This is a genomic window from Streptomyces sp. NPDC002580 (assembly GCF_042889485.1).
In the GTDB taxonomy this organism is placed as follows: domain Bacteria; phylum Actinomycetota; class Actinomycetes; order Streptomycetales; family Streptomycetaceae; genus Streptomyces.
The window spans coordinates 189,395-245,371 of sequence record NZ_JBIAQZ010000010.1; the positions used below are offsets into that span (position 1 = coordinate 189,395).

53 protein-coding genes (1 of these 53 running past the window's edge) are annotated in these 55,977 nt (G+C 72.4%); 39 read left to right on the plus strand and 14 right to left on the minus strand.

The features are described from left to right. The first annotated feature begins 460 nt into the window (after positions 1-460). The 15 genes from ACFYW7_RS28905 (at position 461) to ACFYW7_RS28975 (ending at position 19,609) form a co-directional block, all read left to right on the plus strand. The gene (locus ACFYW7_RS28905) at positions 461-2,287 is read left to right on the plus strand and encodes a hypothetical protein (RefSeq protein WP_389507579.1); all 1,827 of its coding nucleotides are present in this window, start codon (positions 461-463) and stop codon (positions 2,285-2,287) included. Further along, positions 2,284-3,345 (plus strand): AAA family ATPase, encoded by a 1,062-nt coding sequence (locus tag ACFYW7_RS28910; RefSeq protein ID WP_389507581.1) that lies wholly within the window; start codon positions 2,284-2,286, stop codon positions 3,343-3,345. The genes ACFYW7_RS28905 and ACFYW7_RS28910 overlap by 4 nt, the downstream gene beginning before the upstream one ends. Then, positions 3,345-7,634, plus strand: coding sequence for an FxSxx-COOH system tetratricopeptide repeat protein (gene fxsT / locus ACFYW7_RS28915; RefSeq protein WP_389507583.1), 4,290 nt, complete (start codon positions 3,345-3,347; stop codon positions 7,632-7,634). The genes ACFYW7_RS28910 and fxsT overlap by 1 nt, the downstream gene beginning before the upstream one ends. A 37-nt stretch (positions 7,635-7,671) precedes the next feature. After that, on the plus strand, positions 7,672-8,853 hold the full coding sequence (locus ACFYW7_RS28920) for a hypothetical protein (RefSeq protein WP_389507585.1): 1,182 nt from the start codon (positions 7,672-7,674) through the stop codon (positions 8,851-8,853). Between the two features lie 33 nt (positions 8,854-8,886). Beyond that, positions 8,887-9,942 (plus strand): caspase family protein, encoded by a 1,056-nt coding sequence (locus tag ACFYW7_RS28925; RefSeq protein WP_389507587.1) that lies wholly within the window; start codon positions 8,887-8,889, stop codon positions 9,940-9,942. Between the two features lie 190 nt (positions 9,943-10,132). After that, the gene (locus ACFYW7_RS28930) at positions 10,133-10,261 is read left to right on the plus strand and encodes a hypothetical protein (protein ID WP_389507589.1); all 129 of its coding nucleotides are present in this window, start codon (positions 10,133-10,135) and stop codon (positions 10,259-10,261) included. Positions 10,262-10,282: 21 nt separating this feature from the next. After that, positions 10,283-11,938 (plus strand): aKG-HExxH-type peptide beta-hydroxylase, encoded by a 1,656-nt coding sequence (locus ACFYW7_RS28935; protein ID WP_389507592.1) that lies wholly within the window; start codon positions 10,283-10,285, stop codon positions 11,936-11,938. Between the two features lie 301 nt (positions 11,939-12,239). Further along, on the plus strand, positions 12,240-13,322 hold the full coding sequence (locus ACFYW7_RS28940; protein WP_389507595.1) for a hydrogenase expression protein HypE: 1,083 nt from the start codon (positions 12,240-12,242) through the stop codon (positions 13,320-13,322). Positions 13,323-13,372: 50 nt separating this feature from the next. Next, positions 13,373-15,154 (plus strand): nickel-dependent hydrogenase large subunit, encoded by a 1,782-nt coding sequence (locus tag ACFYW7_RS28945; protein WP_389507598.1) that lies wholly within the window; start codon positions 13,373-13,375, stop codon positions 15,152-15,154. Between the two features lie 61 nt (positions 15,155-15,215). Continuing rightward, the gene (locus ACFYW7_RS28950) at positions 15,216-16,163 is read left to right on the plus strand and encodes a NifU family protein (RefSeq protein WP_389507602.1); all 948 of its coding nucleotides are present in this window, start codon (positions 15,216-15,218) and stop codon (positions 16,161-16,163) included. Next, positions 16,160-16,849: a DUF5947 family protein gene (locus ACFYW7_RS28955; protein WP_389507604.1), complete on the plus strand. Its 690-nt coding sequence runs from the start codon at positions 16,160-16,162 to the stop codon at positions 16,847-16,849. The genes ACFYW7_RS28950 and ACFYW7_RS28955 overlap by 4 nt, the downstream gene beginning before the upstream one ends. Beyond that, positions 16,846-17,487: a DUF6084 family protein gene (locus tag ACFYW7_RS28960; RefSeq protein ID WP_389507606.1), complete on the plus strand. Its 642-nt coding sequence runs from the start codon at positions 16,846-16,848 to the stop codon at positions 17,485-17,487. Before ACFYW7_RS28955 ends, ACFYW7_RS28960 begins: the two co-directional genes overlap by 4 nt. Before the next feature lies 1 nt (position 17,488). Beyond that, positions 17,489-18,931: a hypothetical protein gene (locus ACFYW7_RS28965; protein ID WP_389507608.1), complete on the plus strand. Its 1,443-nt coding sequence runs from the start codon at positions 17,489-17,491 to the stop codon at positions 18,929-18,931. Next, positions 18,928-19,488: a hydrogenase maturation protease gene (locus tag ACFYW7_RS28970; RefSeq protein WP_389507610.1), complete on the plus strand. Its 561-nt coding sequence runs from the start codon at positions 18,928-18,930 to the stop codon at positions 19,486-19,488. Before ACFYW7_RS28965 ends, ACFYW7_RS28970 begins: the two co-directional genes overlap by 4 nt. Positions 19,489-19,504: 16 nt before the next feature. Beyond that, positions 19,505-19,609 carry a DUF6893 family small protein gene (locus ACFYW7_RS28975; protein ID WP_389507612.1) on the plus strand — a complete coding sequence of 35 codons (105 nt, stop codon included), beginning with the start codon at positions 19,505-19,507 and terminating at the stop codon, positions 19,607-19,609. Here the strand turns inward: ACFYW7_RS28975 and ACFYW7_RS28980 are convergent. Then, positions 19,585-20,022 (minus strand): helix-turn-helix transcriptional regulator, encoded by a 438-nt coding sequence (locus ACFYW7_RS28980; RefSeq protein ID WP_389507614.1) that lies wholly within the window; start codon positions 20,020-20,022, stop codon positions 19,585-19,587. The genes ACFYW7_RS28975 and ACFYW7_RS28980 overlap by 25 nt on opposite strands. An 88-nt stretch (positions 20,023-20,110) precedes the next feature. On the opposite strand from ACFYW7_RS28980, the gene ACFYW7_RS28985 reads away from it, so the two are divergent. From ACFYW7_RS28985 to ACFYW7_RS29020, 8 genes are all read left to right on the plus strand, one after another. After that, positions 20,111-20,548: a hydrogenase maturation nickel metallochaperone HypA gene (locus tag ACFYW7_RS28985; protein WP_389507616.1), complete on the plus strand. Its 438-nt coding sequence runs from the start codon at positions 20,111-20,113 to the stop codon at positions 20,546-20,548. Then, positions 20,532-21,362: a hydrogenase nickel incorporation protein HypB gene (gene hypB, locus ACFYW7_RS28990; protein ID WP_389507618.1), complete on the plus strand. Its 831-nt coding sequence runs from the start codon at positions 20,532-20,534 to the stop codon at positions 21,360-21,362. Before ACFYW7_RS28985 ends, hypB begins: the two co-directional genes overlap by 17 nt. Further along, complete coding sequence (hypF, locus tag ACFYW7_RS28995) at positions 21,359-23,719, plus strand: carbamoyltransferase HypF (RefSeq protein ID WP_389507620.1); 2,361 nt, start codon at positions 21,359-21,361, stop codon at positions 23,717-23,719. Before hypB ends, hypF begins: the two co-directional genes overlap by 4 nt. 47 nt (positions 23,720-23,766) lie before the next feature. Beyond that, entirely contained in the window at positions 23,767-24,105 is a 339-nt protein-coding gene (locus ACFYW7_RS29000) for a HypC/HybG/HupF family hydrogenase formation chaperone (protein WP_389507622.1), read from the plus strand. Further along, complete coding sequence (gene hypD, locus ACFYW7_RS29005) at positions 24,102-25,220, plus strand: hydrogenase formation protein HypD (RefSeq protein ID WP_389507624.1); 1,119 nt, start codon at positions 24,102-24,104, stop codon at positions 25,218-25,220. Before ACFYW7_RS29000 ends, hypD begins: the two co-directional genes overlap by 4 nt. A 73-nt stretch (positions 25,221-25,293) precedes the next feature. Next, positions 25,294-26,283: a hydrogenase expression/formation protein HypE gene (hypE, locus tag ACFYW7_RS29010; protein ID WP_389507984.1), complete on the plus strand. Its 990-nt coding sequence runs from the start codon at positions 25,294-25,296 to the stop codon at positions 26,281-26,283. A gap of 321 nt (positions 26,284-26,604) precedes the next feature. Then, the gene (locus ACFYW7_RS29015) at positions 26,605-26,961 is read left to right on the plus strand and encodes a DUF779 domain-containing protein (RefSeq protein WP_389507626.1); all 357 of its coding nucleotides are present in this window, start codon (positions 26,605-26,607) and stop codon (positions 26,959-26,961) included. A 75-nt stretch (positions 26,962-27,036) separates the two neighbouring features. After that, the gene (locus tag ACFYW7_RS29020; RefSeq protein ID WP_389507628.1) at positions 27,037-28,266 is read left to right on the plus strand and encodes a phosphodiester glycosidase family protein; all 1,230 of its coding nucleotides are present in this window, start codon (positions 27,037-27,039) and stop codon (positions 28,264-28,266) included. Positions 28,267-28,278: 12 nt separating this feature from the next. On the opposite strand, the gene ACFYW7_RS29025 is transcribed toward ACFYW7_RS29020, so the two are convergent. The 6 genes from ACFYW7_RS29025 to ACFYW7_RS29050 form a co-directional block, all read right to left on the minus strand. Further along, positions 28,279-28,473: a hypothetical protein gene (locus tag ACFYW7_RS29025; protein ID WP_261704269.1), complete on the minus strand. Its 195-nt coding sequence runs from the start codon at positions 28,471-28,473 to the stop codon at positions 28,279-28,281. A gap of 104 nt (positions 28,474-28,577) precedes the next feature. Then, positions 28,578-29,441 (minus strand): phosphatidylinositol-specific phospholipase C/glycerophosphodiester phosphodiesterase family protein, encoded by an 864-nt coding sequence (locus ACFYW7_RS29030; RefSeq protein ID WP_389507630.1) that lies wholly within the window; start codon positions 29,439-29,441, stop codon positions 28,578-28,580. A 359-nt stretch (positions 29,442-29,800) separates the two neighbouring features. Continuing rightward, positions 29,801-30,913, minus strand: coding sequence for an acyl-CoA dehydrogenase family protein (locus tag ACFYW7_RS29035; RefSeq protein WP_389507632.1), 1,113 nt, complete (start codon positions 30,911-30,913; stop codon positions 29,801-29,803). Further along, complete coding sequence (locus tag ACFYW7_RS29040) at positions 30,892-32,094, minus strand: acyl-CoA dehydrogenase family protein (protein WP_389507634.1); 1,203 nt, start codon at positions 32,092-32,094, stop codon at positions 30,892-30,894. The genes ACFYW7_RS29035 and ACFYW7_RS29040 overlap by 22 nt, the downstream gene beginning before the upstream one ends. Continuing rightward, a complete protein-coding gene (locus tag ACFYW7_RS29045) occupies positions 32,091-33,068 on the minus strand; it encodes an NADPH:quinone oxidoreductase family protein (protein WP_389507636.1) in 978 nt (325 codons plus the stop codon). The genes ACFYW7_RS29040 and ACFYW7_RS29045 overlap by 4 nt, the downstream gene beginning before the upstream one ends. Before the next feature lie 177 nt (positions 33,069-33,245). Continuing rightward, complete coding sequence (locus ACFYW7_RS29050) at positions 33,246-33,866, minus strand: helix-turn-helix domain-containing protein (RefSeq protein ID WP_389507986.1); 621 nt, start codon at positions 33,864-33,866, stop codon at positions 33,246-33,248. Between the two features lie 101 nt (positions 33,867-33,967). Here ACFYW7_RS29050 and ACFYW7_RS29055 point away from each other — a divergent pair, with 101 nt between their 5' ends. From ACFYW7_RS29055 to ACFYW7_RS29075, 5 genes are all read left to right on the plus strand, one after another. Then, positions 33,968-34,912 carry an NAD(P)/FAD-dependent oxidoreductase gene (locus ACFYW7_RS29055; RefSeq protein ID WP_389507638.1) on the plus strand — a complete coding sequence of 315 codons (945 nt, stop codon included), beginning with the start codon at positions 33,968-33,970 and terminating at the stop codon, positions 34,910-34,912. Between the two features lie 187 nt (positions 34,913-35,099). Next, positions 35,100-36,638 (plus strand): ATP-dependent DNA ligase, encoded by a 1,539-nt coding sequence (locus ACFYW7_RS29060; protein WP_389507640.1) that lies wholly within the window; start codon positions 35,100-35,102, stop codon positions 36,636-36,638. Then, positions 36,635-37,111, plus strand: a complete 477-nt coding sequence (locus tag ACFYW7_RS29065; RefSeq protein WP_389507642.1) for an NUDIX domain-containing protein — start codon at positions 36,635-36,637, stop codon at positions 37,109-37,111. Before ACFYW7_RS29060 ends, ACFYW7_RS29065 begins: the two co-directional genes overlap by 4 nt. A gap of 106 nt (positions 37,112-37,217) precedes the next feature. Next, positions 37,218-38,609, plus strand: a complete 1,392-nt coding sequence (locus ACFYW7_RS29070; RefSeq protein ID WP_389507644.1) for an NADP-dependent succinic semialdehyde dehydrogenase — start codon at positions 37,218-37,220, stop codon at positions 38,607-38,609. 25 nt (positions 38,610-38,634) lie between these two features. Next, positions 38,635-38,874 carry a DUF6213 family protein gene (locus tag ACFYW7_RS29075; RefSeq protein WP_389507646.1) on the plus strand — a complete coding sequence of 80 codons (240 nt, stop codon included), beginning with the start codon at positions 38,635-38,637 and terminating at the stop codon, positions 38,872-38,874. A gap of 110 nt (positions 38,875-38,984) precedes the next feature. Here the strand turns inward: ACFYW7_RS29075 and ACFYW7_RS29080 are convergent, their stop codons facing one another. Beyond that, positions 38,985-39,665 carry a transcriptional regulator gene (locus ACFYW7_RS29080; protein ID WP_389507648.1) on the minus strand — a complete coding sequence of 227 codons (681 nt, stop codon included), beginning with the start codon at positions 39,663-39,665 and terminating at the stop codon, positions 38,985-38,987. Between the two features lie 347 nt (positions 39,666-40,012). Here ACFYW7_RS29080 and ACFYW7_RS29085 point away from each other — a divergent pair, with 347 nt between their 5' ends. Further along, positions 40,013-40,618, plus strand: coding sequence for a hypothetical protein (locus ACFYW7_RS29085; RefSeq protein ID WP_389507650.1), 606 nt, complete (start codon positions 40,013-40,015; stop codon positions 40,616-40,618). Positions 40,619-40,899: 281 nt separating this feature from the next. Here the strand turns inward: ACFYW7_RS29085 and ACFYW7_RS29090 are convergent, their stop codons facing one another. After that, positions 40,900-42,129, minus strand: coding sequence for an acyl-CoA dehydrogenase family protein (locus ACFYW7_RS29090; RefSeq protein ID WP_389507652.1), 1,230 nt, complete (start codon positions 42,127-42,129; stop codon positions 40,900-40,902). Between the two features lie 169 nt (positions 42,130-42,298). On the opposite strand from ACFYW7_RS29090, the gene ACFYW7_RS29095 reads away from it, so the two are divergent. Next, positions 42,299-42,943: a TetR family transcriptional regulator gene (locus ACFYW7_RS29095; protein ID WP_389507654.1), complete on the plus strand. Its 645-nt coding sequence runs from the start codon at positions 42,299-42,301 to the stop codon at positions 42,941-42,943. Between the two features lie 256 nt (positions 42,944-43,199). Here ACFYW7_RS29095 and def read toward each other — a convergent pair whose 3' ends face one another. Further along, positions 43,200-43,739, minus strand: a complete 540-nt coding sequence (def, locus tag ACFYW7_RS29100; RefSeq protein ID WP_389507656.1) for a peptide deformylase — start codon at positions 43,737-43,739, stop codon at positions 43,200-43,202. Between the two features lie 155 nt (positions 43,740-43,894). Between def and ACFYW7_RS29105 the strand changes: the two genes are divergently transcribed. From ACFYW7_RS29105 to ACFYW7_RS29125, 5 genes are all read left to right on the plus strand, one after another. Further along, entirely contained in the window at positions 43,895-45,133 is a 1,239-nt protein-coding gene (locus tag ACFYW7_RS29105) for a MurT ligase domain-containing protein (RefSeq protein ID WP_389507658.1), read from the plus strand. Positions 45,134-45,152: 19 nt separating this feature from the next. Beyond that, on the plus strand, positions 45,153-45,881 hold the full coding sequence (locus ACFYW7_RS29110) for a type 1 glutamine amidotransferase (RefSeq protein ID WP_389507660.1): 729 nt from the start codon (positions 45,153-45,155) through the stop codon (positions 45,879-45,881). A gap of 301 nt (positions 45,882-46,182) precedes the next feature. After that, positions 46,183-47,208, plus strand: coding sequence for a 6-phosphofructokinase (locus ACFYW7_RS29115; RefSeq protein WP_389507662.1), 1,026 nt, complete (start codon positions 46,183-46,185; stop codon positions 47,206-47,208). Between the two features lie 134 nt (positions 47,209-47,342). Beyond that, a complete protein-coding gene (locus ACFYW7_RS29120) occupies positions 47,343-48,296 on the plus strand; it encodes a cytochrome c oxidase assembly protein (RefSeq protein ID WP_389507664.1) in 954 nt (317 codons plus the stop codon). A 133-nt stretch (positions 48,297-48,429) separates the two neighbouring features. Further along, positions 48,430-48,591, plus strand: a complete 162-nt coding sequence (locus tag ACFYW7_RS29125; RefSeq protein ID WP_389507666.1) for a hypothetical protein — start codon at positions 48,430-48,432, stop codon at positions 48,589-48,591. Between the two features lie 101 nt (positions 48,592-48,692). Here ACFYW7_RS29125 and ACFYW7_RS29130 read toward each other — a convergent pair whose 3' ends face one another. The 4 genes from ACFYW7_RS29130 to ACFYW7_RS29145 form a co-directional block, all read right to left on the minus strand. Continuing rightward, positions 48,693-49,898 (minus strand): sensor histidine kinase, encoded by a 1,206-nt coding sequence (locus tag ACFYW7_RS29130; protein WP_389507668.1) that lies wholly within the window; start codon positions 49,896-49,898, stop codon positions 48,693-48,695. A 112-nt stretch (positions 49,899-50,010) separates the two neighbouring features. Then, a complete protein-coding gene (locus tag ACFYW7_RS29135; protein ID WP_389507670.1) occupies positions 50,011-51,792 on the minus strand; it encodes a cation acetate symporter in 1,782 nt (593 codons plus the stop codon). 3 nt (positions 51,793-51,795) lie between these two features. Next, on the minus strand, positions 51,796-52,191 hold the full coding sequence (locus ACFYW7_RS29140; RefSeq protein WP_389507672.1) for a hypothetical protein: 396 nt from the start codon (positions 52,189-52,191) through the stop codon (positions 51,796-51,798). A 10-nt stretch (positions 52,192-52,201) separates the two neighbouring features. Next, a complete protein-coding gene (locus tag ACFYW7_RS29145; RefSeq protein ID WP_389507675.1) occupies positions 52,202-52,957 on the minus strand; it encodes a LytR/AlgR family response regulator transcription factor in 756 nt (251 codons plus the stop codon). A gap of 98 nt (positions 52,958-53,055) precedes the next feature. Between ACFYW7_RS29145 and ACFYW7_RS29150 the strand changes: the two genes are divergently transcribed. The 4 genes from ACFYW7_RS29150 to ACFYW7_RS29165 form a co-directional block, all read left to right on the plus strand. Continuing rightward, positions 53,056-53,559, plus strand: coding sequence for an Lrp/AsnC family transcriptional regulator (locus ACFYW7_RS29150; protein WP_389507678.1), 504 nt, complete (start codon positions 53,056-53,058; stop codon positions 53,557-53,559). Positions 53,560-53,684: 125 nt separating this feature from the next. Beyond that, positions 53,685-54,497, plus strand: a complete 813-nt coding sequence (gene ddaH, locus ACFYW7_RS29155; RefSeq protein WP_389507681.1) for a dimethylargininase — start codon at positions 53,685-53,687, stop codon at positions 54,495-54,497. Continuing rightward, a complete protein-coding gene (rocD, locus tag ACFYW7_RS29160) occupies positions 54,494-55,744 on the plus strand; it encodes an ornithine--oxo-acid transaminase (protein WP_389507683.1) in 1,251 nt (416 codons plus the stop codon). The genes ddaH and rocD overlap by 4 nt, the downstream gene beginning before the upstream one ends. A gap of 99 nt (positions 55,745-55,843) precedes the next feature. Next, positions 55,844-55,977 carry the start of a lysophospholipid acyltransferase family protein gene (locus ACFYW7_RS29165; protein WP_389507685.1) on the plus strand. The gene runs 604 nt beyond the window's last position, so 134 of the gene's 738 nt are visible here — the first part of the coding sequence; the start codon lies at positions 55,844-55,846; its stop codon lies beyond the right edge, outside the window.

A 55,977-nucleotide genomic window follows, 5' to 3' on the forward strand; every position in this document is an offset into this window, starting at 1 on the left:
GGGGGGGGTCGTGGCCCGCTCCCCGCCGGCGGGGGGGGTGCAACCCACCCCGCGGCCCCTCCCCCGGGGGGTGGGGGGGGTTTTTGGTCCCGGGGGCCCGCGTCAACCAAGACCGGCCCGAACGGCACCCGACTGCAAACTCGATCAAGGGCGTTGAACGCCGAACCGGGCGCGTCCGGCGGCGGAGCCGGCGCCGGCCCGAACGGGAACCGCCGGAGCGACGCCCCAGGGATTCGTCCCGCGACCACGTTGCCGCGGGGCTGGTCTCGCGGGTGCGCCGGGCCGGCGGAGGCATACGATCGCCGACCCACCAGGTCGGCACGTGCGACGGAGCCGAGGTCGCGTCGGAAGCGGCGGACAACAGTCCCCTGCCCGTGGGCCGGATCTTACTCAGCGTCAGAACACATGCTAATTTTGTCATGCTGCTCTGATCGGATTGCTGTGTCCGGGGGGAGATCCGATGGCTGAGGCGCGGGGCGGGCTCGAGGGCACAGAGCGCGAGGAGTTCGTCAGCGCCATCGTCGACGAACTCGTCCACTGCCGCTTCCTCGACGAGGGCAACAGCCGACGGACGGTCGGCGAACACCTCGGACTCTCCCCCGAGTTGTGGGAGGGAACCCTGCCCGCGTTCCGGGTCGAGGTGGCGCGTCACATCAGTCTCCATCCCACGGACCGCGTGTCCACCCTGTGCACCGTCGTCGGCTGGTACGACGAACGGCGACGGGAATCGCTCTGGCTGCGGCTGCGCCCCTTTCTGGCGGGACGATCGGAGGACAGGACCAATCACCGCCGCCCGTTACCCGTCCCGTCGTCGGCGAGTGAAGGCCTCGACGACGGAACGAGACCTGGCCCGGCCCTCCGCGGCCCAGCGGGACACGCCGACAGGCCGGGACCACAGGGCCCCACGGAACAGACCGCTCCGCCGCACTCCGGACGGGTGACGGAACCGGCGATCCCTCAACTCCCCAGCCCCTTCACCGCCGACGAACACCGTCGCGTTCAGCGTCTGCTGATGATCGAGCGAACCGGGCCGAAGGACATGCACCAGCTCCGGGACAGTATCGGCTTCGAGCTCGGCTTCCCCGTTCCGGGTGAACCCTCGACACCGCTCGACCTGTTCGACGCCCTCGTCGACTTCAACGCTCCTCCCGACCGCATCCCGCCGTCGGTGGTCGCGCTCGAATGGGTGGCGGCCCAGACCGCGGACAAATCGGCGGCGCACCGGTGCCAGGAATGGGCGGAGCGGTGGGCCCGCGATCACGACTGCCTGCCGGAACTCCTGCGACGTCGTCAGGCACGTGAACGGTGGCAGGCCGACCCCCGTGTTCCACGCGCACTGCTGATCATGGTCGAGCCGGCGGGCGACGGCAGTGACGACGTGACGGTCCGGTACTGGATCAACGACTTGGCGGGCCATTGGGCTCCCCGCGCCGGCGAGGCGACCGAAACCCGCATGGACGGACTCGGCGCAGCGGTGGAGCGGGCGCTGGCGGAGGGCGAACGCCTTTGGGCGGCCTCCAGATCCGACCCGGCGGACCAGTTGCCGCCGTTCGTCGAATTCATCCTGCCCTATCTGCTGCTCAACCATGACGTCGCACGGCTGGAGATCGGGGCGGACGGCCCGGCGGCCGCGGCGATCGGTCCCCGGTACTGCGTGCACCTGCGCAGCCTCGACCGGTTGCGGCGGATACCCCACGATCCGTTCATCGCGAACCGGTGGCGCCAGCGGTGGCAGGAACTGCACCAGCACGGGACGCGGCTGCACCACTGGACGCACGGGGACGGGGTTCCGATGGACCTCTGGTCACGGTCGCTGACCCACCGGCAGCACGGTTCCGCACCGTACACGGCACTGGCCCTGGACGCGCCGAAACGGGCAAGCACGGCGTTGACCGCGCTGAAGCGGGCGATCGCCGAGGGCTTCGGCCTGGCCCTGTGGGATCGTCGCGGCAAATTGGAACCCCGCAGCCGCGAGACGATCGCTGAGTTGCTCGACGGCACCCGGACCGCGCACGGGGTGCCACGGCGGGTGCAGGAGATGCGGGCTCGCGCGGAGGCCGACGCCGACGGCAGGGTGTTCCTCGGCCGTCATGTCGCCTTCCTGTGGGACGACCCCGAACGGATCGTCGACTGCCAGCCGGGGCGGTCCGTGCCGGTGGGCCCGCCCGAGCAGGCCGGACGATCCGGACCGGACTCCTCAGACCGCACGGACGCCGTCGCCGGCCCGTATCCGGCACCGGGTCCGCACACATCCAGCTCGTCGACCGCCGAGGAGGCGCCCCGATGACCGGACCGGCCCACCCCGGTGACGCCTGGCGGGTGTTCCACGCCACCGGGCAGTCCCCCGAGGACGATCCCGCACCGTTGCCGAAGGCGCCCCCGTGGCGGCAGTTCCGGGGCGGTCCGCCCCTTCCGCAACCCGATCAGTGGGATGCCGGATCAGCTCGAAGGCTCGGAGCGAACAACAGGCTCGCCCAGCTCGGCGAGGCAGAGATCGATGTCGTGAACGCCGCGATCCTGCTGCGCCGCCCCCTGCTCGTGACGGGGCCGCCGGGCATCGGCAAGTCGACCTTGGCCTACCTGATCTCCCGGGAACTCGGGCTGGGGCGGGTACTGCAGTGGTCGATCGTGAGCCGTTCGACGTTGCGGAGCGGACTGTACGACTACGACGCGATCGGCCGCGCCCAAACAGTGGCCGAGCTCGCGGCGCGTACGGGCAACGACGGCACGGCGACGGCGGCCGGAGCGGCCGGCCATGACACACCGCCGCGGCCATCGGTCGGAGAATTCCTGACCTTGGGCCCGCTCGGCACAGCGCTGCTGCCCTACCGACTGCCGCGGATCCTGCTCGTCGACGAGCTCGACAAGGGTGACATCGACCTGCCGAACGACCTGTTGCACGTCCTGGAGAACGGCGCCTACGACATTCCCGAGCTGGTGCGGACCGGTGAGAGCCACGTCGAGGTGCACACGGACGACCCGCAGGGCCGGACGGTGGTGCAGCGCGGGCGGATCGAATGCGCGGAATTCCCGATCGTGGTGATGACGAGCAACGGGGAGCGAGAGTTTCCGGCCGCGTTCCGCCGCCGCTGCCTCCCCCTGGAGATGCGGCCCCCGAGCCGGGAACTGCTGCTGGCGATCGTCGAGGGACACCTGCGCCACCGGCCGGACGGGCTGGAGGAACTCGTGGAGGATTTCGCGGTGCGGCTCGGCAACGGCGGTACGCACTCCGTCGACCAGCTCCTCAACGCCGCGCAGTTGATCACCCAGAAGGGATTTCCGCCGGGCTCGCGCGGCAAGGCGCTGATCGAGACCCTGCTGCGTGATCTGTCCAAGGGGCACTAGTGGAAGCCCCCGACGGGACCGGCGCCGCCCCGCCGCAGGCAGCGCCGGGCACCCCCTCCGAACCACTCCGGGCACCGTCCGAGGACGCGAGGACCACCGTCGTCGCCGCGCAGGACGAACCGCCCGACGTGCTCTGGAGCGAACTCGCCGACGCCGCCTGGCTGGGGGCGTTCTGGATCGCGGCAGGCCGCCCGCTGCCGGAGACCGCGGCACCCGCCGAGCCCGCCGCGAGCACCCCCGCCTCCCCTCCGTGGGGAACCCCGGTGCCCCCGCAGACCCGCCCCGGTGGCACGGACGCGGGTACCGGGAGGACCGACCGGACGGCGGGCATCGGACCGTCCGGCGTTCCGCCCCAGGTCCGCCCCGATCCGGGCGGCGACATCGAGCTGCCCCTGCCGCCGCCTCGCCTCTCCCGGCCGCACCACGGGGTGCGGGTGGCCTCGGGAACCCTGCCGCTCGCCCGCGCGATGCGCCGGCTCGCCCGGCCCCGGCCGTCGGCCCATCGATGGGAACTGGACGAGGAGCGGACGGCGGATCGCGTCCTCGACGGCGCCTCCTGGCTGCCCGTGCTGCGTCCGGTTCCGGAGCGGGCCCTGGACCTGGTGATCCTGGTGGATTCGGGCAAGACCATGCGGGTGTGGGAGCGGGAGGCGCGTGCGCTGTACGAGCAGGCCGCTCTGTCCGGCGCGTTCCGTGACGTGCGCACCGTCTCGCTGTCGCTGCCCCCGGACGGTCCGGCCGCGCTGTTGCGGCCCGGCAGCCGCCGGGCATCACCCGCCGAACTGCTGGACCCCCGAGGCGAACGGGCCTTCCTGCTGGTCACGGACGGTTTGGGAGACGGGTGGGCGTCCGCGGGCGCGGACCGGCTGCTGCGCCGTCTGGCCGGAGCCGGCCCCTGCGCGATCGTCCATCTGCTGCCGACGCACCTGCGCCACCGCTCCGCGCTGCGACCGTTTCCCGCCACGCTCACCGCCAGTGGCTTCGGGCGGGCGAACACGACGTTGACGCAGGTCGCCGACGAGGAACTGGACGACCCGCTGCGGTCTCGCCCGCCGGACGGCAGTGGCGATCAAGTGGTCGTCCCGGTGCTGTCGTTGAAGGCCGCTTCTCTCGCGGGTTGGACCGCCCTGGTGGTCGGCGGCGCGGGCTCGGAGCAGCGCTGCCAGGTGGTGCAGGCGGGATCGCTGGCGAAGGAGCCCGCGGCGCCGGGCCTGCGGTACAGCGCGGGCAGCGCCGAGGCGGCCGTACGCGGCTTCACCTCGCTGGCCACCCCCACGGCTCGCCGGCTCGCTTCGCAACTGGCGGCCATACCCCTGGAGTTGGACGCGATCCAGGCCGTCCAGCGCCTGATGCTGCCCTCGTCGGGTCCGGAACACCTGGCGGAGATCCTGATGGGCGGGCTGTTGGAATGGCCCGGGCGCGAGGGTGCCACCGTCGATTTCGCCGTCGGGGTTCGGGAGGCGCTGCTCGCCGGCGGGACCCGTTCCGAACTCGCCGCGATCGTGTCCTGTCTCGCCGAACTACCGCCCGGCCGGCCCGACCCTCGAGCGGTACGGCTCCGTGCCGCTCTGACGGACCCCGATCTGGCACCGCTGCCCGATCCGGCCAGCGCCGACCGAGCCTGGGTGCGGCTGGAACTGGCTGTGCTGGAAGCACTGTCGGGGCCGCACGCCCGGCGTGCCCGCAGGCTCCGAGAGGCTCTGGAACGTCCCGTCCCGCGCCCCTCCCCATCCTGGCGACCGGACTCGAAAGGTGGCAGCGCCATGGCTCCCGAACCGCCCCGCCCCGCCGGCGGGCGCCATGGTGCGCCGGGCATCAAGGGGCCCATGCCGCCGCGCAACGCTCACTTCATCGGGCGTGACGACATGCTCGCGACCGTGGCCGAACAATTGGAGCTCGGCGAGCTCGCCGCGGTCCTGCCCCACGCGCTGCACGGAACCGGCGGTGTCGGCAAGTCGCAGATCGCCATCGAGTACGTCTACCGGCATCAGCACGAGTTCGACGTGGTGTGGTGGGTACCGGCCGAGCAGCAGTCGATGGTGCTGTCCTCGTTCGCAGGTCTCGCCCGCGCGTTGGGGCTCACGGTCGGACCGCAGCCGGGCACCGCCGTGCCACGGGTCCTGGACGCGTTGCGGGACGGCGACCGGTACGGACGGTGGCTGCTGATCTTCGACAACGCCGAAGACGTCGACGGAGTGCGCCCGTTCATTCCCACGAGCGGGAACGGGAAGGTCATCGTCACCTCGCGCAACCGGGCCTGGGAGGGGGTCGCGACGTCCCTCACGGTCGATGTGTTCCGCCGCGAGGAGAGCCGCGACCTGTTGATGCGCCGCTCCCCCGCGCTCGGGGCCGACGAGGCGGACCGGCTCGCCGCGGCGCTGGGCGACCTTCCGCTCGCGATCGAGCTCGCCGCGGCCTGGCACGGCGCCTCGCACATGCCCGTCGACCGCTACCTCGCCCTCCTGGAGCAGCACCGGGCCGAGCTCGACGCGAGCGGAATCGTCCACGACTACCCGTCCTCGGTCGCCGCCGCCTGGCGCATCACGCTGGCCCATCTCCAGACCGAGTCCTCGGGCGTGTACCAACTCCTCGGCGTGTGCGGCTGTCTGGCCGCCGAACCCGTCCCGTTGAGCATCTTCCGCAGCGGGGGGCGCATCAGCGTCAGCCGGGAACTCGACCCGATCCTGCGCGACCCGATCCGGCTGTCCCGCGCCATCCGCGAGCTGTCCAAGTTCTCCCTCATCCGCGTCGACCACCGTCGCGACGCCATCCAGATGCACCGCCTCATGCAGAGCGTCCTGCGCACGACCACGGAGCCCGGCGAGCGAGAGAGGCTGCTCCACGCCGCGCACTCCCTGCTCGCGGCCGCGAAACCGGCCGGCAGCCCGTCGTCGCCCGGCCACTGGGACGGCTACCAGGCGCTTCTTCCGCACGCCGTGTCGTCGCAGGCGGCCGCGAGCCGCGACGGCTGGGTCCGCGACCTCGTCGCGAGCCTCGTCTACTACCTCTACTACTGGGGTGACCACGAGCAGGCCGTCGACCTCGCCGGGCAGGCGTGGGGGCACTGGAACGAGGAGACCGGTGAACCGGACACCCTGGTCATCCAGATGGCCAAGCTGTACGCGTTCTGCCAGCGAATCATCGGTGTCGACCGTGACGCCTTCTCCCTCAACGAGCGGGCGCTCGCCGTGTCGCGCCGTCCCGGCGTACCGGAGGAGGAGCTCATCGACTCGATGTGGCAGATGGCCGGTGCGCACCGCTACCGCGGCGACTTCACCGCCGCCCTCGTACTGGACCGGGAAGCCTTCGAGCGAGCGCGCAACCTGTTCGGGCCCGACGACCCGGACACCTTGAAGGCGGCGCACAGCTACGGCGTCTCGCTGCGGATGTGCGGCGAGTTCCGGAGCGCCCGCGCCCTCGACGAGGAGACCGCGCGCCAATGGGAACTCGTGTACGGACACGCGGACGGCTTCACCCTCAACACCCGCAACGGACTGTCGATCGACATCCTCGAGTGCGGCGACTACCCCCGCGCCCGTCAGCTCCAGGAAGACGTCCACGCCGCGTACCGGTCCGCGTTCGGGTCCGAGAACCCCGCGACGATGCGGGCGGCACGCAACCTCGCGGTCTGCCGTCGCAGGGACGGGGCGCTGGACGCCGCCTGGGAACTCAGCGAACACGTGTTCCAACTCTTCGTCGAGAAGTGCGGACACGACCACAGCGACACCCTCGCCAGCGCTGTCAACGTCATGGTGGACCGGCGTATCGGCGGCGAACTGCACCGGTCGCGCGAGATCGGCCAGGACACGGTCGACCGCTACCGGGAAGCGCTCGGTCCCGACCACATGTACACGCTCATCACCGTGGCCAACCTCGCCGCCACCCATCGCGCACTCGGTGAGGCCGACCTGGCTCGTGCCCTGGACGAGGTCGCTCTGGGCCAGCTCAACTCCACGGTCGGCCCCGACCACCTCAACACCATGATCGTGGCCATGGGGCACGCGGCCGACCTGCACCTGGCCGGTGAGCACGGACGGGCGGCCTCCGTCCAGGAGGCGCTGCTGCCACGGCTCACCACCGTCTGCGGTGTCGACCACCCGGTGACCCTCGCGCTGCACGCCAACCTGGCCACCGATCTGTCCGCCCTCGGCCGCGCCGGACCGGCCGGCGAACACACCCGGACCGCCGTCGACGGGCTCGCCCGCGTGGTGGGCTCCGGCCACGACTGGCTGCTCGCGGCCCGTGACGAGCGGCGCGTCGAATGCGACACCTCCCCGATGCCGCTGTGACACGCGGCAGGCCTTCGCCGACACAGGAGGAGCCCTCGTGACCACCGTCGTCTTCGTCCACGGGACCGGCGTACGCGAACCCGCCCTGTCGGCGCTGGTGTCCCGGGTCGGTACCGGGCTGCGCCACGCCGCGCCGCACCTCCGCCTGGTCACCTGCGACTGGGGCACCCCGCACGGCGCCACGCTGGCCGCGGACGGTGCCAGCATCCCGGCCACCGGGGGTCGCCACCGCGGGGCCGGCTTCGCAGCGGCCCGCGACGACGACGCCGACGCGGCCGAGTGGGAGCTGCTGTACACCGACCCGCTCGCCGAACTCCGCCTGGCGGCGTCCGGGGCCCCGCCGCCCGGCCCCGTCCCGCCGCATCAGGTCCCGGCCGGCGCGGCGATCCGCGAGCGGCTGGCGGAGCTGCTGGCCGCGCCGGCCGAACTGGACGCGTCGCTGCGGCTCGCCACCGCCTCACACGGCGAACACGCCCTGCGCGCGCTCATCGACGCCCCCGAACTGGCCGGAGCGGCGCAGGCGGCCGACGCCGACACCCTGGCCGATCTCACCGCGCGCGCACTGGTCGCCCACCTTCTCGCCGACGCGTCGGACGCGGGCGACCCGCTGAGTCCGACCGCCTCCGACCGGGACGCCGCCGTCACCCTCCTGGCCGCCCGCCTCCGCGACCGTCCGCCGGGCTCCGACCGGGGACCGGGCCGCCTCCTCCTGCGGGCGCTCACCCCCCTCGCCTCCCGAGCCGCCGTCCGACGCCGCTCGGCGATAACCCGGGCCACCCACCCGGCGGCCGGCGACATCCTTCGCTATCTCGTCGTGGGGGACGCCCATCGGGCCCATCTCGCCGACCTGGTCCGGGCGCAGCCCGCACCGGTCGTCCTGCTCTGCCACAGCCTCGGCGGCATCATCGCCGTCGACACCCTCGTCATGACACCCCTCCCCGGCGTCGCTCTCCTCGTGACCGCCGGCTCCCAGGCCCCGTTCCTCTACGAGACCGGCGCGCTCCCCTCGCTCCGGTACCCGCAACCCCTGCCGCCCACGTTTCCCGGCTGGCTCAACATCTACGACCCGCGGGACCTGCTGGCCTTCGCCGCCCAGCCGCTCTTCCCCGGGCACGCCACCGATGTCCCGCTCTCCAGCGGACAACCGTTCCCGCATTCCCACAGCGCCTATTGGAACAACCCCGCGCTGTACGAGGCGGTGGCGAGACACCTGCCATGAGATCCCCCGGATGATCCGCGCACGAGGAGCACGATGACCGACCCGGCAGCGTTCCCCGACGACGTGCACGCCCTGGTCGTGGGGATCGAGACGTACGCCTTCGGGCCACGGTGGACCCTCCCGGGCCCTTCGGACGACGCCCTGCGCTTTCGCGCCTGGCTGTTGGAGCGCGGGGTTCCCGACGACAACATCCGGCTCCACCTGGCCCCGGAACCGGGTCACGCACCGGACGTGCCCTACCGCCCGTGCGACCGCTGGGCCCTGCGGCGTTCGCTCGTCCAAGACCTCCCCGCCGCCTCTTCGCGGCTGCTCTGGGTGTTCTGGGGAGGCCACGGCTACCTCGACCCGCAGGACCATCTGCGTCTGCTCACGGCCGACGCTTCGGAACGCGACGCCCTCAACATCGACGTGACCGACGCCCTCGCCTACTACAACAGCACCGGCGTTCCCCACCACCCGGAACAGGTCTGGATCGTCGACGCCTGCGCGACCTTCCAGCACGAGATGAACCTCGGCGTCGCCCCGCCGACCGAGACCTTGCCCCACGGCCGGCCGGCCGACCGGTCACGTCAGCTCCAGTTCCACGCGGCTCGCCGAGGACAACGGACTCCCAACCTGCCCGAAACCCGAACGGGCCGGTTCTCCAGCCTCGTCATGAGGCAGCTCAGCCGCCGCCACGACGCGACGACGCCCCTGGACTCCGGCTTCATCGACGCTGTCGAACGCGACGCCCGTGCCGCGGACGACGGGCACGCGCCCGGCTGGACCCACCTGCGGGAACCCGGACGCGACATCGCCTTCGGTTCCCCGGCGAGCCCGGGCCCCCCGGACCCGTCCCCCGGACCGGGCGACACCGTCGGCGCTCTCGTCAACGCGCTGTGCGGGCGCCCCTGGGCATCCGACGCGGACACCCGGCAGAACCTCGTCGACGCCCTGCCGCGTCCGCTCCGCGAGCACGTCCCGCGCTCGCGTTCACCTCGCTCGGATCTCGTCGGCATCGTCGTGCATCTCAGCAAGGTCGACGGCGGTCTCGACGCGCTCCGAGAGGCCATGAGGATCATCGACGGCGGCTCGGACGGAGTTCCCTGACGTGTCGTGACATGGCACTGATTTCTGTTAGCCTCACGCGTGACGTGATCCCCATGGCGGACCGTTGGCGTCTTCTGTGTGTGCGTTCCTTGTACCTCGACGCGACCCGGTACCAGAGTCGAGGTGAGTGACCGAAGTGCCCCATCTGCCATCGGAATCTGCGGACAGCTGGGCATCGGATCTGCCCGACATGGCGTCCGTGTCGCTGCGCAATCTGCGGACCGCCGCACTCCCCGCCCCCGACGAGCGGCTTCTCGACGAAGTCCGACGCCCTCGCGCGAACGCGCTGGGCGGATCGAATCCGGGCCGCGCCGAGTAGCAGCGGACGATCGGAGCAGACATGAGTGCCGACCTGACCTACCCCAGTCTGACTCTGTCCGGCGAGGACCTCGCCGCTCTCGCCTCCGGCGGCTCCACCCCCACAGCGCTGACCTTCCTCGAGAAGGGCGAGCGAACCCGTCGGCTCCTGCTGCTCAGACAGCTCCTCGACGCTCTCGCCACGCGCCCCGAGCTCACCGCTCCCCTCGGCCCGTGGACCCAGGCCTGGGACCTGCTCGAACGGGCCGCTCACGCCGCGCCCCTGATCGCCGACGAACTGCTCACCAGTCCACAGACCGGCACCTGGCTGGCCCACACCCTTCGCCGCCTGCACGGACAGCACATGCGGGCGGGCATCTGGACGGACGCCGGCCGGCTCTTCACCCTCGCCGGCACCGCCGCGCTGCGCTGCGGCATGGACGCGGACCTGCCGGTACCCCTGCGCGGAGGCGGACTGTCGCTCCCGGGCCTCGGGCTGGTGACGGCACCCGGACGGCATCCTGAGCACAGCGTGGGCCGACTGGTCGTCGGACCGGGCGTGTTCACCCTCGTCACGGACCGAGGAGACAGTCCCCGTACGTCCTTGACCTCGCCCGCCGCCGCCCACTGGCACCCCCTGCGGACCCTGGGTCCCGGCGCCGTCACGCTCGACGATCTCGATCCCTACCGGGACCTCGACGAACCCGTGGCACCCAGACCCCTCTCCGCCGACGAGGCCGCGAACTGGCAGAGCCTGTACGTCGGGGCGCACGCCATCCTCAGCACGGACGCGGCGGCCGGCCCCGGAACCGCCGGCCTCCTGGTCGCCGGAACCGTCGACCCGGCCCGCATCCGTACGATCGTCCCCTGGCAGCCCCCGGTCGCGGACGACGACGGGACACCCCGTCCCCAGCTCTCCGCCTCCACCGGCGACGCCTACGCCTCCATGGTCATCTCACGACCGCCCGACGCCGTCCGGCTGGCCGAGACCCTGGTCCACGAGTTCCAGCACAGCAAGCTCGCCGCGCTCCTCCATCACTTCCCCCTCCTCGACGACGACCGCGCCGAGCGCTACTACGCACCGTGGCGCAGCGACCCCCGCCATCTCACCGGGCTCCTCCACGGCGCCTACGCCTTCACCGGCGTGGCCGGTTTCTGGCGGCTCCGCATGCGTGATCCGTCGGGTGACGGCGACGACAGGGGTTTCGCCGCGTACCACTTCGCGCTGCGCCGTCTCCAGGCTCGCCTGGTCGTCAGGACGTTGGCCCAGTCGGGCCGGCTGGCTCCGCAGGGAAGGGTCATCGTCCGCGGACTGACCCGGACCCTGACGGACTGGCTCCACGAAGACGTTCCCGACCGCGCTCTCTACCGTGCGCGTACCGCCGCCCGCCTGCACCGCACGGAGTGGCGCCTGCGCAACGTCCGCCCGTCGGCCCAGGACCCCGTCCCCTCGGACAGCTCCTGGCCCGACCCTCGCACCCCCGGCTTCGCCCACGAGGTGACGAATCCCAGGACCGCCGACGAGTTCCTCGCCGCGGGGGATCCCGCCACCGCCCTCCCGATGTACCGGCAGGCGGCTCCGTACGACCCCGCCGCCCATGCCGGCTTCCTCGTGTCGACCGCCCTCGCCTTCCCGGGCCGCTCGGCCGCCGCGGCCCTCGCGAGCCCGGAACTGGCCCTCGCCCCCGGGGCCCGGTGAGCGGCGTCCCCAGGGCTCCGGAGCCCTGGTCCCCCGACCGGCGGTGACGCACGCGGGTGCTTCTCGTGGCACCCTACGGCCGGGTCTTCTCGTCCTCGCCCGGGAACGGCCGTCGCCCCGCCCGCGGACCTCGCGTTCCCCCGGCGCGGGCGGGATCGTACGAACGCCGTTCGCGCCGCGGCGGTAGTGCGCACCGCCGATAGGGCCCGTTCGCACTTACCGGCGGCGTTGCCGGTCGGTAACCATGGGAGAGACTGTTTGGCCAGTCCTGACCGGAATGCGCCGATTCCTAGGAGGGCTCATGGACGCCCCGACCGCGACGAAGGCCGATCCCGGCGCGAAGGGCGGCGCCGAGGACGATCCGACCGTCCACATTCTCTGGATCAACGCGGGGCTGAGCTGTGACGGGGACTCGGTCTCGCTGACCGCCGCGACCCAGCCCAGCATCGAGGAACTGGCACTCGGTGCCCTGCCGGGGCTTCCCAAGGTCGCGGTCCACTGGCCTCTGATCGACTTCGAGTGCGGGCCCGTGCAGGGCGCCGACAATTTCGTGGAGTGGTTCTTCAAGGCCGACCGGGGCGAGCTGGAGCCCTTCGTGCTGGTCGTCGAGGGGTCCATTCCGAACGAGCGGGTCAAACCGGAGGGCTACTGGTGCGGTTTCGGGGACGATCCGGAGACGGGTCAGCCGATCACCACCAGTGAGTGGCTGGACCGGCTCACCCCCAAGGCTCTCGCCGTGGTCGCCATCGGCACCTGTGCGACGTACGGCGGTATCCACGCGATGGCCGGGAACCCGACCGGCGCGATGGGTGTGCCGGACTACCTGGGCTGGGAGTGGAAGTCCAAGGCCGGGATTCCGATCGTCTGCATCCCGGGCTGTCCCGTGCACCCGGACAACGCCTCCGAGACCCTGCTCTACCTGCTGTACCAGGCGGCGGGCGCGGCGCCCATGATCCCGCTGGACGAGGAGCTGCGGCCGACCTGGCTGTTCGGGGCCACGGTCCACGAGGGCTGCGACCGTGCCGGCTACTACGAGCAGGGGCAGTTCGCGAAGGAGTACGGATCCCCCGAGTGCCTGGTCAAGCTCGGCTGCTGGGGGCCGGTGGTCAAGTGCAACGTGCCCAAGCGCGGCTGGATCAACGGGGTGGGCGGCTGCCCGAACGTCGGCGGCATCTGCATCGCCTGCACCATGCCGGGCTTCCCGGACAAGTTCATGCCGTTCATGGACGAGCCGCCGGGCGGCCATGTGTCCGCGACGGCGAGCGGCATCTACGGCTCGGTCGTGCGACGGCTGCGGAACATCACCGCGAGGACCGTCGACAAGGAACCGAAGTGGCGCGGCAGGAGCGAGGAGCTCACGACCGGCTACAAGGCCCCGTGGTGACCACGGTCGCCCGCTGAGCAGGACACTCGACAGGAAGGTGGCGCGGCACCATGGCGACGGCGACGAACAAGCCGGCCGGTGACGGCCTCACGGAGATGTCGTGGGACCCGATCACCCGCATCGTGGGCAGTCTCGGCATCCACACAAAGATCGACTTCAAGGCCAAGCGGGTCGCTGAGTGCTACAGCACCTCGTCCGTCTTCCGTGGGTACAGCGTGTTCATGCGCGGCAAGGACCCACGTGACGCGCACTTCATCACCAGCCGGATCTGCGGCATCTGCGGCGACAACCACGCCACCTGCTCGGTCTACGCCCAGAACATGGCGTACGGCGTGGCACCCCCGCATCTCGGCGAGTGGATCATCAACCTCGGTGAGGCCGCCGAGTACATGTTCGACCACAACATCTTCCAGGAGAACCTGGTCGGCGTGGACTACTGCGAGCGGATGGTCCGCGAGACCAACCCCGGTGTCCTCGAACTCGCCGAGCGGACCGAGGCCCCGCACGCGGCCGACCACGGTTACCGCACCATCGCCGACATCATGCGCTCGCTCAACCCGCTGGAGGGCGAGTTCTACCGTGAGGCGCTTCAAGTCAGCCGCTACACAAGGGAGATGTTCTGTCTGATGGAGGGCCGCCACGTGCATCCCTCCACGCTCTACCCGGGCGGTGTCGGCACGGTCGCGACCATCCAGCTGTTCACCGACTACCTGACCCGGCTCACCCGCTACGTGGAGTTCATGAAGCGGGTCGTCCCGCTCCACGACGACCTCTTCGACTTCTTCTACGAGGCACTGCCCGGCTACGAGGAAGTGGGCAGGCGCCGGGTGCTGCTGGGCTGCTGGGGCGCGCTGAACGACCCAGAGTACTGCGACTTCCAGTACGCCAACATGGAGAGCTGGGGCCGGCGGATGTTCGTCACCCCGGGTGTCGTCGTGGACGGCGAGCTGGTCACCAACAGCCTCGTCGACATCAACCTCGGCATCCGCATCCTGCTCGGCAGTTCGTACTACGAGGACTGGTCGGGCATGGAGAAGTTCGTGGAGCACGACCCGCTCGGCAACCCGGTCGACGAACGGCACCCGTGGAACCAGCACACCATCCCGGCCCCGCAGAAGCGGGACTTCGACGACAAGTACAGCTGGGTCATGTCGCCGCGCTGGTTCGACGGCAAGGATCACCTGGCGCTGGACACCGGCGGCGGCCCGATCGCCCGGCTGTGGTCCACGGCCCTGTCCGGACTCGTCGACATCGGCTACGTCAAGGCCACCGGGAACAGCGTGCAGATCAACCTGCCGCGCACCATGACGAAGCCGGAGATGGCGCTGGAGTGGAAGATCCCGCAGTGGAGCAACGCCCTCGAACGCAACCGGGCCCGCACCTACTTCCAGGCCTACGCCGCGGCGGCCGCCCTCCACTTCGCCGAGAAGGCGATGGAGGAGATCCGCGCCGGCCGCACCCAGACCTGGGAGAAGTTCGACGTGCCGGACGAGTCGATCGGCTGCGGGTTCACCGAGGCGGTCCGGGGCGTGCTCTCCCACCACATGGTGATCAGGGACGGCAAGATCGCCAACTACCACCCGTATCCGCCGACCCCGTGGAACGGCAGCGTGCGCGACAGCTACGGCACACCGGGCCCGTACGAGGACGCGGTGCAGAACACCCCCATCTTCGAGGAGAACCCGCCCGAGAACTTCAAGGGCATCGACATCATGCGGGCCGTCCGCAGCTTCGACCCGTGTCTGCCGTGCGGTGTGCACATGTACGTCGGCGACGGCCGGACCGTCGAGCAGACGCACATGCCGACGGGGCTGAGCGGACTGGCGGTCTGACCTCCCGGGACCTGGGACCTTCCTCAGGAGTCCGATCCTTCCTCAGAAGAGGGGCTTGCCGATGGCCGGACAGGAAACGGGTGAGCGGATAGGCGCGCTGCTCGACGAGCTGGCGCGGCAGGCGGGACCGGAGGCACGCGAGACGGCGGACGAACTCGTGCGCTGCGTCGTGGAGTTCTACGGCGAGGGGCTGGCCCGCGCCGTACGGCTGCTGCGCTCCGCCCCGCGCGGCGCGGACCCGCTGGCCGTCCTCACCGCCGACGAACTCGTCAGCGATCTGCTGATCCTGCACGATCTGCATCCCGAGGACACCGCGACCCGGGTGGGCCGGGCCCTCGACAAGGTCCGCCCCTACCTCGGCTCGCACGCGGGCGACGTGGAGGTGGCCGGGCTCGACATGGAGGCGGCCGACGGCCCCACGCTGCGCCTCAGGCTGCGCGGGAGCTGCGACGGCTGCCCGTCGTCGACCCAGACCGTGCGCTGGACCATCGAGGAGGCGGTCGCCCGGATCGCCCCCGAGGTGGAGCACATCGAGGTCGAGGGCATGGCCGAGGAGAACCCGGCGCAGCCCCTGCTCCAGATCCTGCCGCACCCGCCGGACGCCGCTCCGGGCGACCTGGCCGAGCCTCCCGGAGCGGCGGCGGCCGCCGCTCCCGCCGGGTCCCCCGGGCCGGGCGACGCGGCGCGCTGGTACCCGCTCGGCGACCGCGCGCTGCCCGTGGGCGAGCGGGCCACGGGCGTCACCGACGTCGCCGGCCGCACCCTGCTGCTGGTCCGGCTGCCGGGACAGCTGTACGCCTACCGCGACCGTTGCCCGGTGTGCGCCGCGAGTCTCGCCCCGGCCGTGCTGGACGGCGAGCTGCTGCGCTGCGCGGGGTGCGCGGCCGCGTTCGACGTGCACCGGGCGGGCCGGGGCGAGCGGGCCCATCTGGAACCCGTACCGCTGCTGGAGGAGGAGGGGTCCGTGCGGGTCGCCCTGCCCGGCGAGCTGCTGGGGGCGGGGCCATGACCTCCGACGTCCTCAAGCAGTTCACCAGGAGGCCGCCGCCCCCGGGCGAGCGCTGCGACCTGTGCGGGGAGCCGCTGCCCGCCGGGCACCGGCACCTGGTCGACACCTCCCGGCGGTCCCTCAAGTGCGCGTGTCCGCACTGCCATCTGCTCTTCGTCCGGCCGGGTGCGGGCCAGGGCCGTTTCCGCGCGGTCCCGGACCGGTACCTCACCGATCCCGGGTTCGAGCTGGACGAGGCGGACTGGAACCGGCTGCAGATCCCGGTCGCGCTCGCCTTCTTCTTCCGCAACTCCGACCTCGACCGCCTCGCGGCCTTCTACCCGAGCCCGGCGGGCGCCACCGAGAGCGAACTCGACCCGCTGACCTGGGACACGGTCCTCGGTCGCAGCCGGCTCACGGAGCTGCTCGAACCCGATGTGGAGGCGTTGCTGCTGCACCGCGAGCGCGGTGGCTCGGTGACGTGCACGCTCGTCCCGGTCGACGTCTGCTACGAACTGGTCGGCCGGATGCGGCTGCACTGGAAGGGTTTCGACGGCGGCGCCGAGGCCCGCGCGGACATCGCGGAGTTCTTCGAGCGGATCACGGCGGCCGCCCGGCCGCTGGAGGCCGGACCGGCGCCGCTGGAGAACGGGTCCGCGCCGGTGGATTCCGGGCGTCCGGCCACGCACCCCGGGGGCGCCCCGTGACCGATCTCCGGTTCACCTGTACCGGTGTGCGCCCCGAGCCGTACGGAGCCGGGCCCACGCTGCTGTTCGGGCTGCGCATCGAGGAGGCCGACCATCAGCCGGTGCACGCCGTGGCGCTGCGCTGCCAGATCCGTATCGAGCCCGCCGGCCGGTCGTACGAGCCGGAGGAGGTCGACATGCTGGGTGACCTGTTCGGTGAGCCGAGCCGCTGGAGCAGCACGCTCAAGCCGTTGCAGTTCGCCCATGCCTCCATCACCGTCCCGGGGTTCACCGGTTCGACGGAGGTCGACCTGCCGGTGCCCTGCACCTACGACACGGAGGTCGCGTCCGCCTCCTACTTCCGGGCGCTGACCCGCGGTGAGGTCCCGCTGCTGCTGCTCTTCTCCGGCACGGTGTTCACGGGCCGGGACGGCTTCCGGGCCGAGCCGGTGCCCTGGCACAAGGAGACGTCGTACCGGATGCCGGTGGACGTGTGGCGGAACCTGATCGAGCAGTACTTCCCCAACTCCGGCTGGCTGCGGGTGCGGCTGGACGTGCTGGACGCGCTGCGCCGCCACCGGTCCGCGCGTGCCCTGCCCTCCTGGGAGCGGGTCTTCGAGGAACTCCTCGCCGGCGCCGACGCGAAGGGGGGCGACTGAGATGGGCCATCCCCTGGAGGGCGGCTTCGAGCGGGCCCGCGCGGTGGCGGACGCCGTCCTGTTCGAGGGCTACGTCCTCTACCCCTATCGGGCCTCGGCCGCGAAGAACCGACTGCGCTGGCAGTTCGGCGTCCTGGTGCCGCCCGCCTGGACGGCGACCACCGGAGAGCACGCCGTCCAGCGCACCGAGTGCCTGCTGGAGCCCCGCTCCGGGGACCGGCTCCACGCCGAGCTGCGCTTCCTCCACGTCCGGCGGCGCACGGTCGAACGGCTCGACGCCGACGGCGGTTACACGGAGGTGCCCGAACTCGACCTGCCCGACAGGGTGTTGGTGCCCTGGGACGAGGGTCACGAGGAACGCGTCCTGATCCACGAGACGTTCGCCGGGCTGACGGGTGATCAGGCCGTGACCCACGCCGTCGGGTTCGACCTTCCGGCGGCCGTCGAGTACGAACCGGTGACCGACGCGGAGGGCCGGACGCTGGGCCGACTGGTCCGGCGCAGACAACGGATAGCGGGTGAACTGCGGCCACGTGTCGAGGAGTTGCCCGGACCCTACCGGGTGCTGCGGCTCACGGTGAGCGTGCACAACACCACCGTCGCCCCCGCGGACTCCGGTACCGACCGCGAGACCGCCCTCGCCCACAGCATGATCGGCACCCATCTGCTGCTCGGCGTGCCCGGCGGACGGTTCCTGTCGTTGACCGATCCTCCCGAGTGGGCCCGGCCGGCCGCCGCGAGCTGTCACAACGACCACACCTGGCCCGTCCTCGCGGGACCGCCCGGTACGGAGGACGTCATGCTGTCCTCGCCGATCATCCTGGAGGACCACCCCGCCGTCGCCGAGGAGAGCCCGGGGCCGCTCTACGACGCCACCGAGATCGACGAGATCCTCTCGCTGCGCACGGCCGCGCTCACCGAGCGGGAGAAGCGCGAGGCCCGTGGCACGGACGCCCGCGCCGCCGAGGTCATCGACCTGGTCGACGACATGCCGGACGCGGTCCGCGAACGACTGCACGGGGCGATCCGGGGGCTGCGCGAGGTCACCGGCGACGAGCCCGGCGACGGCCCCTCGGGCGGGGGCCGCGACTCCGCCCCCAGGACCGGGCTGAGCCTGCCGCAGGGCCCCGGGCACCCCTGGTGGGACCCGGAGCAGGACCCCGAGGGCGCCGGGACGGCGACCGCGGTCGTCATCGACGGCGAGACCGTACGGGCCGGCAGCAGGGTCAGGCTCACCCCCGGCGCCCGGCGCTCCGACGCCCAGGACGCCTTCCTCGTCGGTCGGCACGCCACGGTCGAGGCCGTGGTCGGCGACCTCGACGGCGAGACCCACCTGGCCGTGGTGGTGGACGACGACCCCGGCACCGACGTACGCCGTGCCCAGGGGCGCTTCCTGTACTTCAAGCCCGACGAGGTGGCCCCGCTGAAGGAGGAGGCGCCATGACCGGATCCGAGGCGACCGGCGCGTCCGGTACGGCCGGGCCCGAGGTGACCCCCCGCGTCCTGGTCGCCGGGGTCGGCAACGTGTTCCTCCAGGACGACGGCTTCGGGGTGGAGACCGTACGGCGACTCGCCGCGCGCACCACCGAACTGCCGCCCGGCGTCGAGCTGATGGACGCCGGGATCCGCGGGGTGCACCTCGCCTACCGGCTGCTGGAGGGCTATCGGACCCTCGTGCTCGTGGACCTCGTGAGCCGCGGCGGCGCACCGGGCACGCTCTACACGATCGACGTCGGCCCCGAGCCCCCCGCGGCCCGGGCGGAACCCGGGCCGATGGACACGCACGCCATGGATCCCGCCACCGTGCTGGCCCTGCTGCACGATCTGCACGCGGGCGCGGGCGGCACCCTCCCCGAGGAGGTGTACGTCATCGGCTGCGAACCCGGCGACACGAACGAGGGCATGGGCCTGACCCCCGCGGTGGCCGACTCCGTGGAGGCCGCCGCCGGCCTGGTGCTCGACCTGGTACGCCGTGCTTCCTCTGTACCCCAGGGGAGCTGACCCGATGGAGGCAAGGATGGAATGGCAATGGGTGGGCGTGGCCGCGGGCCTCGTGGTGGCCTACGGGATCGCCAGGAACCTGTCGGACATCCGCCGCTACTTGCGCATGCGGCGCATGTGATCCGGCGCAGGAGCACGATCCGGTGCGCGCGCGCCGGTGCCCGGCCCCTGGCCGCCGCGCCCCGCCCGGCCGCCGACGTCCTCCAGCTGCACGTACCGCTCGAGGAAGAGATGCAGGGTGCCGTGGAGTTCGCCGAGCCGCACGAACCACAGGGCGAGGTTCATGGCGCCCTGCTGGGTGATCGCGTAGACGCGGCGCGCGGGGCCGCTCTCCGAGGCGTGCCAGTGCGAGATGACCTCGCCGCTGCTCTCCATGCCCCGCAGCAGCCGGTACACATGCGCCTGGTCGGCGTCGGCGCACCCGAAAGCCCCCAGGCGCTGCACCAGCTCGTAGCCATGACCTTGGCGTTCGGCCAGCAACAGGAGCAGCACCGGGGTGAGCAGAGCGCGTCGCTCGACCTCGTGCCCGGTCATCTTCCTCTCAGACTAACCAGGCCCGCGCGAACCCCACACCCGGACGCCGCCCGGCCGCGCGCGGACTCGACGCGGGGTGGTGAGGTCCGTGCATGAGTTGTCCATCGCCGTCGCGGTCGTCGAACAGGTCGAGCGGGCGGGGCGGGAGCGGGGCCGCCCGGTCGTGTCGCTGACCCTGCGGATCGGTGAGCTCGCGGGGGTGGTGCCCGAGGCGCTGGACTTCTCGTTCGGGCTGGCTGCGGAGGGCACCGCGCTGGCGGGGGCCCGTCTGCTGATCGAGACTGTCGAGGCACGGGCCCATTGCGACGGCTGCGGCCGCGAGGCGCCGACCGGGATGCCCCCGGTGCTGTGGTGCGCCGGGTGCGGGGCGACCGTGACCCTGCTCAGCGGCCGGGAGCTGGAGATCGCCCGGGTGACGTGGGGCGAGGAACCCCGGGACGCAAGGGGCCCGTCCGACGGGTCGCGGGCCGCGTCGGACGGGTCAGGGACACGCGACGAGGAGGCGAGCCATGTGCCGCACCGTTGACCTGCATCAGGCGGTCCTCGCCAGGAACGACGAGAACGCGCTGGCCCTGCGGGGCTATCTGAGTGACCGCGGCACCGTGGCGGTGAACCTGCTGTCCAGTCCGGGCAGCGGCAAGACGGCCCTGCTCGAACAACTGCTCGCCCGCGCCACCGCGGGCGGCACCCCGGCCGCCGCCGTCACCGCCGACCTGGCCACCGAGAACGACGCGACCCGGCTGGCCCGGTCGGGTGCCCCGGTCCAGCAGATCCTCACCGACGGGCTGTGCCATCTGGAGGCGGGCATGCTGCGGCGGCGGCTGGAGGGCTGGCTGCCCGAGGGCACCCGGCTGCTGTTCGTCGAGAACGTCGGCAATCTCGTGTGCCCCGCCTCCTACGACCTCGGGGAGACCCTGCGCGTCGCGCTCGCGTCGGTGACGGAGGGCGAGGACAAGCCGGTCAAGTACCCGACGGCGTTCGGGCTGGCCCAGCTGGTCGTGATCACCAAGACGGACATCGCGGACGCCGTCGACTTCGACCGGGCGGCGTTCCTGCGCGGTGTCCACCAGGTCAACCCGGGCGTACCCGTCCTGGAGACCTCGGCCCGCACCGGCCAGGGCGTCGACGAACTGCTGGCGCACGTGCTGCGCTGCGCGGCGGGCACCGAGACGCACGTCCCCGTCCTGGCGCGGCAGCACGAGCGGTACCTGCACAGCCACAGCCACGAGGACGGGCCGGGACACCCGCGGCCGGACGGCCACCCGCACCCCGACGGGCGGGAGAGGGAGGCCGGGGCGGCCGTCCAAGGCCTCGCGCCGACGCGGGAGCCCGAGCGATGAGACGGGCTCCGGGGCGCGAGCGCAGGCACGTCACCGTCACGGGCGTGGTCCAGGGAGTGGGTTTCCGGCCCTTCGTGTACACCCTCGCGGAGGAACTGGGGCTGACCGGCTGGGTCACCAACAACGCGCGCGGCGTCGAGGCCGAGGTGGAGGGCCCGGCCGCCGACGTGGCCGCGTTCTGCGAGCGGCTCGGGACGCGTCCGCCGCCCCTGGCGGTCGTCGAAACCGTCGAGCACCGTGCCGTGCCCCTGGCGGACGACGGCCCGGTGTTCACGATCCGCCCCTCGTCCGGCGGCCTCGGCCGCACCCTCGTCTCCCCGGACACCGCCACCTGCGACGCCTGTCTGAGCGAGCTCGCGGACCCCGGCGACCGGCGGTACCGGCACCCGTTCATCACCTGCACGCACTGCGGTCCGCGGTTCACCATCGTGACCTCGCTGCCGTACGACCGGGACCGCACCACGATGGCGGACTTCCCCCTGTGCGCCGACTGCGCCGCCGAGTACGCCGACCCCGCCGACCGGCGTTTCCACGCCCAGCCGATCGCGTGCCCCGCCTGCGGCCCCCGGCTCACCCTGCGCACCGGGCCCGGTGACCCCGGGGAGCTGTCCGACGGGCGGGCCCTGGCCGAGGCGCGCCGGCTGCTGGCCGAGGGCGCCGTCGTGGCGGTCAAGGGGATCGGCGGCTACCACCTGGCGTGCGACGCGGGCGACCCCACGGCCGTCCGCACGCTGCGCAAGCGCAAGAACCGGGGCGGCAAGCCCTTCGCGGTGCTGGCCGACTCCCTGGAGACGGTACGGCGACTCGCCCATGTCGGCCCGGTGGAGCGGGAGTTGCTGCTCGGGCCGCGCAAACCGGTGGTCCTGCTGCGGCGGCGCGCGGGGGCGGGCGACGAGATCGCGGCGGGGGTCGCGCCCGGTAGCCCCGACCTCGGCATCATGCTCCCGTACACGCCGGTGCACCGACTGCTGCTCGGTCTGCCCGGCGATCCGCCGGGTCCGGCCGTCCTCGTCATGACCAGCGGGAACCGCGCGGGCGAACCCATCGTCACCGACGACACCGAGGCACTCACCCGGCTGGCCGGGCTGGCCGACGCCTGGCTGGCCCACGACCGTCCCATCCACGTGCCCTGCGACGACTCGGTGGTGCGGGTCTGCGCGGGCGCCGAGCTTCCGGTGCGCCGCTCGCGCGGCTACGCGCCCTTCCCGATCGCGCTGCCGGTGCCGGTGGTGCCCGCGCTGGCCGTGGGCGGCGATCTGAAGAACACCTTCTGCGCCGGGGACGGCCGCTACGCCTGGCTGTCGGCGCACGTCGGGGACATGGACGACCTCGCCACCCTGACCGCCTTCGAGCGGGCCACGGGCCATCTCACGGACCTCACCGGTGTCGCGCCGACCCTGCTGATCGCCGACCGGCATCCCGGCTATCGCGCCACCCGGTGGGCGCGGCGCGCCGCCGGGGCCCGCGGGCTGCCCCTGCGTCAGGTGCAGCACCACCACGCCCATGTCGCCTCCGCCATGGCCGAGCACGGGCTCGACGGGTCGGCCCCGGTGATCGGGGTCGCCTTCGACGGCACCGGGTACGGCGACGACGGTGCCGTGTGGGGCGGCGAGGTGCTGCTCGCCGACTACGACGGCTACCGGCGGTTCGCCCATCTGGGCTATGTGCCGCTGCCGGGCGGAGACGCCGCCGTACGCAACCCCTACCGGATGGCGCTGTCGCACCTGCGGGCGGCGGGACTGCCCTGGGCCGACGACCTGCCGTGCGCCGCGGCCGCCACCCCCGAGGAACGGCGGCTGCTCGAACGGCAGCTGGAGCGGGGGCTGAACTGCGTGGCCACGTCCAGCATGGGCCGTCTGTTCGACGCGGTGTCCTCGCTCGCGGGGGTCTGTCACCGGGTCGAGTACGAGGCGCAGGCGGCGATGGAACTGGAGAACGCGGCGCTGGACGACCTGGCGGGCCCCCTCACCGACGACGAGCGGAACGACGCGTACCGGTTCATGCTGAGAACGGTCCGTCAGGACCCCGAGGCACCGCTGATCGCCGATCCGGCGCCGGTTCTGGCCGCCGCCGTCGCGGACGTCCGTGCCGGCGTCCCGGCGGGCCCCGTGGCCCGTCGGTTCCATCGGGCCGTGGTCGCCCTGGTCCAGGAGGTGTGCGCGGTGGCGCGAGAGCGGAGCGGCATCCGCACGGTGGCACTCAGCGGTGGGGTGTTCTGCAACGCCCTGCTGACCGAGGGCTGCGGCACCGTCCTGGAACGGGACGGCTTCACCGTACTGAGGCACCACAGGGTTCCCCCCAACGACGGCGGCCTGGCCCTCGGGCAGTTGATCGTCGCCGCCCGGGATCGGGACTAGCACGGCAGGAGCGAGGCAGGAACGCAGGAACGAGGCAGGAGCGAGTCATGTGTCTGGCCGTACCCGGCCGAGTGCTGGAGATCGAGGAACGCGACGCGACACGGATGGCCAAGGTGGACTTCGGCGGCGTCGTCAAGGACGTGTGTCTGGAGTACGTGCCGGACATGAAGGTCGGTGACTACGCCATCGTCCACGTGGGATTCGCGTTGCAGCGCCTCGACGAGGAGTCGGCGAAGCAGACCCTGGAACTCTTCGAGAACCTCGGGGTGCTGGAGGAGGAGTTCGGCGACGCCTGGGGCAAGGCCGCCCGGGACGCGGGCGCCGAACGCCCCGCCGGAACGGGACTCCCTCCCCTGGAGGACGTCGAGAAGGAGGCACGGTCATGAAGTACCTGGACGAGTTCAGCGACCCGGTCCTCGCCAAGCGGCTCTTCGACGACATCAGGGCGACCACCACCCGGCCCTGGTCGATCATGGAGGTGTGCGGCGGTCAGACACACTCGATCATCCGCCACGGCATCGACCAGCTCCTGCCCGAGGAGATCCAGCTGATCCACGGCCCGGGCTGCCCGGTCTGCGTGACCCCGCTGGAGATCATCGACAAGGCCCTGGAGATCGCCTCCCGCCCGGACGTGATCTTCTGCTCCTTCGGCGACATGCTGCGCGTGCCCGGCAGCGGACGCGACCTGTTCAAGGTCAAGAGCGAAGGCGCGGACGTACGGGTCGTGTACTCGCCGCTGGACGCGTTGAAGATCGCGCAGGAGAACCCCGAGCGGCAGGTCGTGTTCTTCGGCATCGGCTTCGAGACCACGGCACCGCCCAACGCGATGACCGTCTACCAGGCCAGGAAGCTGGACATCCCCAACTTCAGCCTGCTGGTGTCGCACGTCAAGGTGCCCCCGGCCATCGACGCGATCATGAACTCGCCGGACTGCCGGGTCCAGGCGTTCCTTGCCGCCGGGCACGTCTGCACGGTGATGGGCATGGCCGAGTACCCCGAACTCGCCGAGAAGCACCGGGTGCCGATCGTGGTGACCGGCTTCGAGCCGCTCGACATCCTGGAGGGCATCCGCCGCGCCGTGCGGCAGCTGGAGGCGGGGCAGCACACCGTGGAGAACGCCTATCCGCGGGCGGTGCAGCCCGAGGGGAGCCCGGCCGCCCGGGCCATGCTGTCCGACGTCTTCGAGGTGACCGACCGGGCCTGGCGCGGCATCGGCGTGATTCCGCGAAGTGGTTGGCGGCTGTCGCCCAAGTACCGCGACTACGACGCCGAGCACCGCTTCTCGGTGACCGGCATCGACACCCAGGAGTCGACCGTCTGCCGCAGCGGCGAGGTGCTCCAGGGACTCATCAAGCCGCACGAGTGCGCCGCGTTCGGCAAGGAGTGCACCCCGCGCAATCCGCTGGGCGCGACCATGGTCTCCAGCGAGGGCGCGTGCGCCGCGTACTACCTCTACCGGCGTCTGGAGACCCCGGACAAGGAGGCGAGCTCCGTTGGCTGACTCCGCTCCGGCTCCCGTCGACTTCTCCTCCTGGACCTGTCCCGCGCCGCTGCGCGACCACGACCGGATCGTGATGGGGCACGGAGGCGGCGGCACGCTCTCCGCCGAACTGGTGGAGCACCTGTTCGCGCCCGCCTTCGGCAACGACGTGCTCGCCGAACTCGGCGACTCCGCGCGTCTGCTGCTGGGCGGCGCCCGGCTCGCCTTCTCCACCGACTCCTTCGTCGTCCGGCCGCTGTTCTTCCCCGGCGGCAGCATCGGGGACCTCGCCGTCAACGGCACGGTCAACGACCTGGCCATGGCGGGGGCCGTACCGGCCTACCTCTCCTGCGGGTTCATCCTCGAGGAGGGCGTCGAACTCTCCGTCGTGGGACGGGTGGCCGAGGCGCTGGGCGAGGCCGCCCGGACGGCCGGTGTGGTCGTCGCGACCGGCGACACCAAGGTCGTCGACGCGGGCCACGGTGACGGCGTCTTCATCAACACCGCCGGGATCGGACTGATCCCGGACGGCGTCGACATCCGTCCGCAGCGCGCGGCACCCGGTGACGTGGTGCTGGTCAGCGGGCCGATCGGCGTGCACGGGGTGGCGATCATGAGCGTGCGGGAGGGGCTGGAGTTCGGCGTCGAGATCCAGAGCGACACCGCGTCGCTGGCCGGTCTGGTCGCGGACATGCTGGCCGTCCACCCCGGCATCCACGTGCTGCGCGACCCGACCCGGGGCGGTCTGGCGACCACCCTGAACGAGATCGCGGCGGCGGCGCGGGTCGGCATCACGCTCGACGAGCGTTCGCTGCCCGTCCCCGAGACGGTCGCCAACGCCTGCGCCTTCCTCGGCCTCGATCCGCTGTACGTGGCCAACGAGGGCAAGCTGGTGGCGTTCGTGGCACCGGAGCACGCCGACGCCGTGCTCGCCGCGATGCGCGCCCACCCGCTCGGCAAGGAGTCCGTGGCGATCGGCCACTGCGTCCCCGACCACCCGGGCATGGTGGTCGCGGCCACCGGACTGGGCGGCACCCGGGTGGTGGACATGCCGCTCGGCGAGCAACTGCCGCGCATCTGCTGATACATCACCCCGCTCGCTCCGCGCCGGCCGACGCCTCGCACCGGCCGGCACACGGAGTCGGTACGTCCGGCACGCCGAGCCGGCCGACTCACGGCAGAACGCGCCCACGGACATCCAGCGCTTCCGAAACCGGCCCCCGGTGGCTCCCGCGACGTGCGGGGCCACCGGGGGCCGGTCCATCCGGTTCCGGCGGGCGCAACCCTGTCGCAACGTCCGGCGTGGTCCGCTGAGTCGTGCCTTGCGCGGACGGCCCCTACGTGCCTGACGCCACCCGCCGTCGGCGGGATCCGTGCGCGCCGTGAGACCCGAGGGGGAGAGCCGATGGACGTCGTCCCACGCGTGGACCTGACCCCCGCCGCCGCCGAGCTGCTGAGGCGACTGCACACCCTGCACGGACCCCTGATGTTCCACCAGTCGGGCGGCTGCTGCGACGGCAGCGCGCCCATGTGCTTCCCGGAGGGCGAGTTCCGCACCGGCGGCTCCGACATCATGCTCGCCGAGCTGGTGGTCGAGGGCGTCGACGAGCCGGTGACCTTCTGGATGTCCAAGAGCCAGTACGAGCTGTGGAGCCACACGCGGTTGACCGTGGACGTCGTGCCGGGCCGGGGCAGCGGCTTCTCACTGGAAGCACCCGAAGGAGTGCGTTTCCTGATCCGTTCCAGCGTCGTCGACGCCTAGCCACCGCCCCCGGCACCTCCCTCTGGTGCGATTCCCCTGAGTCCTGGGAAAGTTGACGAGACATCAGGGGGCATCGTGACGCGTCGCGACGGACGTTTCAGAACGGCACTGACGGTCTTCACGGCCTGCGGGGCGCTGACCTCGGCCGCCCTGACGGGGGCGGCGCCGGCCGGCGCGGCGGAGGGCACGGACGCCATCGCGCCCGGCGTCGAGTACATCGAGTTGGACATCCCGGCGGCCAAGGGGGTGGCGCACGCCCACGTGTTGAGCGTCGATCTGCGCAACCCCCGCGTGCGCGTCGACCTGCTGTACCCCGGAGCGGTGGCGTCGCGGGCGCCGGTCTCCGTGCTCGCCGACTCCCGGGACGCCGTCGCCGGCGTCAACGGCGACTTCTTCGACATCACGGAGACCCAGCACCCGGGCGTCGAGGCGACGGGCGCGACGGTGGGCCCGGCGATCGCGAGCGGCCGTGCGCTCAAGGGGGCCGTCCCCGACGGCCAGCGGTTCGGACCGGCGCTGCCGCCCGGCACGAACACCGAGGACGTGTTCGGGGTGGGCGTCGACCGCCGGGCCCGGCTGGACGGCATGGCCCTCGACGGGTCCGTCCGCAGTTCCGGGGGCACGTGGCCGCTGGGCGGGTTCAACCAGTACGCGCTGCCGGTCGGCTCGGTCGGCGCGTTCACCGAGGACTGGGGCGCCGCCTCGCGGGTGCGGGCGACCTGCGGAACGGACACCGACCGGGCCGCGCCGTGCAGCGCGGACACCTACGAGGTGACGGTCCGCCGCGGCCGGGTCGTGGCCGCCGCCGAGGCTCCGGGCGGCGGGGCGATCGCGCCGGGCACCACCGTGCTGGTGGGCCGGGAGGAGGGTGCCCGGCGGCTGCGGGGGCTGTCCGTGGGCGATCGGGTCGGGGTGCGGCACCGGCTGGTCGCGGAGTCCTCCCGGGTGCCGTACCGCTTCGCGGTCGGGGGCTACCCGATGATGACCGACGGCGTGCCGCTGCCGGGACTGGACGACAGCACCTCCGCCGTGCGGACCGCGGTGGGCTTCTCCGACCACGGACGCCGGATGCAGTTCCTCGCCCTGGACGGCGCCCCGGGGTTCCGCGGCGGCCTCACCATCGCCGAGGTGACGGCCGCCATGGGGCGGCTGGGCTCACGGGACGCCTTCAGTCTGGACGGTGGCGGATCCACCACGATGGTCGCCCGGAGGCCGGGAGCGGACGCGGTCAGCGTCCTCAACCATCCGAGCGGTGGCGCCGAGCGTCCGGTCCCGAACGGCATCGGGGTGTTCACCCGCCCGTGACGCGGCGGCACGTCACGGTGTCAGGCTGCCCACGATGTCCGCCGTCGCGGTGAGACCGCTGTGGATGGTCGGGGCCATGCTCGTGCTGGCCAGCAGGAAACCGAGCAGCGCGCAGACCAGGGCGTGGGAGATCTTCAGTCCACCGTTGCGCAGGAAGATCACCGCCAGTACCAGGAGCAGCAGCACCACGGAAATGGAAATGGCCATCGTCACCCTCCTCCGCCACGTCCACATCGCGGCGTTCGGCCGTCAGTGTGGCGTAGCGGAGGGTTCGTCCGGGCGGCTGACGTGTCCTCCGAAAGAGTGGTCTTCTACCGGAGGCCGTAGGTGTCCAGGAACGTTTCGAGACCGCCCAGGTCATCGGTGTTGAGGTGGTCCACGTCGGCGGCGAGAAGTTCGCGCCAGAGTGCCTCGCGTGCCGGACCGGCGGCGTCGGGTGTCGCCCAGAACCGGACCCGCTGCCCGCGCGCGTGCGCGGCGGCCGTGATGCCCCGCAGTTTCTCGCGTTCGGCGGGCGGGAACGGGCCCGCTCCCAGCCAGCTGAAGCTGAGGGTCCAGTTGTCGCTGATCAGGGGGACGAAGGAGGCGGGGGCGGCGCTGCCGAGGTCGGCGAGGCGGCCGTCGTAGAAGGCGCGCCGCACGGTCTGCGCCTCCATGGGCACCCGCGCGGCACGGTCCCCGGAGATCACGGCCGTGACCGGGCCGGGGTGGACCCTGCCGTGCGCGTACGTCGTGAACAGGTGCGGGTGGCGGCGCAGACGGCGGTCGAGCTCCAGGTACGTCGAGGATCCCTCGGTCTTGATGTCGATGAGCAGTTGCAGCGGTTTGTGGTGTCCCCGGTACACCGAGCCGTGGTTGGCCCCGACCCGGGCGGCCAGCGGGTCGAGGTAGAGGGATTCGAGCGTGCGGGTGGGGTCGAGGTCCACCGGGTCGTGGGCGACGAGGAGTTGGCCGTCGACGAGGTAGATGTCGGCCTCGACGCTGCCGAAGCGGTGGTCGAGGGCGTCGAAGAGGGGGCGCGGATGGTCGTAGTCGTTGTGCGCGTGGGCTCGCCACAGGGGGCGCGTGCGGGGTTTCGTCCCGCCCGCCAGGGCCCGCGAGGCGGGCAGGGCGATCGAGCCGGCGAGGGCGGCGCCGAGGGCGGTGAGGGCTCTGCGACGGGTGGTACGGGCCATGTTCCGTCTCCCTTGGGGGTGCCGTACAGGACGTCAGGGAGTATGCGGCCTCGTGAGCCCAAGGAGCCCCGCCTTCGCGGGAGTTGACCGATCCGCCGCTACGTGTTCACCTCGCCCGGCCCGGCGTGCGAGGTCGTTCCGCGCACGGATCGGGGGCACCGACGGACACCACGGTCCCGGCGCACGCACCCGGCACGCGGCATCGGCTCCGGTACTCGGTCCCGGCACGCGGGCTCTGACGCGCGGGGCACAGCTCGGACACGCGGCTCGGACGTACGGCTCGGACGTACGGCTCCGGCACCGGCTCCGGGGCGCGAAAAAGCCCGCCCCGGGTGGGGCGGGCTTCGTTCGGGACGGTGTCAGGGCGTCGGGAGGTCCACCAGCGCGGCGAGGGCCGCGCGGTGCGCGCCCGCCGTGCCGTACGCGATCGAGTCGGCCTTGGCGCGCTTCAGGTACAGGTGCGCCGGGTGCTCCCAGGTCATGCCGATACCGCCGTGCAGTTGAACCGCCTCCTCGGCGGCGCGCACCGCGACGGGCGCCGCGTACGCCGCCGCGACGGCGACCGCCACGTCGCCGTCCGGGCTGCCGGTGGCCAGCGCGTCGGCGGCGTTCCGGGCGGCGGCGCGCGCGCCCACGACCTCCAGCCACACCTGGGCCAGCCGGTGCTTGAGCGCCTGGAATCCGCCGACGGGACGGTTGAACTGCTTCCGCTCCTTCAGGTAGCGGACCGTCTCCGTCAACGACCAGTCGGCGAGCCCGAGCTGCTCCGAGGCGAGCAGTCCGGCGCCGGCCCGCAGGGCGCGGCGGACGGCCGGTTCGGCGTCGCCGAGCCGGCGGCCGGGGGCGCCGGTCAGCGTGACCGTGGCGAGGGGGCGGGTGAGGTCCAGGGACACCAGCGGGGTGAGGGTGACGGCGGAGGAGTCCACCGCGTACAGACCACCGTCGTCCGCGGGGACGAGCAGCACGTCGGCACCGACCGCGTCCGCGATGCCGGTCAGCTCGCCGTGCAGAGCACCGTTCTCGACCCGTACGGTCGCGAAGGCGGCGCCCGGGGCGAGGTGCAGTCCGACGGCCAGGGCGCCGATCGACGTGGCGGAGGCCAGATCCCTGAGCAGGTCGTCGGCGCCGCACTCCAGCAGCGCCTCCGTGGCGACCACGGCGCTGGTCAGGTACGGCACGGGCGCGACCGCCCGGCCGAGTTCCTCGAGGACGACGGCGGCCTCGCGGTGCGTGGCGCCCTGGCCGTCCAGCTCCTCCGGGACCAGCAGGCCGGCCAGGCCCATCCCGTCGGTCAGCGCCTTCCACAGCGCGAGGTCGTGCGGGGCGTCCGACTCGGTGCGCGCGATGACCGCCGCCGGGTCGCAACGGTCGGCCAGCAGGTCGCGTACCGCCGACCGCAACGCCTCCTCCTCCTCGGTGTAGAGGAGGTCGGGCTGGGTGCTCTCCTGGCTCATCGGGCGAGGTCCTTCCATGCGACGTCCTTGTCGGTGCGCGGCTCGGACGGCAGGCCAAGAACGCGTTCGGCGACGATGTTCAGCAGGACCTCGCTGGTCCCGCCCTCGATGCTGTTGCCCTTGGAACGGAGGTAGCGGTAGCCGGCGTCCCGGCCGGTGAAGTCGACCAGTTCCGGCCGGCGCATCGTCCAGTCCTCGTACAGCAGGCCCTCCTCGCCGAGGAGTTCGACCTCCAGTCCGCTGATCTCCTGGTTGAGCCGGGCGAAGCCGAGCTTCATGCCGGCGCCCTCGTGGCCGGGCTGGCCCAGGGCGAGCTGCTGGCGCAGCCGCTCGCCGGAGAGCCGGGCGACCTCGGCCTCGACCCACAGCCTCAGCAGCCGCTGGTGCGTGTCGTGGGTGCGCAGTTCGGGCCGCTCGCGCCAGGTCTTCGCGACCGGGCCGATCATGCCGCCCTCGCGGGGGATGCGCATGCCGCCGATGGACACGCGCTCGTTCATCAGCGTGGTCTGCGCGACCCGCCAGCCGTCGCCGACCTCGCCGAGGCGGTGCGCGTCGGGAATGCGGACGTCGGTGAGGAAGACCTCGTTGAACTCGGCCTCTCCGGTGATCTGGCGCAGCGGCCGGACCTCGACACCGGGGTCGGTCATGTCGCAGATGAAGTACGTGATGCCCCGGTGCTTGGGCACGTCCGGGTCGGTGCGGGCGATGAGGATGGCCCAGCGGGCGAGGTGGGCGCTGGAGGTCCACACCTTCTGGCCGTTGACCACCCACTCCCCGCCGTTGCCCGCCCCGTCGCCGTCCGCGTGGACGGCGCGGGTGCCGAGGGCGGCGAGGTCCGAGCCCGCGCCGGGCTCGCTGAAGAGCTGGCACCACACCTCCTCGCCCACCCACAGGGGCCGCAGGAAGCGCCGCTTCTGCTCCTCGGTGCCGAAGCCGAGGATGGTCGGGGCGGCCATGCCGAGGCCGATGCCGATCCGCCGCGGGTCGTTGTCGGGCGCGCCCGCCGCGGCCAACTCGGCGTCCACGACGGCCTGGAGGCTGCGCGGGGCGCCGAGTCCGCCGAGGCCCTCGGGGTAGTGCACCCAGGCGAGCCCGGCGTCGAAGCGGGCCTTGAGGAAGTCCACCCGGTCGGTTTCCCCGGGGGGATGCGCGGCCAGCAACTCCTGGGTGCGGCGGCGCAGTTCGGCTGCGTCGGTCATGCGGCGGCTCCGTTCTGAAGTGCGGGCACCACGGCGATGCGCCCGGTGGTGACTCCGTCGGCGACGCGCTGAACGGCGGCGGCCGCCCCGCTCAGCGGCACCCGCTCGCTCACCAGCGGCTTGATCGCGCCCCGCGCGGCCAGTTCGGTGAGCTGCTCGTGGCAGTGCAGGACGAGCTTCGGGTTCTTGGTGTTGTACAGGCCCCAGTGCAGGCCGAGGATCGCGTAGTTCTTGACGAGGGCGTGGTTCAGCGCGGGGGTCGGGATCGAGCCGCTCGCGAAGCCGACGACCACGATGCGGCCCTCGAAGGCGACGACCTTCGTGGACTGGGTGTAGGCCTCGCCGCCCACGGGGTCGTAGATCACGTCCGCGCCGCGTCCGCCGGTCGCCTCCTTGACGGCGGCGATGACGTCCTCGGCGCGCCGGTCGATCACGACGTCGCAGCCCAGCTCGCGTGCCGCCGCGGCCTTGCCGGCGCCGCCCACGACACCGATGACCCGCGCGCCCGCGGCCTTGCCGAGCTGCACGGCCGCGCTGCCGACCCCGCCGGCCGCCGCGTGGACGAGCAGGGTCTCGCCGGCCTCCAGGCGGGCCCGGCGGTGCAGGCCGAACCAGCCGGTCTGGTAGCCGATGTGCAGGGCCGCGGCCTCGGCGTCGTCGAGGGCCTCGGGCGCCGGCAGGAGGGCGGCGGCGTCCGCGACCGCGTACTCGGCGAACCCGCCGTGCGGCAGCGCGGGGTTCGCGATCACCCGGCGGCCGTCCTCGGTCTCGCCGCAGATCTCCACCCCGGGCGTGAACGGCAGCGGCGGCCTGACCTGGTACTGGCCCCGGCACATCAGCGCGTCCGGGAAGTTGATGTTCGCGGCGCGCACCTTGAGCAAGACCTGACCGGCACCGGGCGTCGGCCGATCCACCTCCTGGAGGCGCATCGCCTCTGCGGGCTCGCCGTTCTGGTGCACTTGCCATGCCTGCATGCGGGGCCTCCAGGGGACTGTGTCGTCGGACCGGGGTCGAACGCATACTAAGCGGTCGCTTGCCTGCCTGGGAACAGGCGGCGCCCGTCTGCTTCGCCACTCCCTCCGCCAGGGCCCCTCCGGACGATCACGGCCGCGCCGCGCACCCGCGGACAAGGTCGTCCGCCCCGCCCGTCGTCACGCCTCCTCGCCGCGCCCCTTGGGCCGCGCCCGTACGTGCATCCGCTCCCCCTGCGGCCCGAACAGGCTCAGGAACTCCGCGGGCCCCTCCCCCGTCGACCCGAACCAGTGCGGGACCCGGGTGTCGAACTCCGCCGCCTCCCCGGCTTCCATCACGACGTCGTGCCCACCGAGGACCACCCGCAGCCGCCCGGAGAGCACGTACAGCCATTCGTAGCCCTCGTGCGTGCGCGGATCGGGCTCCGCCGTCCGCTTCGGCTCGAACACCTTGTAGGCCTGGAGCCCGCCGGGCTGGCGGGTCAGCGGCCAGTACGTCCGGCCGTGGCGCACGATCGGTTCGGCCCGCACCCGGGGGTCGCCGACCGGTGGGGCGCCGACCAGTTCGTCCAGCGCGACCTGATGGGCCCGCGCGATGGGCAGCAGCAGCTCCAGGCTCGGCTTGCGCAGCCCCGACTCCAGGCGCGACAGCGTGCTCACCGAGATGCCGGTCGCCTCGGACAGGCCGGCCAGGGTCGCCCCGCGCTCCTTCCTGATCCGGCGCAGCCGGGGCCCCACGTCGGCGAGCACCTCGTCCGTCGCCGCGTCACCGGTCGCTCCGTGCCGGACTCCGTCGTTCATGCCCGCCCGGGCCGCTTCGCTCATGCCTTCATTGCAGAATCGGCAAAGCCATTTGTCAATCCGGCCGGTCCGGGGCGACCGTCACGGTGGAGGTGGTCACCATGACCGAGACATACGAGGTGGTCGTCGTCGGCGGCGGCACGGCGGGGCTCTCCGCGGCACTGGTCCTCGGCCGGGCCCGGCGCCGCACGCTCGTCGTCGACGCGGGCGAGCCGCGCAACGCGCCCGCCGCTCATCTGCAGGGATATCTGACGCGGGACGGGACGGCGCCCGCGGAGTTCCTCGCCGAGGGCCGACGGGAGGTCGAGGGGTACGGGGTCGAGATCGTCCGGGACCGGGTGACGGAGGCGGTCCGGGACGACGCCGGGGAGTTCGACGTGACGGTCGGAGGCGAGCGCACCGTGCACGCGCGGCGCCTGATCGTCACCACGGGCCTGGCCGACGAGCTGCCGTCGGTGCCGGGCGTCGCCGAGCGGTTCGGGCGCGATGTGCTGCACTGCCCGTACTGCCACGGCTGGGAGGTCCGCGACCGGGCCTTCGGGGTACTCGCGAGCACCCCGGCGAGCGTGCACCAGGCCCTGATGGTCGGCCAGTGGTCGAAGGACGTCACGCTGTTCCTGCACACGGTCGGCGAGGACGAGCTCTCCGACGAGGACCTGCGCCGGCTCGCCGCGGCCGGGGTCGCCGTGGTGCCGGGCGAGGTCGCGGGACTCGTGGTCGACGCCGACCGGCTGACCGGGGTCCGGCTCGCCGACGGGACCGTGCACGACCGCTCGGTGCTGTTCGTGGCGCCTCGGCCGGTACCGCGGGTCGGCCTGCTCGAAGGGCTGGGCGCCGAACTCCTGGAGACACCCTTCGGCACGTATCCGGTGGTCGACCCGACCGGGCTGACGAGCGTGCCGGGCGTCTGGGCCGCGGGCAACGCGGCCGGTTTCGCGGAGCAGGTCGTCAACGCCGCGAGCGGCGGATACCGGGCGGCGACCACCCTCAACGGCGAACTCCTCTTCAGCGACCTCGACGCGGCCGTCGCACGAGGGCGGGGATAGGCCCGCGGGGAGCCGCCGGGGCACGGGGGCGCCGGGACCGGTCCCGGGCACTCCCCGGCCCCCTCCCGGCGCTCCCCCGTCGGCCACGCCGGAACCGGCCGTCGCGGACGGCGGGTTCCGGCACCGTACGACCGCGGCCGGCGCCGGTACACGTGTGGACCCGGCGTTCGCGTTGCACCATGGCTGCATGCTGCTGAGCCGGCTCGCCCATGTGTCCCAGGAGGTCGCCGCCACCTCGGCGCGGTCCCGGAAGACCGCTCTGCTCGCGGAGCTGTTCCGGGACGCCGGGCCGGACGACGTGCCGATCGTGATCCCCTACCTGGCGGGCCGGCTGCCGCAGGGCCGTCTCGGCATCGGCTGGAAGGTGCTGAGCCACCGGGTCGCCCCCGCCGCCGTCCCCACCCTCACCGTGCGCGAGGTGGACGCCCGGCTCACCGCGCTCGGCAAGGTCTCCGGCACCGGATCGCAGGCCGAACGAGCGCGTTTGGTGGGCGAGTTGATGGGGTCCGCCACCGAGGACGAACAACGTCTCCTGTTCGGCCTGCTCACCGGCGAGGTGCGCCAGGGCGCTCTCGACGCGGTCGCGGTCGAGGGGCTCGCCGAGGCGACCGGCGCGCCCGCCGCGGACGTACGACGGGCGGTGATGCTCGCCGGTTCGCTGGAGGCGGTGGCGCGGGCCCTCCTGGCGGACGGGCCGCCGGCCCTGGACGGCTTCCGGCTCACCGTCGGACGCCCGGTCCTCCCGATGCTGGCGCACACCGCCGCCTCCGTGACCGAGGCGGTCGGCAAGCTCGGCGCCTGCGTGGTGGAGGAGAAGCTCGACGGCATCCGGGTACAGCTGCACCGCGACGGCGAGGACGTCCGCGTCTACACCCGCACGCTCGACGACATCACCGATCGGCTGCCCGAAGTCACCACGGCCGCGATGGAGTTGCGGGGAGAGCGGTTCATCCTGGACGGCGAGGTGATCGCGCTCGACGAGCGGGGACGGCCGCGTTCCTTCCAGGAGACGGCCGGCCGGGTGGGATCCCGCGTGGACGTGGCGAGTGCCGCGAAGACCGTGCCCGTCTCCCCCGTCTTCTTCGACGCGCTCTCGGTCGACGGACGGGAGCTGCTGGACCTGCCGTTCACCGAGCGGCACGCGGAACTGGCGCGCCTCGTCCCCGAGCCGATGCGGGTCCGGCGGGCCCTGGTGCCGGGGCCGGACGAGGCCGCCGAGGCAGAGAGGTTCCTCGTCGACACGCTGGCCCGGGGTCACGAGGGCGTCGTCGTGAAGGCGCTCGACGCCCCGTACAGCGCGGGCCGGCGCGGCGCGTCCTGGCTGAAGGTCAAGCCCGTGCACACCCTCGACCTGGTGGTCCTCGCGGCGGAGTGGGGCCACGGCCGGCGCACGGGCAAGCTCTCCAACCTGCATCTGGGCGCCCGCGGCGGCGACGGCTCCTTCGTCATGCTCGGCAAGACCTTCAAGGGCATGACCGACGCGATGCTCACCTGGCAGACCGGACGGCTCCGGGAGCTGGCCGTCGAGGACGACGGGCACGTGGTGACCGTACGGCCCGAACTCGTCGTCGAGATCGCGTACGACGGCCTCCAGAGGTCCACCCGCTATCCGGCCGGCGTCACCCTGCGCTTCGCGCGGGTCGTGCGCTATCGCGAGGACAAGCGGGCGGCCGAGGCGGACACCGTCGACACCCTGCTCGCCGCACACCCGGAGGTGACCCGATGAGCGGGAACCAGCACGGCAGGCGGAGCGCGGGACTGCTGCTGTTCCGGCGGACCGACGGCGGCGTGGAGGTCCTGCTCGGCCATATGGGCGGCCCCTTCTTCGCACGGCGGGACGCCGGGGCCTGGAGCGTCCCCAAGGGCGAGTACGAACCGGGCGAGACGGCCTGGGACGCGGCCCGCCGCGAGTTCCGGGAGGAGCTCGGCATGGCTCCGCCGGACGGGGAGGCGGTGCCGCTCGGCGAGGTCACCCAGGCCAACGGCAAGGTCGTCACGGCCTGGGCCGTCGAGGCCGATCTCGACCCGGCGGACGTGGTTCCCGGCACGTTCACGATGGAGTGGCCGCCCAAGTCGGGGCGGCGGCAGGAGTTCCCCGAGCTGGACCGGGTGGAGTGGATGACCCCGGAACGGGCCAGGACCCTGATCGTGAGCGCGCAGGCCGCGTTTCTCGACCGGCTGGCGGAGCACCCGTACTGAGAGCCGGTGCCCGGTCCGGCGCGCCGGCTCCCCGGGACCCTCCGCGTTGCGCCGCGCCGCACCGCGCGGGAGGGTCGAGGAACAGCCCGCTCTCAGGAGGTCGGACATGGCCATCGCGACGGTGAACCCGGCGAACGGCGAGACGCTCAAGACGTACGACGCGCTCGACGCCGAGGAGATCGAGCGCAGACTCGCCACCGCCGAGTCCGCGTACCGCACCCATCGCACCACCTCCTTCGCGGAGCGCGCGCGGCTGCTGCACCGGGCCGCCGACCTGCTGGCGGAGGACGAGGAATCCATCGGCCGGGTGATGACCACCGAGATGGGCAAGCCCGTCAAGCAGGCCCGCGCGGAGGCCGCCAAGTGCGCGAAGGCGATGCACTGGTACGCCGACCACGCGGAGGAACTGCTCGCCGACGAGGAACCCGCAGCGTCCGACGCCAAGGACTCCGGCGCCTCCCGGGTCCTCGTCCGCTACCGGCCGATCGGACCGGTGCTCGCCGTGATGCCGTGGAACTTCCCGCTCTGGCAGGTGGTCCGGTTCGCCGCGCCCGCGCTGATGGCGGGCAACGTGGGCCTGCTCAAGCACGCGTCGAACGTGCCGCAGACCGCCCTCTACCTGGAGGACCTGTTCCGTCGCGCGGGCTTCCCGCAGGGCTGCTTCCAGACGCTGCTGGTCGGCTCGGCGGCGGTCGAGGGCATCCTGCGGGACCCGCGGGTCAAGGCGGCCACCCTCACCGGGAGCGAACCGGCGGGCCGGGCGGTCGCCTCGGTCGCCGGGGACGAGGTGAAGAAGACGGTGCTGGAGCTGGGCGGCAGCGACCCGTACGTCGTGATGGCGTCCGCCGACGTCGACCGCGCCGCGCGGACCGCCGTGACGGCGCGGGTGCAGAACAACGGGCAGTCGTGCATCGCCGCCAAGCGGTTCATCGTGCACACCGACGTGTTCGACGCCTTCGCCGAGCGGTTCGTGGCGGGCATGCGGGCCCTCAAGATCGGCGATCCGCTCGAGGAGGACACCGAGATCGGGCCGCTCTCCACCGAACAGGGCCGCGCCGACCTGGAGGAACTCGTCGACGACGCGGTGGAGAACGGCGCGACGCTGCTGTGCGGCGGCGAGCGCCCCGACGGCTTCGGGAGCGGCTGGTACTACACACCGACCGTGCTCACCGACATCACCCCCGAGATGCGCGTCCACCAGGAGGAGACCTTCGGGCCGGTCGCCACCCTGTACCGGGCCGCCGACCTGGACGAGGCGTTGGCCATGGCCAACGACACCCCGTTCGGGTTGAGTTCGAACGTCTGGACGCACGACGAGGCCGAGGTGGAGCGGTTCGTCCGCGATCTGGAGGCGGGCGGGGTGTTCGTCAACGGAATGACGGCCTCGCACCCGGCGTTCCCCTTCGGTGGGGAGAAGAGGTCGGGTTACGGGCGCGAGTTGTCGGGGCACGGAATCCGCGAGTTCTGCAACATCACCACGGTATGGCACGGAGCGTGAGCGTTCCGCAGTTACGATCCACCCTGTGAACCGCGAAGTGACCCTCCCCCTGATCGTCGACGACCGCGGCACGTTGCAGGTGTCGGCCGCCGACGTCAGCAAGCTGCTGCGCACGGTGGGCGGCCGGTGGCTGCACCTGGTGGAGGCCGGCCAGGACGGCCTCGACGAGGACACGGTCGCCGCGCTCACGATCGAACTGGCCAAGCTGGCCGACCGGATCGACGTCGCCTGCATCGCGCACAGCAGCGGGCCGAGCGGCGGCTGACCAGCGGGTGGTCTGAGCGCCGGCGGATGGGCCGGGCGCCGCGCGGACCGCCGGAGCGGCGTCCGCGACGCCCGGTCGGCGCCCGCCCGGCGCCCCACCGTCCCCGGCGCTCAGACCACCCGCTGGTCCAGCTCCCACAGGGCGTGCCAGAACTTCGTCTCGTAGGCCTGGAGCAGCCGCCCGTGGTGACGGACGCCGTCCCGGGAGACGCGTCCCGCGTCGAGTCCGTCCTGCACGGCGTCCAGCGCGCTGCGCTCCAGTTCGGGGGCGGGTGCCGCGAACAGGTCGAAGAAGCCGCAGGCCTCGTCGTCGAATCCGTAGTGGCGGCGCAGCGCCTCGGCGATGGTCGCGCAATAGCCGCTCCAGGCGGCGAAGTCGGCACTGAGCGCGAGGACGACGTCGGCCGGCTCCCCGTTCAGGGCGAGCCAGGCCACGTACGCGGGATAGGCCTGGCAGTCGGCCAGGGGTTCGTACGCGGACGCCGCCGCCCCGTCGGCTCCCACCGCCGCGGCGAACGCGGCGAGGCGGTCCCGGGCCAGCGCCTCCCCCTCCGCGAGCGTCCCGAAGAAGGCCGCGCACGCCGGGTCGGTGCCGGCCGCCGACCGTTCCGCCAGGTGCAGGAACGCCCGGTGGTCCGCGGCGACCACATGACGCTGTTCGTGGGCGAGGGCCGCGAGCGTGGTGCGCCGGGCGGCGCCCCGGGCGATCAGGGGCAGCAACCGGTTGGCGTGCGGGCCCGGGGCGAGTCTCCCGGCGGTGCTGTCCAGCAGTTCCCTGGCCGTCGACGTCATCGCGCGCGCTCCCTCGGTCCGCTGACTCCGGCCCCCTTCGACCAGGGTGCCACGGCGGGACCGGACGTCCCACGGCGCTCCGGACGCGCGGACGAACGAGAGCGTGATCGCGCAGGGCGTCATCGTCGGCCGGACCGGCGAAGAGGGCGGCAGCGTCACGCTGACTGCCGAAGGTGCTGCACCGCCGGACCGGCACAGCGGAGCACCCCCGCTCCCCCACAGCGGGGACGAGGGGACGGGGCGTCGCCGTGTCACAACCCGGTGACGGACAGTCGATGACGCCCGGTGTGCGGGTCCGCCCCCGTCTAGCGTCGTGCGCCTGAACCAGCACTTCTCGGGGAGATCCTGTGCGTACCCGCATCATCACCACCATCCTGGCCTGTACCGCCGTGGCAGCCCTGGCCGCCTGCGAGCCGAAGAGCAGCGACACCGGATCGGCCGCCGGCGGCGGCCCGGCAAAGTCCACGGCCGAGAAGAAGGCCGTCCCCACCTTTGTCGGCATGGGACTCCAGTCCGCGCAGGACAAGGCTCAGAAGGACGGGTTCTACGGGCTCACCTCGCACGACTCCCTCGGCCGCGACCGCTCGCAGATCCTCGATCGGGACTGGAAGGTCTGCTCCCAGGAGCCGGCCGCCGGTAGCGCCGTGTCCACGGACACGAAGCTGGACTTCGGCGCGGTCAAGCTCGACGAGACCTGCCCGGCCCGTGACCGAGCCGCCCCGGCTTCCGCCGGAGCGACGATGCCGGACTTCGCCGGCAAGGCTGTGAAGGTGGCCCGCGGGGCGCTGGACCCGGGTACGTCGATCACCGTCAACGACGCGACCGGGGACAGCCGCTTCGTGCTGCTGGAGTCGAACTGGAAGGTGTGCGGTCAGAAGCCGGCCGCCGGGGCGGCGCTGTCGGGGCAGCCGGTGGAGTTCAGTGCTGTGAAGTTCGAGGAGAGTTGCCCGTAGACGACGGATCGCCCCCGCCGCTTCCCGGATGGGCGGCCGGCGGGGGCGTCATCACCCCGCCTCGGCGGGCGGCGGCAGGCCGGGTCCGAGGAATGAGCCGATCCGCGGCTCCGGGTCCGGCCGCTCGCCGCGGCGGCCGAGCCGCTCGAGCGACCTCGCGTCGGCAGCCTCCCCCAAGCGCTCGTCGGCCTTCGGCCGACAGCACGGGAGCGGTCCTCCGGTCGGTTCCGGAGGGCCGCTCTTCGACTGTGCCCCTCCGCGCGTCCTGCCGCCGTGACGAGTTACCGGATCGGCATCCCCGACAGCGTGCGGGCGATCACCAGGCGCTGGATCTCGCTGGTGCCCTCGAAGATCGTGTAGATGGCCGCGTCGCGGTGCATCCGCTCCACGGGGTATTCACGCGTGTAACCGTTGCCGCCGAGGATCTGGATCGCCTGGCCGGTGACCTTCTTCGCCGTCTCGCTGGCGAAGAGCTTCGACATCGATCCCTCGGCGGCCGTGAACTGCTTGCCGTTGACCGCCATCCAGGAGGCCCGCCACACCAGCAGCCGCGCGGCGTCGATCGAGGTGCGCATGTCGGCGAGCTGGAAGGCGACGCCCTGGTTGTCGATGATCGGGCGGCCGAACTGCTCACGGGTCTTCGCGTAGTCGAGGGCCACCTCGTACGCGGCCCGGGCGGTGCCCACCGCCATGGCGCCGACGGCCGGACGGGACGCCTCGAAGGTGGCCATCGCCGCGTTCTTCACGCGCTCGCCGCCACCCGCGCGCACGCGCTCACGGGCGCGGGCGAGGCGCTCGTCGAGCTTCTCCTTGCCGCCGAGGAGGCAGGAGCCGGGGACGCGGACGTTCTCCAGGACGACCTCGGCGGTGTGCGAGGCGCGGATGCCGTGCTTCTTGAACTTCTGCCCCTGGGACAGACCGGGGGTGTTCGGCGGCACGATGAAGGAGGCGTGCCCCTTGGAGCCGAGGTCCGCGTCGACGACCGCGACGACGACGTGGACGTTGGCTATGCCGCCGTTGGTCGCCCAGGTCTTCGTGCCGTTCAGGACCCATTCGTCCTTGGCCTCGTCGTAGACGGCGCGGGTACGCATCGAGGCCACGTCGGAACCGGCGTCGGGCTCGGAGGAGCAGAAGGCCGCGACCTTGACATCGTTGGCATCGCCGTACATCTGGGGGATCCAGGTGCCGATCTGCTCCTCGGTGCCGTTGGCGAGGACACCCACGGCGGCGAGGCCGGTGCCGACGATGGAGAGGGCGATGCCCGCGTCGCCCCAGAACAGTTCCTCCAGGGCCATCGGTATGCCGAGACCGGTGGGGTCGAAATACTGCTGGGCGTAGAAGTCCAGGGAGTAGATGCCGACCTTCGCGGCTTCCTGGATGACCGGCCAAGGAGTCTCTTCGCGCTCGTCCCATTCGGCGGCCGCGGGACGGATGACATCGGCGGCGAAGCCGTGCAGCCAGTCCCGGACCTCCTTCTGTTCGTCGTTGAGCTCCATGGTGAACTCGGCCATGTCCCCTCCAGCGCTGCACTAAACTGTTACTTGCGGTAACTGGAGTGTGTTACCGGCTGGTAGAGAAAGTCAACTCCCGAACTCTGCTCGGCAGCCCGTTCGATACCCATACGCCGATCAGTGTTAGTTTGCGCAGGCGTCACCGAATCACCACGGGTGGGGAGAGCACATGGACACCACACAGCGGACCGATCAGCAGAGGTCGGCCGACCGCCGGCGCCGCGAACTGCTGGAAGCCGCGGACAGAGTGGTGCTCCGCGACGGCCCCGGGGCCTCCATGAACGCCATCGCCGCCGAGGCCGGCATCACCAAGCCGATCCTGTACCGCCACTTCGGCGACAAGGGCGGACTCTACGCCGCGCTCGCCAAGCGGCACACGGACGCACTCCTCGGAGCGCTGCGGGCGGCGCTGGACGCTCCGGCCGGGCGACGTGAGCGCGTCGAGGCCACCCTGGACACGTACTTGGCCGCCATCGAGGCGCGACCGCAGGTCTACCGGTTCCTGATGCATCCGGCGGAGGGCGGCCAGCCGGGCGACCCCGGTTTCGACGTGGGCAAGTACTCCGCGCCGGTCCTGCGCCGCATGGGCGAGGAACTGGCCGAGGTCATCGAGGAACGCGTGGATCTCGGGCCCGGCAGCCAGCAGTTGGCCCGGGTGTGGGGTCACGGGATCGTCGGCATGATGCACGCCGCCGGGGACTGGTGGCTCGGGGAACGGCCCTGCACGCGCGCCGAGTTGGTGCGAAGCCTGGCCGACCTGCTGTGGGGCCGCCTGGCCGCGGCGGGTGACCGCGTGGGTGGACCGGGCTTCTGATCCGGGCCCGGACGGACATCCCGTCAGGCGCGCGGGCCCTCGACCGGGGCAGGCGCGTGCGACCGGCGCCGGGGGGGGGGGGCCCCCCCCCCCCGCCCCCCCCCGCGGGGCCCCCCCGCCCCCCGCCCGCGGGGGCGGGCCCCCCCGCCCCCCCCCCCCCCGGCGGGGGGGGGGCCGCCCCGCCGGGGCGGGGGCGGGCGCGCCGGCCCCCGCCCCCCCCCCCCGCCCCCCCGGCCCCCGGGCCCCGGGACCGCCGTCAGCCGCTCCAGGGGGCCCGTGCCACCTGGCGCAGCAGCCGTCGTCGGCGCCATCCGGTGACCCGGTCCGCGTAGACCCCGCCGTCGAGGTGGTCGCACTCGTGCTGGAGGCACCGGGCGAACCAGCCCGTGCCGTGCACGGTCACCGGATCGCCGGTGACCGTGCGGCCCTCGACGACCGTGTGGTCGTACCGCTCGGTACCGGCCTCCAGACCGGGCAGCGAGAGACAGCCTTCCGGTCCGCGCAGGACCACACCGTCCGCCTCGACGAGCCGCGGATTCACCACATGCCCGACATGGCGGACATCGTCGTCGTCCGGGCAGTCGTAGACGAAGACCCTGAGTCCGACGCCGATCTGGTTCGCGGCGAGACCGACGCCCTCGGCGGCGTACATCGTGGCGAACATGTCCTCCACGAGTTCGGCGAGTTGGGGACCGAAGTCGGTGACGTCCTCGCAGGCCGTGCGCAGGACGGGGTCGCCGAGCAGGGTGAGGGGCCGGACGCGCCCGTGGGTGCCCGGGATGGAACCGTGTCGCATGACGGCAAGGGTACGGTCCTGGTAGGCGCGCACATGTCGCGTCGGCACCGAGGTGGGTGCCGCGATTCGGGCCCGTGATTGGATCTCGATAGGCTGAGCCCCACATGGTGCCGGGGGCAGGGGCGCGGCGCGTACGCAAGGAGGATCGAGAAACGATGTCAGGCAACTCGGACCCGCTGTCGCCGCGGGCCAAGCTGGCCGTGACGGCGGGCAAGGCGGCGGCTGCCGTCTCGCGGGCCGCCGGACGCGGCAGCGGATCGGTGATCGGTGGCCGGGTGGCGCTCAAGCTCGACCCCGACCTGCTGGCCAGGCTGGCCACGCACCTGGACGTGATCCTGGTGTCCGCCACCAACGGCAAGACCACGACCACCCGGCTGATCGCCGAGGCGCTGCGCGCCGCGGGCCCGGTCGTGTCGAACGCGCTCGGCGCCAACATGCCCGCGGGCATCACCTCGGCACTCGCCGGGGGGTCGGACGCCAAGTTCGCGGTCATCGAGGTCGACGAGAAGTACCTCGCCGGTGTGGCACGTGACACCGACCCGAAGTGCATCGCGCTGCTGAACCTCTCCCGTGACCAGCTCGACCGGGCCGCCGAGACGCGGATGATGGCCGAGCACTGGCGCGAGGGGCTGGCCGGTTCCAAGGCCGTCGTGATCGCCAACGCGGACGACCCGCTGGTGGTCTGGGCCGCGTCCTCGTCACCGAACGTCGTCTGGGTGGCGGCCGGCCAGATGTGGAAAGAGGACGCCTGGTCCTGCCCGTCCTGCGGCGGTGTCATGCAGCGTCCCGGCGACGACTGGTTCTGCGGCGAGTGCGGCTTCCGCCGTCCCACGCCGACCTGGGCGCTGTCCGGGGACCACGTCCTCGACCCGCACGGATCCGCCTGGCCGATCCACCTCCAGCTGCCGGGCCGCGCCAACAAGGCGAACGCCGCCTCGTCGGCCGCCGTGGCCGCCGTCTTCGGGGTGCCGCCGCAGGTCGCCCTGGAGCGCATGTACCAGGTGCAGGCGGTGGCCGGACGCTACGACGTGGTGCAGTTCATGCAGCGCGACCTGCGTCTGCTGCTCGCCAAGAACCCCGCGGGCTGGCTGGAGACCTTCTCCCTGATCGACCCGCCGCCGACCCCGGTCATCCTGTCGGTGAACGCGCGCGGCGCCGACGGCACCGACACCTCCTGGCTGTGGGACGTCGACTACACCCGCCTGACCGGGCACCCGATCTTCGTCCTCGGCGACCGCAAGCTGGACCTCGCCGTACGCCTCGAAGTCGCGGGCCAGCAGTTCCAGGTATGCGACACCCTCGACCAGGCCGTGCAGCAGGCACCGCCCGGGCGCATCGAGGTCATCGCGAACTACACCGCGTTCCAGGACTTGAGGCGTCGTGTCGGCAACTGAGCCACGGAGGACGAAGAGAATGAGTGACAACAGCCTGCGTCTGGTGTGGATCTATCCGGACCTGCTGAGCACCTACGGCGACCAGGGCAACGCCCTCGTCGTCGAGCGGCGGGCGCGTCAGCGCGGCCTCGACGTGGCCCGTGTCGACGTGCGCAGCGACCAGCCGATCCCCACCTCCGGCGACATCTACCTCATCGGGGGCGGCGAGGACCGGCCGCAGCGGCTCGCCGCGGAGCGGCTGCGCCGCGACGGCGGTCTGGAGCGGGCGGTGGGCAACGGCGCGATCGTGTTCTCCGTATGCGCCGGCTACCAGATCCTCGGGCACGAGTTCATCAACGACCTCGGCGAGCGCGAGCCGGGCCTCGGTCTGCTCGACGTGGTCTCGGTGCGCGGTGAGGGCGAGCGGTGCGTCGGCGACGTCCTCGGGGACATCGACCCGCGGCTCGGACTCCCCCAGCTGACCGGCTTCGAGAACCACCAGGGGGTCACCCACCTCGGGCCGACCGCCCGCCCGTTCGCGAACGTGCGGCTCGGCAAGGGCAACGGCACGGGCGACGGCACCGAGGGCGCGTACAACGACACCGTCTTCGGTACGTACATGCACGGACCCGTCCTGGCCCGCAATCCGCAGATCGCGGACCTGCTGCTGAAGCTGGCCCTCGACGTCAACGCGCTCCCGCCGTGCGACGACCGCTGGTACGAGGCGCTGCGCTCCGAGCGCATCACCTCCGCCCAGCAGCCCGCGTAGGGCCCGCCCGGCCGCCCAGGAGGAACCGTTCCTCAAGGAGGAACGGTTCCTCTTCGCGTTCCCCGGGGAGCGGTGCTCCGCGCTTCGGGGAACGGCCGCGGGCACCCCTCCGGAGCCCGTCCGATACGACTTCCGCACAGGTGAGCGGGCCCGTCTGGCACGGCAACCGCACAGGTGAGCGGGCCCGTCCAGCAGGCGGACGCACGGTGCGGCCGGGCCCCCTCCCGCCGGTAGGGTGGCGGAGATCCTGCCGGACAACGTGGTCCGGTCCCCGGCCCACGTTGAGAAGGTATTTCGGGCTATGCGCATTGGTGTCCTCACGTCCGGCGGCGACTGCCCCGGCCTGAACGCCGTCATCCGGTCGGTCGTACACCGTGCCGTCGTCGACCACGGCGACGAGGTCATCGGCTTCCGGGACGGCTGGAAGGGCCTCCTGGAGTGCGACTACCTCAAGCTCGACCTCGACGCGGTGAGCGGCATCCTGGCCCGCGGCGGCACGATGCTCGGCTCCTCCCGGGTCCAGCCCGCGCACCTGCGGGACGGCGTGGAGCGGGCCAGGGGCCACGTCGCGGAGCTCGGGCTCGACGCGATCATCCCGATCGGCGGTGAGGGCACGCTGAAGGCGGCCCGCCTGCTGTCGGACGCCGGCCTGCCGATCGTCGGCGTGCCGAAGACCATCGACAACGACATCGCGGTCACGGACGTCACCTTCGGCTTCGACACGGCCGTCGGTGTCGCGACCGAGGCCCTCGACCGGCTGAAGACCACCGCGGAGTCCCACCAGCGCGTGCTGATCGTGGAGGTCATGGGCCGCCACACCGGCTGGATCGCGCTGCACTCCGGCATGGCCGCGGGCGCCCACGCCATCGTCGTGCCCGAGCGGCCGTTCGACATCGAGGAGCTGGCCGCCAAGGTCGGCGAGCGGTTCGCGGCGGGCAAGCGGTTCGCCATCGTCGTCGCCGCCGAGGGCGCCAAGCCCCGCGAGGGCTCGATGGAGTACGACGAGGGCGGCAAGGACGTCTACGGCCACGAGCGCTTCGCGGGCATCGCCCGGCAGCTCTCCATCGAGCTGGAGCAGCGACTCGGCAAGGAGGCCCGGCCGGTCATCCTCGGCCACGTGCAGCGCGGCGGCACGCCGACGGCCTACGACCGCGTCCTCGCGACCCGGTTCGGGTGGCACGCCGTGGAGGCCGTGCACCGGGGCGAGTTCGGGAAGATGACCGCGCTGCGCGGCACCGACATCGTGATGGTGTCGCTCGCTGAGGCGGTCGAGACCCTGAAGACGGTTCCGGACGAGCGCTACGCCGAGGCGGAGTGCGTCCTCTAGGACATGCGCGGTGGTAACCGCCCCCGGCCGCAGCCGCGGCCGGGGGCGGTTCTACTCTGGTGCGGACGGACAGCGCACAAACCTCCCCCAGTGCCCCAAAAGGGCGGGGGCAGCCCAGAAACAGGAGCCGGCGGATGGATCACAGCGGGCACGGCATGACCATGGATCTGCCGCCGTTCACGCTGGGGCGGGGGCTCGAGTGGTCCGCGGACCCGTTCTTCCTCGTCGCCTGCCTGCTGGGGCTCGGGCTGTACGGCTGGGGTGTCGTGCGGCTCGCACGGCGCGGCGACGCGTGGTCCTGGGGCCGTACGGCCTCCTTCGTCATCGGCGTGCTGACCGTGCTGCTCGTCATGTGCACCCGGCTGAACGACTACGGCATGGTCATGTTCAGCGTGCACATGGTGCAGCACATGGTGATCAGCATGCTGTCGCCGATCCTGATCCTGCTCGGGGCGCCGATCACCCTGGCGCTGCGCGCGCTGCCGGTGGCCGCGAAGCGGGGCGCCAAGGGGCCGCGTGAACTGCTGCTGATGTTCCTGCACAGCCGGTACATGCGGATCGTCACCCACCCGGCGTTCACCATCCCGCTGTTCATCGCGAGCCTGTACGCGCTGTACTTCTCGCCCGTCTTCGACTTCCTGATGGGCTCCACCGCGGGGCACATCGTGATGATGTGCCACTTCCTCGCCGTCGGGCTGGTCTTCTTCTGGCCGATCATGGGTGTGGATCCGGGCCCGCACCGCCCGGGCTATCTGATGCGGATGCTGGAGCTGTTCGCGGGCATGCCCTTCCACGCCTTCTTCGGCATCGCGCTGATGATGGCCTCGCAGCCGATGGTCGAGTCGTACAAGAATCCGTCGGCCTCCCTCGGCATCGACGCGCTCGCCGACCAGACCGCCGCCGGCGGCATCGCCTGGGCGTTCAGCGAGATCCCGTCCGTCCTCGTCCTGCTCGCGCTGCTGTTCCAGTGGTACGGCTCCGAGCAGCGGCAGGCGAAGCGCCAGGACCGGGCCGCGGACCGCGACGGCGACAAGGAGCTCGAGGCCTACAACGCCTATCTCGCCTCGCTCGACGCGCGGAGCCGCTGACCCGGCCCGGCCGCTCGGCCGCCGGTCACGACCGCCGTGGCCCCCGGCCTCTGGCGCGCCTCCTCCCTCCGGGTGAAAATGGCGCCAAAGGCCACGGCCCGCGTCGCGGACCCGCCTGGAGGAGGGTGCTGCGATGCCCGGTACGACGAAGACGATGGGGGTGCTCACCGTGGGCGGGCTCGTCATGGTGACGGCCTACACGGTGGCGCTGGGAAGCAACGGCTGGCTGTGGTTCGGCTGGGTCGTGCTCGGCCTGATCACCCTGGGAATGGTGGTCTCGCACGGCAGCACCTGACCCCGGCCCACCACTCGGGGGAGACACGGCAGGGGGCCGGGGCCCCCGGTCCCGGCCCGCCGCCCCTCGGGCCGTCGCCGGCCGCAACCGGCCGCCACCGGTCATTGCCGGGGGCGGCGGGCCGCCGAGTGCACTCCGGGCTGGTACTTGGGGAGCCGGGCGGTGATCTTCATCCCCGCTCCCACCGCGGTCTCGATGACCAGGCCGTGATCGTCGCCGTACACCTGGCGCAGCCGTTCGTCGACGTTGGAGAGCCCGATGCCCCCGGACGGGCTGACCTCTCCGTTCAGGATGCGGCGCAGCCGTTCGGGGTCCATGCCGGTGCCGTTGTCCTCGATCACGACCAGCGCCTCGGCACCCGCGTCCCGCGCCGTGATGCTGATGTGGCTCTTGTCGGTCTTGCCCTCGAGCCCGTGCTTGACGGCGTTCTCCACCAGGGGCTGGAGACAGAGGAACGGCAGCGCGACCGGCAGCACCTCGGGCGCGATCTGCAGGGTGACCGACAGCCGCTCGCCGAAGCGGGCCCGGACGAGCGCCAGGTAGTGGTCGATGGCGTGCAGTTCGTCGGCGAGGGTGGTGAAGTCACCGTGTCTACGGAACGAGTAGCGGGTGAAATCGGCGAATTCCAGCAGCAGGTCCCGGGCGCGCTCCGGGTCGGTGCGGACGAACGAGGCGATCACGGCCAGTGAGTTGAAGATGAAGTGCGGGGAGATCTGGGCACGCAGGGCCTTGATCTCGGCCTCGATCAGCCGGGTCCGGGAACGGTCGAGGTCGGCCAGCTCCAATTGGACGGAGACCCAGCGCGCGACCTCGCCCGTGGCGCGTACGAGGACGGCCGACTCCCGGGGCGCGCAGGCGACGAGGGCTCCGTGCACCCGGTCGTCGACGGTGAGCGGGGCGACCACGGCCCAGCGCAGGGGGCAGTCGGGCACGTCGCAGCTGAGCCGGAAGGCCTCGCCGCGGCCCGTCTCCAGCGGGCCGCCGAGCCGTTCCATGATCTCCGTGCGGTGGTGGGCCCCGACGCCGTCCCAGGCGAGGACCGAGTCCTGGTCGGTCAGACACAGCGCGTCCGTGCCGAGAAGGGTGCGCAGGCGGCGGGCGGACCGGCGGGCCGTCTCCTCGGTGAGTCCCGCGCGCAGCGGGGGCGCGGCCAGCGAGGCGGTGTGCAGGGTCTGGAAGGTGGCGTGCTCGACGGGGGTGCCGAGCCCGCCGAGGTTCTCGGGCCGCGCGGTGCGCCTGCCGAGCCAGAATCCGGCCGCCAGCAGGGGAAGCACCGCGACACAGAGCCCTGCCACGAACCCGCTCACCCGGTCACCCCCGCCTTCGTGACGTCCGCCGCACCGCGCCCCTGACCATCCTGGCGCGGCCACCCCGGCCGAGGACCCGCGTGCCCTCGGCCGCGCCCGCGCGCCGAAGCCCTCACCGCTCGGACTCCTTCGCGCCCGTCGCCGCGGCGCCCGCCGCCGCTCCCGCCGCCCCGCTCACCGCCGCGTGGACCTGGCCGTCCGTGAGTTCCTCCGGGAGATGGAAACGGGCGAGGATCGCCGCCGTTCCGGCCGGTATGCGGGCGGCGGTGACCAGGGACACCAGCACCATGGTCACGAAGCCGAGCGGCACGGACCAGAGGGCCGGCCAGGCGAGCAGCGCGTGCAGGGACCCGGTGTTCGGCAGGCCGGCCATGGTCGCGGCGACGGCGACGAGTGCGGCGCCCCCGCCGACCAGCATCCCGGCCGCCGCTCCCGGCGGGGTGAGCCGCCGCCACCAGATGCCGAGGACCAGCAGCGGGCAGAAGGAGGACGCGGACACGGCGAACGCGAGACCCACCGCGTCGGCGACCGGCAGCCCGCCCACCAGCACGCTCGCGGCGAGTGGCACGGCCATGGCCAGCACGGTTCCGAGCCGGAAGTGGCGTACCCCGCGGGAGGGCAGCACGTCCTGGGTGAGCACGCCCGCGACCGCCATGGTCAGGCCGGACGCGGTCGACAGGAACGCGGCGAAGGCGCCGCCCGCGACGAGCGCGCCGAGGAGGTCCGCGCCGACTCCGCCGATCATCCGGTCGGGCAGCAGGAGCACCGCGGCGTCCGCGTCGCCGGTGAGGCTGAGTTCGGGGGCGTACAGCCGGCCCAGTGCCCCGTAGACGGGCGGGAGGAGGTAGAAGGCGCCGATCAGGCCGAGGACGGCGACGGTGGTACGGCGGGCGGCGACACCGTGCGGGCTGGTGTAGAAGCGGACGACGACGTGGGGCAGTCCCATCGTGCCGAGGAAGGTGGCGAGGATCAGGCCGTACGTGGCGTACAGCGGGCGTTCCTCGCGCCCCGCGGCCAGCGAGGTCGACATGCCGTCGTTCTCGCCCCGGTCGGCCGCCGGGACCGGGGCGCCCCGGTCGAAGGTCAGGTCGGTACCCCGCTCGATGTGGTGGGCGCCCCGGGGGAGCCGGACGCGCGCGTCCTCGTACCGGCGGCCGTCGACGGTGCCCGTCACGGTGACGGTGAGCGGCCCCGACAGTTTCAGGTCGAGCGTGGCGTCGACCTGGACGAGACGGCGTTCGCGGAAGGTCGGCGGTTCGGCGAAGGGATCGCGGGGGGTGTCGTGGGACTGCCAGGCGAGGATCAGGAAGAGGGCGGGGACCAGCAGGGCGGTGAGCTTGAGCCAGTACTGGAACGCCTGTACGAAGGTGATGCTGCGCATGCCTCCGGCGGCGACCGTGGCCACCACGACGACGGCCACGAGCACCCCGCCGAACCAGTCGGGCGCGTCGGTCAGCACCGCGAGGGTCAGCCCGGCGCCCTGGAGTTGGGGCAGCAGGTAGAGCCAGCCGACGCCGACGACGAACGCGCCGGCGAGCCGCCTGACGGCCTGGGACCCGAGCCGGGCCTCGGCGAAGTCGGGCAGCGTGTAGGCGCCGGAGCGGCGCAGCGGCGCCGCGACGAAGAGGAGCAGGACGAGGTACCCGGCGGTGTAGCCGACGGGGTACCAGAGCATGTCGGGGCCCTGGACGAGGACCAGGCCCGCGATGCCCAGGAACGAGGCCGCGGAGAGGTACTCACCGCTGATCGCCGCCGCGTTGAGCCGGGGGCCGACGGTGCGCGAGGCGACGTAGAAGTCGGAGGTGGTCCGGGAGATGCGCAGCCCGAACGCGCCGACCAGGACGGTCGCGACGACGACGAGGGCGACGGCGGGGACGGAGTAGTTCTCGTTCACGGCTCAGCGGTCCTCGACCAGGCGCACGAAGTCCTTCTCGTTGCGCTCCGCCCGTCGTACGTACCAGCGGGCGAGCAGCACCAGCGGGGGATACACGCAGAAGCCGAGGACGGCCCATTCCAGGGTCGCGCCGTCCGGCATCGCGGCGAAGACCAGCGGCAGCGGGCCGACGAGCAGCACCAGGACGGCGAACACCGTCGCCCCCGCGCGGAGTTGACTGCGCATCAGGGAGCGGACATAGGTGTGGCCGAGTGTGGTCTGTTCGTCGATCTCGGTCCGCGGCCGGTAGTGGCCCGACCCGTGGGGGTGGCGACCGCGCGAGCGGAGCCGGGCCGCGGGGAGGGTGCGCCTGGGCTCTCCGGTGACGGTCACCCGGCGTTCGGTGGGGTCCTGCGGCACGCCGTCCTCCTCAGCTCGTGGTCCGGCGCAGCAGCAGATCGCGCAGTTGGCGGGCGTGCCGGCGGCTGACCTGGAGTTCGACGGAGTCGACGAGGACGCTCACCGTGCCCGCGTCCAGGCGCAGTTCGCCGATGTGGCGCAGGGCGACGAGGTGGCTCCGGTGGATGCGGACGAACCCCCGGGGGCGCCATCGCTCCTCGAGGGTGGACAGCGGGATGCGCACGAGATGGCTGCCCTGGGCGGTGTGCAGCCGGGCGTAGTCGCCGTGGGCCTCGACGTGCGTGATGTCGTCGACGGCCACGAAGCGGGTGACTCCGCCGAGTTCGACGGATATGTGGTCGGGGTCGGGCTCGTGGACGGGGATCAAGGGTGCGGTGTCCCGGAGTTGGACGGTCCGCCGGACCGCCTCGGCGAGCCGTTCGCGGCGTACGGGCTTGAGGACGTAGTCGACGGCCTTGAGGTCGAAGGCCTGGACGGCGAAGCCCTCGTGGGCGGTCACGAACACGACGAGCGGCGGCTGGGCGAACCCGCCGAGCAGCCGGGCGAGGTCGAGTCCGTCCAGGCCGGGCATGTGGATGTCGAGGAAGACGACGTCGATCGCCTCGGGTCCGCCGGGTCCTGACTCCAGGGCCCGGTTGATCCGGCGCAGCGCCTCGGTGGCGTCGCTCGCGCCCTCGGCGCTGCCGATCCGGGGATCGGCGTTCAGCAGGTACAGGAGTTCCTCGAGGGACGGTTGTTCGTCGTCGACGGCGAGCGCGCGCAGCATGAGAGTGGAGTGTAGGAGCGTTGGGCCCGGCTGGACATGTGCGGGACGTGGACGTCGTGGCCGGCCGGGCGGAGGCCGCCGCTGGATACAGTGCCGCCATGAGCAGCAAGCCCGCGATGTTCGACGACCTCGACCGCAAGATCATCACGGCTCTGATGGCCAACGCCAGGACGAGCTTCGCGGAGATCGGCGCGGCGATCGGCCTGTCCGCGACGGCGGTCAAGCGCCGCGTGGACCGATTGCGCGAGACGGGTGTGATCACCGGGTTCACCGCCACGGTGAAGCCCGCGGCGCTCGGCTGGCGCACGGAGGCGTACGTCGAGGTGTACTGCGAGGGCGCGGCGCCGCCGCGGCGGCTCGCGGAGGTGGTGCGCAACCATCCGGAGATCACGGCGGCGATGACCGTGACCGGCGGCGCGGACGCCCTGCTGCATGTACGGGCCACGGATGTGGGGCACTTCGAGGAGGTCCTGGAGCGCATCCGGGTGGAACCGTTCATCCGGAAGACGATCAGCTACATGGTCCTGTCCCATCTGCTGCCCGAGGCCCCGGAGGCGGGGGCGACACACGCGGCCCCCGATGACGCAGGAAACGTGCGCTGACCCGACAGATCACGCAGCAGTGCTGCGTACACGCGCAGCTCTCCTCGCTTGTCGCGCGAAGCCCTCGCTTCTTACCGTGGAGACGTCCCACCCGTCGACACCGCAGGAAGCGGAGGAACCTCTCTGTGCCCGACAGCCGTGTGCCGCGCCTCCGGCGCTTTCTCGTCTGCGAACCCAGACACTTCGCCGTGCAGTACGCCATCAACCCCTGGATGCGTCCCGACACCCCCGTGGACGTCGATCTCGCGCGCGATCAATGGCGGGCACTGATCAGTGCCTACCGCGCGCACGGCCACACCGTCGACTCCGTCGAACCGGTGCCCGGTCTGCCCGACATGGTCTTCGCCGCGAACTGCGCGCTCGTGCTGGAGAACCGTGTCTTCGGCTCGTCCTTCCACGCGCCCGAGCGCCGCCCCGAGTCCATCGCCTACGACACCTGGTTCAAGGCGGCCGGCTTCGACGTCTACCGCCCCGAGTCGGTGTGCGAGGGCGAGGGCGATCTCGTCCCGGCGGGCCGCTACGTCCTGGCCGGTACCGGCTTCCGCACGACACCCGAGGCGCACCGCGAGGTACAGGAGTTCTTCGGCGTCCCGGTGATCGGCCTCCAGCTGGTCGACCCGCACTTCTACCACCTCGACACCGCGCTCTTCGTCCTCGACGACGCGAACATCGCGTACTACCCCGACGCCTTCTCGCCGGGCAGCCGCGAGGTGCTGGGCCGCCTGTTCCCGGACGCGGTGCTCGCGACCCGCGAGGACGCCTTCGCCTTCGGCCTCAACTCCGTCTCCGACGGACGCCACGTCTTCATCGCGCCGCGCGCCGAGGCCCTCGCCGGCCAGCTCGTCCGGCACGGCTACGTCCCCGTCCCCGTCGACCTCTCGGAGCTCCACAAGGCCGGCGGCGGCATCAAGTGCTGCACTCAGGAGATCCGTTCATGACCGCTCCCGCCCGTACGCGCACGTCCGCCGACACCGGTACGCGCGGCTCCGACGAACTGATCCGGGCCGAGGCCCCCGTCCTGGCGCACAACTACCACCCGCTGCCCGTGGTCGTCGCGCACGCCGAGGGCACCTGGGTCGAGGACGTCGAGGGCCGCCGCTACCTCGACATGCTGGCGGGCTACTCGGCCCTCAACTTCGGCCACCGCAACCCGGTGCTGATCGAGGCCGCGCACCGCCAGCTCGACCGGCTCACCCTCACCTCGCGGGCCTTCCACAACGACAGGCTGGCCGGGTTCGCCGAGTCCCTGGCCGCCCTGACGGGCCTGGACATGGTCCTGCCGATGAACACGGGCGCCGAGGCGGTGGAGAGCGCCATCAAGGTGGCCCGCAAATGGGCGTACGAGGTGAAGGGCGTCGAGCCCGACCGGGCGACGATCGTGGTGGCGGCCGACAACTTCCACGGCCGTACGACCACGATCGTCAGCTTCTCCACCGACGAGACGGCCCGGGCCGGCTTCGGCCCCTTCACGCCGGGCTTCCGGGTGGTGCCGTACAACGACCTGGCCGCGCTCGAGGCGGCGATCGACGAGACGACGGCCGCGGTGCTGCTCGAGCCGATCCAGGGCGAGGCGGGCGTGGTCATCCCGGACGACGGCTACCTCGCGGGCGTCCGCGCGCTCACCCGCCGCACCGACTGCCTGTTCGTCGCGGACGAGATCCAGTCCGGGCTCGGTCGCACCGGCACCACCCTCGCGGTGGAACACGAGTCGGTCCTGCCCGATCTGCTGCTTCTCGGCAAGGCGCTCGGCGGCGGCATCGTGCCCGTCTCCGCGGTCGTCGGACGCCGGGACGTGATGGAGGTGCTGCGCCCGGGTGAACACGGCTCCACGTTCGGCGGAAACCCGCTGGCCGCGGCGGTCGGCTCGGCGGTCGTCGCCCTGCTGGAGACCGGCGAGTACCAGCGCAGGGCGACCGAGCTGGGCGTGGTCCTGCGGGACGGGCTGGCGGCCCTGGTGGGCCGGGGCGTCGAGGGCTTCCGCGCGCGCGGGCTGTGGGCGGGAGTAGACATCGACCCGGCCGTCGGCACGGGCCGCGAGATCAGCCGGCGCCTGATGGACGAGGGGATTCTGGTCAAGGACACGCACGGTTCGACCATCCGGCTGGCACCCCCGCTCACCATCACGGCCGAGGAACTCCGGTCGGCTCTGGGGGCCCTGGAGAAAGTACTGACGCGAGGGATCTGATATCGGCCAACAGGCCACAGAGAGTGACACCACATCGGTTACGCCCGACGGCGGCCGCGCCTACACTGATCGCTCCCCGGGGAAATGAGGAGTGCCCCAGTGTTCTATCACGTGCTCAAATACCTGCTTCTGGGTCCGCTGTTGAGACTGGCCTTCCGGCCTCGGATCGAGGGCCTTGAGCACATCCCGTCGTCGGGCCCCGCCATCGTGGCCGGCAACCACCTGTCCTTCGC

What these genes read in the sequence shown, in the direction of transcription:
- hypB (WP_389507618.1), top strand. Translation starts at nt 20,532, where the DNA reads ATGTGCCGCACCGTTGACCTGCATCAGGCGGTCCTCGCCAGGAACGAC.
- ACFYW7_RS28955 (WP_389507604.1), top strand. Translation starts at nt 16,160, where the DNA reads ATGACCTCCGACGTCCTCAAGCAGTTCACCAGGAGGCCGCCGCCCCCG.
- ACFYW7_RS28910 (WP_389507581.1), top strand. Translation starts at nt 2,284, where the DNA reads ATGACCGGACCGGCCCACCCCGGTGACGCCTGGCGGGTGTTCCACGCC.
- hypF (WP_389507620.1), top strand. Translation starts at nt 21,359, where the DNA reads ATGAGACGGGCTCCGGGGCGCGAGCGCAGGCACGTCACCGTCACGGGC.
- ACFYW7_RS29090 (WP_389507652.1), bottom strand. Translation starts at nt 42,129, where the DNA reads ATGGCCGAGTTCACCATGGAGCTCAACGACGAACAGAAGGAGGTCCGG.
- hypE (WP_389507984.1), top strand. Translation starts at nt 25,294, where the DNA reads ATGGGGCACGGAGGCGGCGGCACGCTCTCCGCCGAACTGGTGGAGCAC.
- ACFYW7_RS29120 (WP_389507664.1), top strand. Translation starts at nt 47,343, where the DNA reads ATGGATCACAGCGGGCACGGCATGACCATGGATCTGCCGCCGTTCACG.
- ACFYW7_RS28930 (WP_389507589.1), top strand. Translation starts at nt 10,133, where the DNA reads ATGGCGTCCGTGTCGCTGCGCAATCTGCGGACCGCCGCACTCCCCGCC.
- ACFYW7_RS28940 (WP_389507595.1), top strand. Translation starts at nt 12,240, where the DNA reads ATGGACGCCCCGACCGCGACGAAGGCCGATCCCGGCGCGAAGGGCGGC.
- ACFYW7_RS29105 (WP_389507658.1), top strand. Translation starts at nt 43,895, where the DNA reads ATGTCAGGCAACTCGGACCCGCTGTCGCCGCGGGCCAAGCTGGCCGTG.
- ACFYW7_RS28970 (WP_389507610.1), top strand. Translation starts at nt 18,928, where the DNA reads ATGACCGGATCCGAGGCGACCGGCGCGTCCGGTACGGCCGGGCCCGAG.
- ACFYW7_RS29040 (WP_389507634.1), bottom strand. Translation starts at nt 32,094, where the DNA reads ATGACCGACGCAGCCGAACTGCGCCGCCGCACCCAGGAGTTGCTGGCC.
- ACFYW7_RS29080 (WP_389507648.1), bottom strand. Translation starts at nt 39,665, where the DNA reads ATGACGTCGACGGCCAGGGAACTGCTGGACAGCACCGCCGGGAGACTC.
- ACFYW7_RS29035 (WP_389507632.1), bottom strand. Translation starts at nt 30,913, where the DNA reads ATGGAAGGACCTCGCCCGATGAGCCAGGAGAGCACCCAGCCCGACCTC.
- ACFYW7_RS29045 (WP_389507636.1), bottom strand. Translation starts at nt 33,068, where the DNA reads ATGCAGGCATGGCAAGTGCACCAGAACGGCGAGCCCGCAGAGGCGATG.
- ACFYW7_RS29145 (WP_389507675.1), bottom strand. Translation starts at nt 52,957, where the DNA reads ATGCTGCGCGCGCTCGCCGTCGACGACGAACAACCGTCCCTCGAGGAA.
- ACFYW7_RS29110 (WP_389507660.1), top strand. Translation starts at nt 45,153, where the DNA reads ATGAGTGACAACAGCCTGCGTCTGGTGTGGATCTATCCGGACCTGCTG.
- ACFYW7_RS29125 (WP_389507666.1), top strand. Translation starts at nt 48,430, where the DNA reads ATGCCCGGTACGACGAAGACGATGGGGGTGCTCACCGTGGGCGGGCTC.
- ACFYW7_RS28965 (WP_389507608.1), top strand. Translation starts at nt 17,489, where the DNA reads ATGGGCCATCCCCTGGAGGGCGGCTTCGAGCGGGCCCGCGCGGTGGCG.
- ACFYW7_RS29070 (WP_389507644.1), top strand. Translation starts at nt 37,218, where the DNA reads ATGGCCATCGCGACGGTGAACCCGGCGAACGGCGAGACGCTCAAGACG.
- ACFYW7_RS29030 (WP_389507630.1), bottom strand. Translation starts at nt 29,441, where the DNA reads ATGGCCCGTACCACCCGTCGCAGAGCCCTCACCGCCCTCGGCGCCGCC.
- ACFYW7_RS29000 (WP_389507622.1), top strand. Translation starts at nt 23,767, where the DNA reads ATGTGTCTGGCCGTACCCGGCCGAGTGCTGGAGATCGAGGAACGCGAC.
- ACFYW7_RS29050 (WP_389507986.1), bottom strand. Translation starts at nt 33,866, where the DNA reads ATGAACGACGGAGTCCGGCACGGAGCGACCGGTGACGCGGCGACGGAC.
- ACFYW7_RS28945 (WP_389507598.1), top strand. Translation starts at nt 13,373, where the DNA reads ATGGCGACGGCGACGAACAAGCCGGCCGGTGACGGCCTCACGGAGATG.
- ACFYW7_RS29150 (WP_389507678.1), top strand. Translation starts at nt 53,056, where the DNA reads ATGAGCAGCAAGCCCGCGATGTTCGACGACCTCGACCGCAAGATCATC.
- ACFYW7_RS28925 (WP_389507587.1), top strand. Translation starts at nt 8,887, where the DNA reads ATGACCGACCCGGCAGCGTTCCCCGACGACGTGCACGCCCTGGTCGTG.
- ACFYW7_RS29060 (WP_389507640.1), top strand. Translation starts at nt 35,100, where the DNA reads ATGCTGCTGAGCCGGCTCGCCCATGTGTCCCAGGAGGTCGCCGCCACC.
- ACFYW7_RS29055 (WP_389507638.1), top strand. Translation starts at nt 33,968, where the DNA reads ATGACCGAGACATACGAGGTGGTCGTCGTCGGCGGCGGCACGGCGGGG.
- ACFYW7_RS29025 (WP_261704269.1), bottom strand. Translation starts at nt 28,473, where the DNA reads ATGGCCATTTCCATTTCCGTGGTGCTGCTGCTCCTGGTACTGGCGGTG.
- ACFYW7_RS28905 (WP_389507579.1), top strand. Translation starts at nt 461, where the DNA reads ATGGCTGAGGCGCGGGGCGGGCTCGAGGGCACAGAGCGCGAGGAGTTC.
- ACFYW7_RS29065 (WP_389507642.1), top strand. Translation starts at nt 36,635, where the DNA reads ATGAGCGGGAACCAGCACGGCAGGCGGAGCGCGGGACTGCTGCTGTTC.
- rocD (WP_389507683.1), top strand. Translation starts at nt 54,494, where the DNA reads ATGACCGCTCCCGCCCGTACGCGCACGTCCGCCGACACCGGTACGCGC.
- ACFYW7_RS28935 (WP_389507592.1), top strand. Translation starts at nt 10,283, where the DNA reads ATGAGTGCCGACCTGACCTACCCCAGTCTGACTCTGTCCGGCGAGGAC.
- ACFYW7_RS29115 (WP_389507662.1), top strand. Translation starts at nt 46,183, where the DNA reads ATGCGCATTGGTGTCCTCACGTCCGGCGGCGACTGCCCCGGCCTGAAC.
- ACFYW7_RS28975 (WP_389507612.1), top strand. Translation starts at nt 19,505, where the DNA reads ATGGAATGGCAATGGGTGGGCGTGGCCGCGGGCCTCGTGGTGGCCTAC.
- hypD (WP_389507624.1), top strand. Translation starts at nt 24,102, where the DNA reads ATGAAGTACCTGGACGAGTTCAGCGACCCGGTCCTCGCCAAGCGGCTC.
- ACFYW7_RS28980 (WP_389507614.1), bottom strand. Translation starts at nt 20,022, where the DNA reads ATGACCGGGCACGAGGTCGAGCGACGCGCTCTGCTCACCCCGGTGCTG.
- ACFYW7_RS29095 (WP_389507654.1), top strand. Translation starts at nt 42,299, where the DNA reads ATGGACACCACACAGCGGACCGATCAGCAGAGGTCGGCCGACCGCCGG.
- def (WP_389507656.1), bottom strand. Translation starts at nt 43,739, where the DNA reads ATGCGACACGGTTCCATCCCGGGCACCCACGGGCGCGTCCGGCCCCTC.
- ACFYW7_RS29015 (WP_389507626.1), top strand. Translation starts at nt 26,605, where the DNA reads ATGGACGTCGTCCCACGCGTGGACCTGACCCCCGCCGCCGCCGAGCTG.
- ACFYW7_RS28950 (WP_389507602.1), top strand. Translation starts at nt 15,216, where the DNA reads ATGGCCGGACAGGAAACGGGTGAGCGGATAGGCGCGCTGCTCGACGAG.